The organism is Gammaproteobacteria bacterium (assembly GCA_029881255.1).
Lineage (GTDB): Bacteria > Pseudomonadota > Gammaproteobacteria > S012-40 > S012-40 > JAOUMY01.
The window spans coordinates 115,343-171,082 of record JAOUMY010000011.1; the positions used below are offsets into that span (position 1 = coordinate 115,343).

The window sequence follows — 55,740 nt, forward strand, 5'->3', positions numbered from 1 at the left end:
GGGATTGGAAATCGCCAGCAATGAATATCCCGATGTCATCTTGCTGGACGTCATTATGCCGGGGTTCGGCGGCTGGGATGTTTTGGTGCATCTACGCTCCGATCCAACGCTGTCGTCCATCCCCATAATCATGATGTCTTACGAAGACGAGAAAGCCGCATCGACGGCTATGGGCGTACCCTATTTTTCACTTAAACCGCTGGACCGGGACACCATCTTGGGATACGTCAAATCCTGCGTCAGAAAACAAAAAGAAGCGTCAGTGCTCATCATTGACAGTCACAAGGAAGTGCGAAAGCTGTATCGTAGCGTGTTCGAAGATCAGGGTTGGCGTGTTTATGAAAGCGCAGACGCAATCTCAGGATTCGAGATGGCGCGGCGACATTATCCCAAATTGATCATTACGGATGTTATATTACCTGACCTGAGTGGACAGGATGCGATCAGGCAGTTTAAATCTGATGAATCGACCAAACATATCCCTATCATCGTGGTGACGATGCTGGAGATGGATGCACCTGAAACCGAAGGTCTGGAGCCACTTATTGCCGGCTACTTTAAACGTGGCAGCTACTCAATCGAGAAGCTGGTGATGCAGATAGATGGCATATTGAAAGAACAAGTACAGAGATCTGGCTAAAGATTGCCATCTCTTAAACCCATGAGAAAACATCTCTCGTCTATATGCTCGAATTTTCCGATATTCTCGTCATTACGCTACTGGCTGCGATGGCGCACTTCTGGTGGAAGACCATGCAGGCACGGGAACAGGCAGTGAAACTCGCTCGCGATGCATGCGCGCGCGAGAATGTTCAGTTGCTTGATGCAACCGTTGCCTTGAAAAAGCTCAGTTGGGAAAAGGCGCCGAATGGCCGTCGTTATGGCTTGCGTTATTTTGGTTTTGAATTCAGTTGCGATGGCACCGACAGACGCGAGGGGTATATTGCCCTACACGGACTGAACAAATACTCGCTAGTGATGGACTTACCCGTAAGCGAAGGAGTGACTATAGAGGAAATGCGGGACGGAGACGATTAATGTTCTGGCAATATGGTTGAAATCGCTCGTTTGAAAACAATCTGTGAAATATCGTGTGAAACTTCCACAGAATACTGATCGTAGCGAATAATTGTCCCAACTAATTTAATTCCATTCACCAAGAAAATATTCACAGGGACTTTTCGCGCCACGATGTCCGCTAAAAATTCATCCTGTATGTTTCCTGCCTGCTTGCTCATTCCTGAAAATACTCTGATATCGACAATTAAGTGGGCGCTTATTATGGTGCTAATACTGCAAAGAGTCCAGTGAAATGCAAGAAAACAAAACAATTTTTCCGAGAGTAAGTAATTACTTACGATTTTATCTTCAAGCAACAATCCATAGAATTACCTTGAAGATCAATCAATTGAACTCAGGATTTTGCGAACGGTTTCTGCCTTGATTGGACTTGCCAAGACCTCTTGCACACCAGCCTTGGACGCGAGCAACACAAATTCTTTATCGACTTTTGCACTCACCAATACCACGGACATATCGGGGAATTTTCTTTTGATATCGCCGACAACTTGCGCAACATCCAGATCAGGCATATCGGCATCCATAAAGAGCACGCCAACTTTGTGCTTACGTACCAGCTCGAGCAGTGCGCGAATATCTTTTTCTTTTCCTAAAATCTGAAAACGCATATCACGCAACACACTTTGCATGGTATCCAGATCTTCCTGGGGGAAATTACTCAATATTACTCGACGGCGGCGCGAATCAATTACTTTTCCTTTTTTGAAGTCGTAGCTTTCGATGCTCACACCGATTTCCTTTTTTTCAGATTGATTCCGAAAACTGTATCGGTAGAGATGCGGCTCGACTTAAGCCATTAGCCCCCTGGCAACCGTCAGGAGGACACAGAGCACGATTGCCGCTGTTTTTCCCTGCAAGAACGCCGAAAACTACGACGACGCCCCTGCCGTACCTCGCAAAGAGAAAGGAATATAGTGCGACATACTGCCGACTCTGTGTCCTCCTGACGACTGCGTATTGGATGCGCTTGCCAATATCGGCAAAGGCCGACACGCGAATTTTTCTCTACAAAAAAAAGTGGCCCATGTGGGCCACTAAAGGTTGCTTTGGTTGGAGCTCGTAAAATTCATGCTTCCCACGAGAGTATGTAATGTGTCACTCAAATCAGCTTAAAGCAGTAAACGAAAACAATGACAATCGGTCTTTTCACTGGCCTAAGCCGGTTACTCCTTAACGTTTACGTTTCCAATTGTTTCGTCGTGATGTCATTATCACGCTTTACCCTTTCACCTGCATTGCTGAGACATTACATTTTGGTAATGATTCTGCGTTAAAAAATGATTATGATTAGAAGTATGAAGATACTGGTAATCGAAGACGACATTGAAGCTGCAGGCTACCTCATCAAGGGATTGAATGAGAGCGGTCATGTTGTCGATCATAGCAGCGATGGTAATGACGGTCTGGGTCAGGCCCTCACCGGCAAGTATGATGTGATGATAGTTGACCGAATGCTGCCTGGACGCGACGGACTTTCTGTCGTAGCGGCCTTGCGCGCGGCGAACGTCAGTACGCCCGTGTTAATTCTCAGCGCCATGGGCGAAGTGGATGACCGCGTCGAAGGCCTACACGCCGGCGGCGACGATTACCTGACCAAACCTTATGCCTTTTCCGAATTGCTCGCCAGAATCGAAGTACTGGTACGTAGAAAGCAACCCGATCAGGTCTCGACCAAGATTCGTATCGCCAATCTGGAGCTAGACCTGATTAAGCACAAAGTCACTCGCGCTGGAAAAAACATCAATCTGCAACCACGCGAATTCCGACTACTGGAATATCTCATGCGTCATCCTGGCCAGGTTATTTCACGCACCATGCTGCTGGAACAGGTTTGGGATTATAATTTCGACCCGCAAACCAATGTCATCGACGTTCACATCAGCCGTTTGCGTAACAAGATAGACAAGGGATACGAGCCTCCACTACTGCACACGATACGCGGTTCCGGATATAAACTCAGTGAGACTGGTTAAAACCAACGTATTCCGAATCTCTATCAGCTTCGCGGCACTGTTCGCTCTGGTCTCCGCCGTTAGCCTCTTAACCGTTTATCGCGTCACCCTGGAAGAGATAAAGTCTCAATCCGACCGCGCATTAAAAACTGAAGTCAAAGAACTGCAAGCCATATACGATGAAGGCGACCTCGAAGAAGTCATCGAGATCATCAATTTCCGTAATCGCGCCAGCAGCCTGATTCACCATCGCTACGCCCTCACCTTTAACGATGGCACATTTTTGGTTGGAGATGAAAACGTCTTAAAGTCTCTCGGCCAGAACTATCAAAATCCCATGAGTTCCGAGGACAAGGAATATATCACTGAAGACGACGCGCATATCCCGGTGAAGATCCTGTTCCATCCCTTGAGTCAGGATTTCCAGATCGTGATCAGTGAGTCGCAGTACGCGTTCTATGAATTGCGTGAACACACTTTATCTGGCGTAATGATTGCTATTGCCATGACCATAATCCTGGCAGTAGTGATCGGTTATTACATGGGGCATCTGGTAATGCTGCGTATCAACCGTATCAACACCGGCATCCAGGATTCCATTGCCTCCGGATTTAAAAACAAATTACCTCTATCCAAGCGCGAAGATGAGTTTCAGGCCCTGACGGTTAAACTCAATGCCATGCTCGGGCAAATAGAACGCTTGATTAGTGGTATGCGTCAAGTGACGAATAATGTTGCGCACGATTTACGTAGCCCCCTCACGCGCATGCGCAGCCGCCTTGAAGTGACGCTGTTGAACGCACGCGATACGGAAGAATATCGCGAAGCCATGGAAAAGACGATTAACGATATCGGCGAGGTGCTCAAGACATTCAACGCCATGTTGAGCATTGCCCAGGCACAGGCAGGAATAAACCGTGAAACGCCAAGTACCATCAATATTTCCAATCTGTGCGAAGAATTGGCCGAACTTTACCAGGCTGTTGCAGAGGAAAAACAGTGTGAGCTACTGTGGCGTACAGAAGAAAAACTTCAGGTCATCGGCAATCGACAGCTTCTTGCACAAGCGATCAGCAACCTGCTTGAAAACGCCATCAAGTTTTCTCCGCCGAATACCGCAGTAACATTATCAGCGACCAGTGAAGGAAATAGTGCCATTATCACGGTCGGCGACAATGGCATCGGCATTCCGGAAAAAGATTACGAAAGTGTTTTCGAACCGTTTCACCGTCTTGATAGCGCCAGAAGTACGCCGGGAAGCGGACTCGGCTTGAGCCTGGTTAAAGCCGTCATGGATTTACATAAAGGCAGTATTTCATTACACAACAACCATCCTGGTTTACGCGTCGAGTTGCGCCTAACTCTGATATAACCACAAACTCGGAGAATTTAATGACAGAATTTGCTGCGCAAACCATTTTGGATTTTTGGTTTCATCCGGATAACCACTCCGTGTGGTTTCAATCGACGCCCGACGATGACACGCGCATACGCGAACAATTTCTACGCGTCTATGAAGCCGCGAGTCGGGGAGAATTAGACAACTGGCAGAACACTCCGCAAGGCGCGCTAGCCTTATGCATTATCTTTGATCAATTTCCATTGAACATGTTTCGAGATCAGGCACGCAGCTTTGCCACTGAAGCGAGGGCCCGTGCTGTCGCTACCGAGGCGATACATCAGGGTTTTGATCACGACATGGACAAGGAGCAGTTGCTGTTTCTCTATTTGCCGTTTATGCACAGTGAAGACCTCGCCGACCAGGACAGAGTCATCGAACTGTTCACGGCGGCCGGACTGGAAACCCGCTGGGCTGAGCATCACCGCCAGATCGTACAACGTTTTGGTCGTTTTCCTCATCGCAATGCCGCATTAGGACGCCAATGCACAGAAGAGGAGGAGGCCTGGCTAAATTCAGATGACGCTTTCCATGGTTAGCAACCTTCCACCTATGACTATTTATCTTTTTTAATATCATAAAGTTACCTAACTCCCGAAGGCGCTTGCCCGACAGCAACCATCCCCCTCGACGCTCTTCACTCTCCTTGCCCGGCTGAAGCTCTTTCTGGCGTCTTGGATAGCGTCCGGAATTCCCCTAAAGAATCTATAGATCAAGACGATACAGCATTAGTACCCCCCGCAGTATTAAAACAGATAGCATGAGGTGGCTGTGTCCAAGGGTATTAACATACGTCCGACGCCAGTTGCGGCAACCGGTTTGCCAGACAACAGGCTGGCAGCCCTTGCCTATATTTCCGCGCAACCGGATCTCGCTTCTCTGATTAAAAACCTTGCACACGTCCTGAGTCCACTCAGCCAAGCGCAATTTTGCGCCTTGTCGATTTTCGATGAAGCCGAACAGGAATTATCAACACATCATCTCTTTGGTCACTGTCCCAGTTTTATTGGACAGCGGGCACTCGACATTACAAAACGCAGCGACGACGCAAGCTATTACCTGGATAGCTTTGAAGATATGAATCTCCTGACTATCCCGTTAATGGTCAGTGGCAACCCGATAGGCGCGATTTTTTTCGGTCAGAAAAAAAATAATGAATTTGATGAAAATATCGTCGGCAACCTACACGCTGTTACGTATACGCTTGCACTCGCCGTAGATCGTTTCATGCAGGAACAACAGTTCGACACCTTATCCTCAAAACTCTACCGCGAAATTCAGGAACGTCAACGCGACGGTCAGACCTTGATGAATATCGTACAAGGCGTGGGTGCCGAAATAGGCAACAACTTCTTTCTCTCGGTGGTGGAACATCTGAGCGATGCCCTGTCAGTTCGTTATGCCTATATCGGCGAACTGATCAATGATGGCTCGCATATTCGCACTATTGCCGTCTGCAAAGACGGTAAACATATCGACAACTTCGAATATCGAATTGAACGTCACAAAACAAACGCTTGCCAGGGCAATACCTGTTTTTGTGAAGACTCAGTAAAACATCTACTTCCCGGACAGAACACGCAACAACAGATGCATGTTAAAAGCTGCTGGGCACTCCCGCTCACCTACTCCGGCGGCAAGACGATAGGCGTTCTGGTGGTTATGCATGACAAAGAAATTGAACGCGAAGACAATATACTCCCGGTCATGAAAATATTTGCTGCCCGCACAGTGGCGGAAATGGAGCGTATCAGTACGGAAGAGCGCTTGTTCATGGAAAAGGAACGCGCGCAAATCACACTGAGTTCAATGTCCGATGGCGTAATCACAACAGACGCGCATGGCCTTGTCGAATACCTCAATCCCAATGCGGAACGCATGTTGGGCTGGTCGTCTGAGGAAGCATGCCGACAGCCGGTGCAAGACATTTTCAATATTCTGGATGAAACGACGGGCAAATCGATATTTGCCCTGCTCAACTCGGATGACTCACAAGCGGCGCTATCCGCGCACCACTCACGTAGCGCGACACTGCTCACCCGACAAGGCGAAGAACTACATGTCGCCTGCACCTTTGGACCGATCAAGCAACACGATGACAGCATCGTGGGCAACGTACTGGTATTTCACAATAACAGCACGTTCAAAAATCTGATAGACAAGGTGTCTTACCAGGCCAGTCACGACGCCCTGACGGGAATATACAATCGCCACGAATTTGAGAAAGTGCTACAGAAATATATCGACGCATCACACAAAGACAAGGTGCAACATGTTTTGCTGTTTTTGGATGTTGACCATTTCAAAGTCATTAACGACACCAGTGGACATACCGCAGGTGACGAGTTGCTGAGACAAGTCTCATCACTGATGCTGGAAAGCGTGCAACAAGGTGACCTTGTGGCCCGCATCGGTGGCGATGAATTTGCCATTTTGCTACAGAACACATCGATTGATGCTGCGAAGAAAGCGGCAGAATCCATACGCCACAAAATACACACCCACCTCTTCGTGCGTGAAGGTAGAAGTTTCAAAATCAGCGCCAGCATCGGGCTTATGCCGATTAACGCCGATAGCGGTAATCTGTCCGAGGTACTCAGCTCTGCAGACGCCGCCTGCTATCTTGCCAAGCACCGCGGAAGAAACACCGTCTATATCTATAAGCCAGACGACTTGTCGCAGATGCAATACAAAAATGAAATGCAGTGGGCAACGCGCATACATTTGGCCATAGAGGAAGATCAGTTTTGCCTGTTCAGGCAAAAAATCATGTCCTTACACGACTCTGGCAGAGACACGCCGCGGCATGAAATTTTGCTCCGTCTAAGAGAGCCTGATGGAAATATTGTGTCGCCTATGTCTTTCATCCCCATAGCCGAGCGCTTCAAACTTATGCCGGTTATCGATCAATGGGTGATACGCAAAGTATTTGAATACTTCCACGTGCAAATGCAAAATGCCGGCGTACAAAACGATTGCTATACCATTAACCTGTCAGGACAATCACTGGAAAGTGACGATGTTTTATGCTTGATATTGGGACTAACGGAAGAACTGCATGTTGATCCATCGAAGATTTGTTTTGAGATTACCGAAACCGCTGCCATCGAAAATCTGTCTAACGCCAAGCGCTTCATACAACGACTCAAAGACGAAGGATTTCAATTCGCGCTTGATGACTTTGGCGCGGGCATGAGTTCGTTCACTTATTTAAAACACTTGCCGGTAAATTATTTAAAGATTGATGGTGAGTTTATACGAGACATCAAAAACAACAGTGTTGATAAAACCCTGGTTGATTCCATACACCGGATTGCCAGCGCTATGGGCATAAAGACGATTGCCGAGTTCGTGGAATGCCAGGAGACTCTTGAGCTCCTAAGAGAGCTGGGAATCGATTTTGCCCAGGGTTTTGTCATCGCCAAACCACAGCCGTTTTATATTCCAAGTAAAGACTCAACCATACTTGCCTCTACACTGACCTGCCCTGAATGTGGTCACTCCGAAATCACCATCATGCCGACTAACAGTTGCCAGTACTATCACGAATGCAAAGGCTGCAACACCATGCTCAAACCTAAGAAAGGCCAGTGCTGCGTGTTCTGCTCCTACGGCACCATGCCTTGCCCCGACGTTCAAAAGAAAAACAAAAACTAGATCTCCCCAAAACTGCCTCGGCTACACCTCTCGTACAACATAAATCGAACGCATTTACTTTCCATCTACTGAAAATTTCTATACCAGGCACAGGGCCTCAACCGTCTGGCGCTAAACACTTTCGTCTACTGTTTACACCACATTATTCAATACGATTTCGCTGCCGGCGTGTATATTGAGTTGCCCATCAAAAGCGCTGGAAACATCCTTCGGAAAAATCGCCATCGTGTGTATGGTACGACCATTGATAAACTTGAGGTCAGACGACATATGCCGACACTTGATGCGCAGATCCACATCTGCCTCCGATAACAACTCAAAGTCGAAGGCATCACTGGCGACGATAAAACCCCACTCTGACCAGAAACTGGGCACGTAGGTATAGTAAGGCTGACGATAGTTAAACAGGCCATCAATATATTTCAGACTATCAACAAAACTGTCATTCTTGCCTACCGATACTGAGCCCGCCTGTAATGTCATCACGCCACGGTTCGTAAGCAGTTTGGAAACATCATCAATGAATTCATGTGAAATCAAATGCCGACCAAAGTCACGCCTGACCAAACGATCACCACTATCAATGACGATGATATCAAAGCGCTCCTGGACATTTCGCACATAGCGCCGACAATCGTCGATTATCAACTCAAGCCGTGGATCATCAAACGCACCCTGGTGCCACTCTGGCAGGTGGATATAACACTGGTCAATCAACAACTCATCATTGTCCACCATCACAAGACGTTCTATAGACGGATGACGCAGGATTTCACGCGCAACCGCGCCGTCAGCGCCACCGATCACCAATGCGCTTCGCGGACTGGGATGAGACAACATCGCGGGCTGGACCAATGATTCATAATAACGGTATTCGTCTTTTTCCGACGACTGCAAAACGCCATCCAGAAGCAATATCTTGCCCAGCGCTTGTGTCTGACAAATTGAAATCTGCTGAACTGGTGATCGCCCGAAAAAAAGACATTCCTGTATATCGATCGATATACGCTCGTGTGTAGACCCTACTTCATAACAATAAGTAGAATGATATAGATTCATGCGCTTCCCCTTTGTCATTCCTTGAACGCGGGGTTTGCCCTAAACGGCAAACGCGCCAAAGAACGCCCCTTCCCTGTTATCTTTTGTTATTACCCTTATTAGAGCGGTCGTATTCGCCGCGCATGATGTTTCAGCAGCTCACGACACCGGATATACCTGGTTAATCAGACTAAATTCTCTGAACAACAAAATCAAGGCAACGACGATGATTAGCATTCCCATATTGCGCGCATTTTTTTCCTTGATCAGACGCACGGTAAACGGCAACCGCATCCCCTTAGGTGGAAGTTGCGAGGTCAACATGACCTGATAGCCAAACCACATGAATAATAAAATGGGAAAACTGCGCGCCACGCCAAAGGCAACCGTCGCAATATACGTCTTCTGCATGTTGTATTTTTCTATCGCCCCCAATTCCATGTCAGGCGCGCGCAGAGTGAGAAAAAAATCGATAATGGGCTCCAACCACACCAGAAACAGCACGTATATAAAGATCAGAATCAGCCAGTTTTTTAACAGCCGTCGATCACCATGTACGAATTCTTCGTCGTTGCGTTTCATCGTGCTCCTGCATGTCGCTGGTGAGTCGTTGCTCTATCTCACCTTCTGCCACCCCAAATTGTCGGGATGCCTGTTCTATTTGTTGTTGCATCGCCGACACAAAGGCCTCGAGTGAATCGTAACTGGAATTATCCACACCTTGATTCAGACTTTCAATCGTCTCCAGATCATCGACCAGTTCATCAAACGCATATTCGGCCTCGCCGAGTGACTGCCGGGCTCTAAGCATGTGCTGTTGAACAGTCAGATCAATCATACTACTGAGACCGGTGAGATCAGCCGAGTTATTCTGCTGACTATCGCCACCCAAATTGAGATAGGCCTCGGGCATACTCAGTTGCGCCGCCCATACCTTTTCAATACCGGGTACGTCGAGATCCATGAGCTGCGGGCCCTTGCCCCCGAATGCGCCCGCAAGACTATTGGTTTTACCTGTCGCCATTGCGCTGCCAACACTCTTTGGCTGCATATAATCCAGCAGTTCAGACTGGAAATCCTGCGTATAGCGCGACAGTGCATCGTGACGCTTACGTGTCTGGGTATCGTGAACAGTGTGTGCGGATGTAGACCCACCCCAATAACGAATCTCAGTCATAACCGTTACCTCTGTGTATCTGCCTGACTAATTCACAATACATGCCATTATAGTAAGCGCTTACCATTCAGCGAGATATACGCAGCGAAGTCCAGCGACTCTTATTCAGCAGGCAAACCCTTGCCGTGCTGACGGCGTGCTTGCGCTGGCATACGCCGGCGCAGCTCGGCAAGTTCCTCCGCAACCTCACGCGGCAACACCGGCTGCGTGGAACTCGTATAAAACTGGCGCAAATAGGTTTCGTATTCCCTGTAACACAGGCGTGCAAAAGCGTGTTCGGGGTAGCGCCGAATACACGCCTTCAAATAGACATCGGTCATGGAAATATCACCGCGCCCTAAAGCTCGATCGAGTATTGCCAACCAGTACAGCAGGTTTGGCATCTGTGTGCGTTCCGCCTTTTCATTCAAGTAACGATAAAGCAAACCCCGCAACCACACACGTTGCACTTCCTCAGCCGGTGAGGAATGTATCACCGGCGAAGGCGACAGATAGGCGCCAAGCAGACGTGTTACTAAATCCTCCAGAGCCGCAAAATCGGCATCGGATGAATTACTCATCCGTGCGTCCAGCTGCGTCAATCCTTCGATAGCGCCCTGCAGATAAAGACGAGTGTCAGCGTCTTTCATCCGCGGCAACTCCTGATAATTACGTAGCGTTGTCACGCCATCCAGGGGTCGGTTCTGCACCTGAGCATATATCGTGATCAAACGCTGCACCGCTTTGATCACATCCTGGTCGCCAGCTTTTTTTGTTAAACGTATGTAGCGATCAAAATATAACTGCGCCTGTTCGTAGTGACGCGTCGCGAAATTAAATTCCGCATATTCGAGATCGCTCTGGAAACGGTCGCGCGGCAAACCTGCAAACACATGGCGAAGATGCTGGTCCTGAGTGTGACAGGCGCTGCACAGACGCGTGGCCACGCGATAGCGATTGCGCATTAATGTGTAGTCACGCTCTTCTGCCGCCTTCAGACCAAGCGCCAGGTTTTCCAGCATGACGTCCAGAGTCAGTTGGTAGGCGTCAGACCGTTGTTGAATCAGCGGCACCGCCTGTTGGAAAAGCGACTGGATGGCCGCCATATCGCGTTGTATTGTCCCTATCTGCTTTTCATCCAGCGTGGTAGTGGACCAGAGCATGGAAAATTCCTGCGCGACCACCGCCGCAATACGGGCCATGATATTGTCCAGTGCCACAGACTCTGCTGACAGGGTCTGGGCGCTGAAAAACAGACCGAATATGATACATATGCCTTTGACAGGATGACACATCTGCACTCGTCAGCCCCCTGAGTCCGGCCCTAAAGAATAGATTAATCGACCCTCCCTACAATGCCCGCCACTGTGTTAGATTGCAAGCCACCCACACCTGGAAAGGGCCATGAAATACCGCATCATCCCCGTTACCCATTTTGAACAAAATTGCTCGATTATCTGGTGTGAGCATACACGCAATGGGGCTCTGATCGACCCAGGTGGTGACGCGGGCAAACTCTTGCGTATTGCCAGGCAACAAGGTTTACATCTGGAAAAAATCCTGCTCACCCACGGCCATATTGACCATGTCGGCGCTGCGCAGGCGATATCGCAAAAACTCGACATTCCGGTCATTGGCCCTCATCTAGCCGATGCCTACTGGCTGGAAATGCTACCCGAAGAAGCCAAACTTTTTGACTTCCCCAGTATGCAGGTGCTGACTCCTAATCAATGGCTCAACGATGGGGATACAGTCCACGTCGGTGAACTAAAACTCGACGTTATCCACTGCCCCGGACACACCCCAGGCCACGTGGTGTTTTTTGAACCACAATCTCGCATGGCCTTCGTTGGTGACGTACTCTTTCGTCACTCTGTCGGTCGCACGGATTTCCCTGGTGGCAACGAACAGGATTTGCTCGACAGTATCCTGAATAAACTTCTGCCTCTTGGTGATGATGTGTTGTTCATCCCTGGACACGGAGAGACATCGACCTTCGGGCATGAGCGTCTGTTTAATCCCTATCTGACTCAACCAGAAACCGCCTAGTTACACATAGCCCAAGGCGAAGTTCACAGTGATGTTCATGGGCACGCCGTTGCCTTTATCGAGTGCCGCGATTTCCGCTAAGTGATCACGCTTGAATTCCTGTAGCTGCTGCTCGTCTAACTGCGAAACCAGGCCACGAAAACCCGCATACCAAATCACATCCCACCATCTGTCTGCACTATCGAAGGTAAAACTTAGATTTTTTTCCTGCACCGATATGTCACGCAGTCCCGCGCTTTCATAAAGCTCGCGATACAGGTCTTGATTGCCGACGCGATGCCAGCTTATTGATGGCAGCTCAATGCCATAGGTTTGAATGCGATTCAAAAACAAATCGACATTAGGTTCAAACGAACTCATCGAGAATGCGCAAGAGGTAATTTTGCCACCAGGTCTGACCTTGCTCGCGATGTGTTTTAGAGTAGAGACCATGTCATCGACAAAGAAGATGCCGAAGGAACAATTGGCCACATCGAATTGCGCGTCATCAAATGTGATGGCTTGCATATCCATCATCTGCCAATCGATATTATCCAGTCCTTTGGCGCGGGCATTTTTGTTCGCCTGCTCTAACATGCCACTGGAGAAATCGATGCCGGTAACGCGCCCATGTGGTAATTGTGCAGCGAGTGAACACGCGCCTAGCCCTGTCCCCGTCGCGACATCCAACACATGCTCTTTTCCCTGCAATTGCAAAATCTCGGGCAAGGCCGCTGCGCTACTTTGGAAAAAAGCCATCGATGGGCCGCCATACCCTTCCGCAACCGTATTAAAGGTCTTTTTCACATTTTCTTTTTTTTCTGGGCTGTCCACTAATCACCTACTCCTGTGTCGAATTTCACAACATCATAACGTCGCGCTTGTCGACACGCCATGTTTCTTGCATCATGAAGCGAATACACTCGCTTGAGGTATTGCCCATGAAACTCCCGCAGACAGTTGATGCTGAACTACACCAGCTTGTCGAAACGATACAGCACAATTGCGATATCGCCGACGCCCAAAATGCACAGGAAAACCCCATGTGTATTTACCTGCTCAAAATGCGCGATTATTTTCGCTGGATGCATCAGCTACCACTCAATGCCTCTATTCCGCGTGAAAAACTGGGCAAATGGATTAACGAACGCGAGCGACACTGGGATGTCGTTGCTGAGGAAGAGATGTCACCGTTATGTATCGAAGGCGAGGAGTTCGATGCCTTTGATACCGCTGGCGTTAACAAGACACTTGCGACGCGTGGACTGATCTATAGCGCAGGTATCGGTCGCGGTGGGCAGATTCATTTTCACTTGGGCAATGAGATTCCTTTTCTCACCGATAGAGAGCAAGGGATATTCGTCACCTCGCAGGAATACGCGCGTGACCTGACGGCCAATCCGGCACACTCTATTGATAGCCGCATTTTTTTACGCAAAGAGGCTTTGCAACACTATATCTGGGGCAAGTATGAAGAGTGGCGGCTAAAGCGTGCTGATAATGCGATGTCGCGGGCGATTAAGGCCTACCCTTTTGAGCATGATCCAATACGCGCAATTAACCAGATGAGTGGCATTGAGATTTACAGCGCCTGGTTGCACGAGCAAGGGGAAATCGCTGCCTGTAAATTACTCGGCGGTGACTGGGAAAAACTGCTTGTCGCTGTCCAGGGCTCGCGTAGTGAGATTATTTGTCGTGCGGTGCGAGATCATCTTGCGGACACATTGGTGACCTTGCCGGCATTACTCGAAGACGAGAATTTCGCCTCGATACATTTTTACATGGCGAATCTTGAGGGTTTTCGCAAAGTCATCTGGCCTGAGTTAGTCCAGGTCTATCGAAATCACCCGCACGCGCCTTTTTCTTCCTCGTTTACCGATACCGCCGTTAATCACCAACCCTGGTTAGCGCATGCGAATGAGATTCTGGCGATATACCGCGCGGAAGGTAGTGATTGTGGCCCGGCTTTGAAGGCTCATTTGAAGGTTTTTGAGTTGTGAGTATTGCACCTTGGAACATTGTAGGTGTTTTCATATTGCCAATACTTGCACTCTGCTGACGGGTCAGGTTCGGAGGGGTTGGGCATACAAAACCGTCGGCCGCATGGACGCGGCCGTCGAGCGCCCATGGATGGGTTCACAGCGCGTTTTGTATGCCCAACCCCTCCGAACCTGACCCAACACCACTGACCTCAATCAACGACACCCCAAGGCCAAAACAAAAAAAAATAACAGGCACTACATCACACTTTTCTACAGACAAAATAAAAGCCCGAAATCCTCACGGATGACGGGCTTTTCAAAAATCGGTGTTATTGTGGATTAACCGCGAGCGCCTTCTCTGCTGTAGATTTTCATCGTCAACCAGGTACAGAGACCACAAGCTACGACAGTAATCAGAATAATCGCGCTAAACAAAAAGTCGGTATAAGCCATATTTCCTCCACTTATCTTGTGTTCCAAGTCGAGCTATCTTGCCCGATTTATGACGAGCCATCAAGCCCTTTTATGCCCGTAAACAGCTCATAAATAAGGCCGTTCCAGCGTTGGGAATATCGGCTATAAATCCCAATAATTTAGTTAATTACAGTGAGTTAATTCACATTTCTAATGTGATGAGCATCGTTTAAAGAAATCTTTTTCACGGACGTTACAGGAAATGATTCGCATGCCTTGCAGCGAAAAATAAATGAAAGTAGTCGTTATAACCAATAGATAAAGAGTGGTATATGCAGGGGAGTAGAGAGATATCGCCAACAGCTTACAGGCTGGTTAAAGGCGTCGACAAGTTGGTTTCATTACCTGAGGTTTGTTTCCTGGTTAATGATCTGGTTAACGATCCACTCAGTGATATTGAAGAGATTGGGCACGTCATCAGTCAGGACCCGGATCTAACCGCGCGACTGTTAAAACTGGTAAATAGCTCCTTTTACGGATTCCCCCAACGAATCGAAACAGTTTCGCGTGCGATCCTGATGGTCGGACTAAAAGAGTTACAGAATATGGTTTGGGCGACGTCTGCGGTAGAAACATTTTCGAAGTTGCCGCCCAAACAAGTCAACATGGCGAGCTTCTGGCGGCACAGTATCTTCACCGCTGTAGTGGGTCGTATTTTAGCCCGCGAGTGCAATATCCTGCATCCTGAGCGTTTATTCGTTGCAGGGTTGCTACACGAAATTGGTCGCTTGCTGTTCTATACCAAGCTACCCAAACAGTCGATGCGTATATTAAAAGCGGAAGAGGAAACCCCAGAGCGCAATCCTATACTGATAGAACGCGAAATCGTCGGTATGGACCACGCCGAGGTAGCTGCCGCCTTACTGGAACAATGGTTTTTGCCAGACAGCCTGATCGAAGCGGTTCGTTTCCATCATAGCCCGGCATTGGCTCAGGAATATGTACTGGAATCCTCCATACTCCACATCGCAAACGCCATGGCCCATGCCCTGGAAAGCGGAGAAGAGGATGCCTTGAAGGACAATTGCGATAGCACTGCCTGGAACCTGCTGAACATCCCTGAAGCGAGGGTCAAGCGGATACTCCACGAGGCCGTCCTGCAATTTCTCGAGGCCCTGGAGCTACTGCTACCCGGAGCCAGCCAGAAAGTGTGATCAACAACGCCCCTTAAGGGGCGTTTTTGTATTTTTTACTTTAAGAATTACTTCTAACATGCCGCTATTTATAAAAGTAGTGCCTTTGAACAATCTCTAAGGAGAGCCGAGATGAACGTCCCTGGATTTAGTCTATTTTCCCGGGAAGACAGCAATGAACCCGCCAGCCTCGACGAGCGCCTGATGGCGCGGCTCGCGCATGCGTTTATTGCCCATACGGTAGCCGATGGCGATAGCGCCTCCCGAGAGGTAACCGACGCTTTGTTATCCATGCAAAAACAGATGATGAAGGCCAAGTACGAACTGGAGAAGATTGTCAAAGTCGGTTCAAGTGTGAAAACGAACAAAACCATACACGATACCGTCAATAAGACACTAGCCGATATATCAGACGCCGTGGTTGCGATGCAGTTTTTTGATCGCATTTCCCAGCGCCTGGAACACACCAGCAATGTCATTCGACTGTTATACGACATTGAGTACAGCGTTAATTTCGATGACCCGGCGGAAGTACGTCGTGCCCTGGTCCGCATCTACAACAGCCTGAGCATGGACGATGAAAGAGAACTGTTCCGTTCCGTCAAAGATGGCGACGATTTGAAAAAGGCATTGCGCGCGGCCCACAAGCGTCTGCGTACCATGCTGAACTCTTCCGGTAGCATCCAGCTATTCTAAATCCTGGCGTTGCTTCTCATCCCAATCTGGTTTAACCTTAGCGCCCTTCTATATATTCGCGACGAAGAATTTTGCGCAATTTTTCCTAGCTAGTTGAAAAATAGCATTATTCTTATTCAAACAAATACCGGAGAGATGGCCGAGCGGTCGAAGGCGCACGCCTGGAAAGTGTGTATACGGCAACGTATCGAGGGTTCAAATCCCTCTCTCTCCGCCATATTCTCCAGGTGAAGCGACAATCCTGCTAAAGAAAGCGATGCGCTCGCATCGCACTCTCTACGGTGATCGAAGCAAGGCACACAACAGAAACACCGACGCGATTGTAGCCTCGCATTAGACTACGGTTGGTCGCACACTTGCCGCTGCTTGCTTGGCACGCTCGCGGGCATCCTCCACGTTATCGCCATAGGCTAAAGCAACTCCCATGCGTCGTTTTTCGAAGGATTCCGGCTTTCCAAACAAACGCACCTCTGTGCCCGGTATCGTCAACGCGGCATCCACATTGTCAAAGGCGATGCCTTTCTTTTCCATACCACCATAGATGACAGCCGATGCACCGGGTGAGAGTAATTGCGTCGACACCGGCAGGCCGAGTATGGCGCGTGCGTGTAATTCGAATTCGTTTTGGCGCTGACTGGCCATGGTGACCATGCCTGTGTCATGGGGGCGCGGACTGACTTCGCTAAACCAGACGTGATCGCCTTTCACAAACAACTCAACGCCGAAGATGCCGCGTCCACCGAGATTACCGGTAATTTTTCTGGCGATCTCCTGCGCACGTGACAAGGCGTTTTCACTCATGACCTGGGGCTGCCAGCTTTCCACATAATCGCCTGACTTTTGAATGTGGCCAATCGGCGCGCAGAAACTGGTTTCGATTTCACCGTTAGCGCCACGGGAACGCACCGTGAGCAAGGTGATCTCATAATCGAAATCGATCATCTCCTCAACTATCACTTTGCCACGATTCACGCGGCCGCCACTCATGGCGTAATCCCAGGCCTTTTCCAGTTCTTCGCGATTCCGCGCCGTCGACTGACCTTTCCCAGATGACGACATCACCGGTTTGACGATACACGGATAACCAACGGCAGAATCTACTGCCATTTGTAATTCGTTAAAACTTTCGGCAAATGCATAGCGAGAAGTAGGCAGTTCGAGCTCTTCTGCGGCGAGACGACGTATGCCTTCGCGATTCATGGTTAATTGCGCGGCACGCGCGGTAGGAATAATTTCAGCAACGCCTTCTGCCTCGAGTTTCGCTAGCGTATCTGTGGCAATCGCTTCAATTTCGGGTACCACGAGATGGGGTTTTTCCTGTTCGATCAGTTCGCGTAAAACTTCGGGATCGGCCATGTTTATCGTATAGGCGCGATGGGCCAACTGGTGTCCCGGCGCATTATCATAACGGTCGACGGCAATCACTTCCACGCCATAACGCTGCAGGCTGATGATGACTTCCTTACCAAGTTCTCCGCTACCCAGCAACATCACTTTCGTTGCCGTCGGCGATAATGGCGTGCCGATTTTCATATTGTTCTCTCCCCCAAGTGAACGGTTTGGCCACACTGTAGCGTGACCGGTCAGAGATAACAAGACAGGCATTTCATGAGAATTAGTGAGCGTGATTATTTCGTGCGCAGAGGATACGAGCGCAAATTTTGGCGGGGGTAGCGACTGCCCGCAATGAGCAGAAAAAAGCCGAATAGCAGCGAGAAATCTAGGCTCGAAACGGCTGGCCCTTTGCGCGGATAACGGTCTTCTTCCATGATGCTGACATTCTGATCGATATATCCTTCGGCGCGGATAATAAGCGTCGCCTGATCATTGGATTTATCCTCGTCCTTGCCCACTTGTATGACGATCTTCTGATCCTGATCCCAGTTCTCCGGGGTAAAGCGTATCGATGCGCCCTCGGAAACTTTTACCGTATCGTCACCGATGATTTCGTAACTCACCACAATTTCCGACTTGGGCGCGGTACTCAAACGTAGCTTGAGGGATTTGCTTTCGCCCTCGCGTATGCTGAGACGAGATTCCGACACAATCAGACGCGCCACTTTGAGTGATAAGGTGTTACCACTACCATCACTAACACCCGCAGGTACCGCACTCAGCAAACGCTCTCCGCTCGCGCCCAATTGCCCTTTTGCTCCGTCGCCCCAGGCTAGCACGTTGCCACCTTCACCCAGCGCGACACTGTGCAAACTTCCCGCGGCAATCGCGATAATATTTTCCAGCGGCGTGTCCGTTTCCTTCCACAACACCAGCGGGGACTCACTAAACTCCATGCTGTCCAGCGGACGCGCCAATTGTCCCTTGGTATTATCTCCCCATGTACGCAAACTACCGTCGCTGAGCAGAACTAAGGCGTGCCCTTGCCCAATAGCGATATCCGAGATGGAAACTCCCGCGTCCAGTGCCAAGTCCAGTTGCGTTGGCGTGAATCGCGGTTCACGATCTCCCAATCCCAGTTGCCCAAACTGATTCTCACCCCAGGCCCAAAGTTGGCCCGATGCATCGATTGCAAAGCTACTATTTTGTCCGGCGAATACCGCTTTGACTTCGGCTTCAAAGGGAATGTCCACCACCTGTAGTTTGGGTTGCGCACTGCCATCACCCAACTGACCGGCGGTGTTATCACCCCAGGCCAGTAAACGTCCGTCATCCAGTATCAGTAAATTGTGATTGGCGCCTACCGCTACTGACTTCGCAGTACTCACGCCATTGACCAGCGTTGGAATATCGCTGTCATTCTTGGACAGGTTACCGAGTTGTCCAAGATGATTTCTGCCCCAACTGAGTACTCGACCATCATTGAGTATCGCAACACTATGCCTATCTCCAGCATTGATATCTGCGATGCTGGAAAGATTCGCAAATTCTCCACCGGATACCAGCACCGGCGTAATTGAGGCTGCACGACTTCCGTTACCCAATTGTCCGTTACTATTGTCTCCCCAGGCCAATATCGAGCCATTGGACTGTAATGCCAGTGCGTGTTGTTGACCTGCGGCGACCTTGATCACTTCTTCGATGGTTCGACCATCGGCATTGCGTATCCCTGCGAAACTACTTGTCTGCGCCTTGTCGATACCCAATTGACCCACGCTGTTATCGCCCCAGGCAATCACGTTACCACCCAAGCCAATGACCACGGTAAATTCACCACCGGCGTCAAGTGTGCGACTACCCGTCGTCAACGGACTGCTCGGCACCGCGCTACACGAGGCGGTAGTAAACGTAAGCTCGTCACCCAGCGTTGTACCGTTTTCATTTGAAGCAATGATTTTGAATGAATACTCGGTTTCACATTTGAGACCGTTGAGCTTGTGCGCAACAAAGGAATCGACAAAGCCGGCGCCGACAACTTCGGACGTCGTGTTGGTGGGACTGAGTCCACCGCTTTGATATTCAAAGTAGGCCGAGGTACTACTGCCGTTAGGTGTTACCTTGGCGCTTAACGTCGCCGAGATCGCCGTAACGTCCACCGCGACCTGCGTCTGTACTGAGGGTGGTTGCGCGCAAGCTTGCGTCTCGATGACCTCATCGTTACTGACCAGCCCACCATTGGCATTGCTCGCCACCACACTGAAAAAATAGCTTGTACCGCAAGTCAGGTCGAGCAGTTGGAAGTGAACAGTTGCTGTATTGGAAATTTCAAACGTACTGGTTTGTTTTTCCTTGAGACTGGTCTCACCATAATTTAAATAGACAGACGTCGGTAATCCATAGGTGTTGACGATAACGTCAACGGCGGCACTGATATTGGTTGTCGAGGAATGAATCTTAGTCAGCTTCAGTGCTTCGCACGCTGGCATGGTAAACGTCAATATCGCACCGACGCGCGTGACTTGGTCGCCAACAGGCGGCGTTGATATGGTGACTACTCGGTACTGATATGGCACTCCACATTGCAAACCACTCATCGACCATGAAAACTCTCTTTTCAACACTCCGTCACCCAACTCGAAAATCGGCGTTGTCTGATCTAACACATCACCAACGCCGTATTCAAAATAAACCTTGGTCGGAATCCCATCAGGATCAACAGATGCTCGAAATTGTACGCTGGTAGCGCTTTCAATTTGCGGGTCCAGTGTTTCCAACAAGGCATTGGCGGTTACACACGGGTTGGTCTTAAAGGTTTTGGTTTCGCCAATAATCGTCTCGCCACCGACTCTGCCAACAACGCGAAATTGATATGTCGTGTCGCAAGTGAGACCCGCGATAAATTGAGACACATTCACCGCATCCAAAGGCGCCTGTTTTATTTGTGAGCGTGTCTGATTCTCGGCCACACTCACCGCGCCATATTCAAAATAGATTTCGGCGGAAAGGGGTTGCGGATTCAAAGTAGCGTTCAAGGTCACGCCAGTCTGACCCACACCACTGATTTCACCCGTCAATAAATTGCTCCCTATACTGGCGCAAATTACGGTTGAAAACTGGTTTTGTTCGCCTCGAAAAACCTCGCCACCACGACGCAAGGCGCCGCGCACATAGTAAATGGTATCGCAACTCAGATTTATCAACGTAAACGACAGTTGTGTTTCAGTCGTCAGGGTCTGTACAGAAGTGCTATATGAAAAATTACTAGTGGGACCATACTCCAGAAAGACCTCGTCACCGATTGCACCATTAAGCACGTCAAGCTGAATGAGCGCACTGGTTTCACCTATCGAAGCCGGAATCGGTAAATCTGGTTTAGGTGTAGCCGCACAATCTTTCGTCGTAAAGGACTTTGTTTCGCCGTTATATACCTGACCTGCCGCGTTAACGCTGAATCTGAACTGGTAGACTGTACCGCAGGCCAAACCGTGAATGGATTGCGAAACGATAGTCGGAAATCGCACATTCACTGATACAAATGCAGTACGCTTTTCCAGTGCGTCACTTACACCATACTCAAAAAAGTACTCGGCATCCGCGCCGTAGGAATTCAATTCACCGTTGAGCTTTGCGTCGTCCAGTAAAACCGCAGTCGCCGATAGGGTGAGTAGTTGCACGGGTTGTTGCGCACAGGCCTCGGTCGCAAAGCTCTCTTCTACGCCCTGCACCACACCATCGGCATTGCTCGCGACTGCGCGAAAATAATATGTCTTACCACATTCCAAAGCGGATATGGTTTGCGCCACATCTTGCATCAAGATATCTGCTGTTATGTTCTGAACTTCAGTTTTCCACAGATAGTCTGCGCTAGTCGTTCCATATTCAAACCAGGTTTCAGTGAGCAAAGCACCGGGATCGATACTCGCATTCAACTGCGCGCCGTCTTGCGTGATATTACTAGCAGGTAGTGTATTGGCCGTGGGCACTTGATTAATTTGCGGCGCAGCATCAACGAATGCTTCAACAACTGCACGCGTTTCATTTAAAGAACGCGCATTATCTGCCAGACCTTCCACGCCACAGACACGCCCAAAACAGGTATTGATACGCGGATTGGAAAAGCGTCCGCTTTGTGGCATGAGATAACTCATGATGGTACCGAATTGCCCGCTTACGCCGTAGCCGTAAGAATAGGTAAACACTCCAGCATCTTGTGCATTGCCTGCACCGTGGGTACTGCCAAATCCGTGCACCAATTCATGCGCCAGCGTGTAGTCATCGCAAATGAAATTGCCGTCTATGCCATCGGCGACGACGGAAAAACCCTTTGCCGCATCCAGTGCAGTTGCCGATGCGCCGTTGCGCAAGGCCTTGCCGCAACTATTGCTGCCGTCATTGACAAAATCACGCACAAAGGTGACGAGATCCGCACCGTATTGAATGCGCATATTCTCGACATTGGAAAACGGCGCAAGACTCCTGCTCATCGATGACAGAGCGGCCTCATGACTATAGCTGTCCGAGAAGTCAATCGGCGCCAGATTGACCATGCGGAAACGCATCTGCACATTGCTGTCGACCAAGGCTGTGTTAGCACGATTCAAGAGATAATGGATTCGCGTGTTGACTGCCTGCGCAGAACCGAGGCGATTTTCCAGACCGCGCGAATACAACACTAAAACATCGACAAGAGAAAAATCATTCGCCCGTGTCGACGTCCTTGGCTTTATGCCGGGCTTAAACCCAGGATTTGGCGTATCCGACAGTTGCACCTGATCATTAATTAAAGGCGCAAAAGAAATCCCGGCTTTCTGCACATCGACTATCCACACGCCGTTCTGATCTGTCTTTATGGCGATGAGTCCGCTTGGGGTACGTATGCTGCCAAATGCCGCGCTCTGCCCCTGTGTAAGCGCCACCGGCCACTCAGGTCCAAGTGATTTGAGGTAACCATTCAAGGACACATCGCCACTACGGTGTACCACGCGTTGTGTAAACACGATGGTGTATTGCTGCCCATTACCAAGCGCGAGGGTATATGGCGTGTTGAGTGGGGAAGTAAGTACGGTGGGATTGGCCAGGACGGCTTGAATACCATTGTCTGCGGCAACACCTCGTGGCTTAACGCCAACGTCTCCGCGCTGATAAAACAGTAATTCATGATGTGGGACGACGGCACTAGATGTCTGCGGAACCGATTCGGTGCAGGCAGTCAATAACAGCACGACGCACAACAAAGCTGTTCGCCATGCCGAACTCTTCCCAAGGACGCTTCCCATTTATCGATAAACTCTGTTTTATTACCGAAACCAGGCCTGTTATACGTGTTTCGGCACTTACTGTATTAATAGCGTGAATTCTAGTGTCGGGGGATAAACTGAATATTAAACCTATGGGGAGAGGCATAAAAAAACCGGGAAATACCCGGCTTTTTTAGGCTTATTCAAATACTGAATTACAGATGGACAAGATTGGCGTAGACGATCAAGACAGTGATCACAAACACGGGAATCCCGATCATCCCAATACCCTTGCCAGGTTTGGTAACCTTTGGTCCAGACATGCGCTCTCCTCGCTTTCGTTGCCCAAATCAATAAAGCGATTTTATAACTGAAAAGCAGGTTTGATGTCAATTCAACAAATCCAAGGCATTTCTTAAGCAAAGGCTAATATTCCCGGCGGTAGTTCCTGTTCATCTAAAAGAAAACCCGGCAGCGCCGGGTTTTCCTGATATGCAACAGACAAGTGATGCGATTAGACGAAAAACACTTTGCTAGTCATCGTGATCATCGTCGTCATCATTGGTCGCTACCACAACATTCATGTCGCCACCCGCAACGCGAGAGATATACAGATCTTCTTTGTCTTTGCTCAACACAGGGCGTCGTTCTTGACCTGGTGTGTTTACATTAGGCACGGGTACTGGTTCGCCAAAGGCATCGTCTTTGTGCGCGCGTGTCGCCATCCACACATCGTCTCCGCCACCGCCGACAGCACCGGGACGATTGGTATCGAATACCACCATACGGCCGTCATAGCTAATGAATGGGCGATGATCGTTGAATTCAGTGCTCAATACATCTTCGTGCTGAACGGGTCCAACAGGCATGCCGTCATCCCCTACCTGCACATACCAGATATCGTGACCGCGATTTACACCCGCTACCGGTCTGTTTGACGAAAAGTAGATAAAGTGTCTTCCATCCGCGTCACGGAAAAAAGATGGTCCCTGATCAACCTTTGCCGTATTCACATCACAACCAAGATTTTGAACCGATTCCCATTGGTCCCAACGACGGGTGTCGGCGCGATAGGCAACATAGATATCTCTGTCACCGCAACTGCCTTCGACATTACGCACGCTTGCAAAATACAAGAAATGTCCATCATGACTGAGGGCGGGACAAACATCGGTAGTATCGCTGTTGATGCCCTCGGGCAGGCGATACGCGTTGCCAAACGGCTTGTCATCATCTTCACGAGTAAACACATACAGGTCCATATCACGTGGACTTTGACCTGGATTGTCTCGCTCTGAAGCGACAATCATTGTTTTACCATCAAGAGTGAGAAACTGACATCCATCGAAATAAGACGAATTGACGCCATCAACAGGCACAGGCGTTGACCAACCTCCCGAATTGCCGGCGAAGACAGATCCTGAAACCAAAACCAAAGACAATAAACAAATAGAACGATTTAACAGACGTGATGATTTATTTAATTGTTTCATCTACGGCTCTCCTTGCTCAAGTTAGTCGGGCATATCCAAGCCCGGTGAATTTGAATTGACATGTGAACTCCTGACTCAGTCACATGCGAGGCAGAGCGTAACATCGACACTTTGATATAACCAGAAAAAAAAGTGCTCGTGTCGAAATTAAATTTTAATCGTTAATAGGCGTTTTTGTGGCGAAATCCGCGCGTCAGCGTCAGCGCGATCACCTTCAGATCGAGGAGTAATGACCAATTGCGAATGTATTCAAGATCGTAGTCTATGCGCTTAGCCATCTTGTCCAATGTAGCGGTTTCACCGCGTAAACCATTCACTTGCGCGAGACCGGTTATTCCAGGCTTAACTTTGTGACGTAACATATAACCGCTAATGAGTTTTCGATATTCCTCGTTATGCGACACCGCATGTGGACGAGGACCTACAATCGACATATCACCTTTCAATACATTGAAGAATTGCGGTAATTCATCAAGCGAGGTTTTACGCAAAAAACCGCCAAAACGGGTAACGCGCGCATCGTTTTGCTGCGCCTGCAAAACATGTTCACCGTCTTCCATCACCGACATGGTACGAAACTTCCACACCACAATATCGCGACCATCAATACCGTAGCGCCGCTGCTTAAAAAACACGGGGCCTCTGGAAGTGAATTTTATTCCTAAGGCAATCACCAACATTGGTACCGCAATCAACGCGAGTATGACAGAACCCAGCAATAAATCCTCTACGCGCTTTAGTGCGCCATCAACACCGCTATGAGGATTCTCATGTATGCTCAGAACAGGCATATCGCCGACATGCATCCAGCGACCGTGCAGAATGTTAAAGACGTTGAAATCAGGCACCACATACACTGAGGCCGTGGAATTTGAAAATCGCGCAATCAATTCCTTTACGCGATGCTCTGCTCGCATAGGAAAAGTAATGTAGACGATATCGATGTCACCGCGATTGGCTTTCTCGATCAAGTCTTCCGTGCTTCCCACCAGGCTGTCACGTAACTCATCGTCGATACGCTCGCTGCGGTCGTCATAATACCCATCGAAAGACAGCCCCATCCATGAATCGTGAACAATTCGCTCCGCCAGGTCTGTCCCTAGTTTATTCGCGCCAAGTATGGCTACAGAACGGGTATTAAAACCACGGCGACGCAATTCGTGTAACACGTTGCGCGTAATGATGCGCAGTGATGACAAGGCAAGCAAGCTGGATACAAACCAACTCCCCATTACCAGACGTGAATAATCATGTGATGTCTTGAACATGAACACGATGACCAGCACAGACATAAATGCCAGGCCCCAGCAAACCCAAATCTGTATGATTTCCTCGCGTATACGGTGTATGCGCCAGGACCGATAGATATCGAGCTTGCTGGCCATCAACATCAGCAAGGCTACCGCCAGCAAACCAGCGAAGGCATAGCGCTCATGCCAGGGAATGTCGTAAAACCAGGTAGAAAAATACAATAGCGACATGATAAGGATGATGTCGATCAACCTTAGCAATAGAGAAAACGTACCTTGATATGGTCGAATTAAACCCTGATGCTTGCCCAAAACTACCTGCCGTTTTTTATGGTACTTTTATCACGCAGCTACTAGCGCAGCATTGTTTGATGGCCGATGATTCCGGCGACGCGTCCAATAGATCACAGCCCCCAGGCCCAGGAACATCATGATCCAGGTTTCCAGCTCTGGGACCATTGCGACCTGCACCCCATAGCCGCCAATATAACTATGTGAACTCGCGTCAAAAGAAGACTCATTAACAAACCCAACGAAGGTTGCGTAATATGTCCCCGGTTCGGCATAAAAACTAAACGATCCGCTACCCTCAATCACGCCCATTCTTTCGGTGGCGCCTTGAGTCACCATAAAGCCAATATAATCGAAGGGAACGGGAAAATTGAAGTCGGTGAGCGTGGCCTCATACATGCCAGCATTGCTGATCTCAAAATCGTCGATATAGGCATCGAAGCCAAATACCTGGCGCGTATCGCCACCGTATACGATACTTTGAAAACTCATGTCTTCCGTGACGGCAAACGAGAGCGTGGGCAACATCAGGATTAACACCCCTAATCCACGTTTCATCCAACACACATCCATGTCAACACTCCTTAACGTTATTGTTCATATCCGGCTAAATAACCTCAACTTTCTAATCCTGAAGGCAATGAGATCACTGCACGCGATATTACTATACCAGTTGAAGTATCCCCTGTTTCTTTTACAGGCGCAAGTCGTTATTTTTTGCCTATTTTATAGTTTACTTTAGCTTATTTATACAAGCAGCGGTCGAGCATAAAGGCGTATGTTGTTATGACGTTTTTTGTCGAAAATCTTTACGATCGTTTTTAAAGCAATATTTGTATTGCATCAATTGCCTACATATAATTGCGCTTTAACGGAAGGATCCGAACTGTGACGCTTGTGGGAATTCGAAACGCATACCTGATAGGCCTCATCGGCTTTTCACTACTGAACGCATGCGGCGTTGCCAACCAGGCAGGTGGCGAAGCAGGCATCATTATTTTCCCAACGGAAACGCTTTATACGTCTGAACAAGGCGGCCACGTACCCATTTCCATCAAACTTAAAACGTCACCCAACAGTGAAGTTCATTTACAACTCTCCAGCTCTGACACCAGTGAGGGAGTGCTAGACATCAGCGAATTGCATTTCAACGCCAGCAACTGGAACGTCGAACAAAAAGTCATACTGTCAGGCGTTGACGACAACGACAAGGACGGCAATCGTGAATATGCTGTCGAATTGCATATTTCCTCCGACGATAGTCGTTATGCAAATTTGAATTTGGAATCATTACCCGCGCTCAACCTCGATAACGACGAAGCCAACATCACCATTTTCAGTCCCGTGCATTTTCAAGTCGGCGAAACAAATAACAGTTCGGCGATTGCCGTTGTGTTGAATGCGCGACCAACGGCAAACGTATCTTTCCCGGTGAGCATACCCGAGGCGGACGAGGCGCGCACCGAAATTACCCAATTGACATTCACCGTGGAAAACTGGGACAAACCACAGTTAGTCACTATTTTCGGCGTCAATGATTTTCTTGTCGATGGACCTCAAAGCTTTACGGTGGTTTTTGGCGCCGCCAGCAGCGATGACGGCGACTATAACGGATTAGATGCAGGCGATATTATCGGCACTACGCTTGACGATGATGTCGCAGAATTCGCGATAAGTGTGAATTCCGCTACCACAAGCGAATCCGGCGGAAAAGCCAGCATGGGTGTTCGCCTCCGCGCTCAGCCTTTGCATGATGTGAGCGTTACGATTGCATCGTCAAATGTGAATGAAATTATTGTAGACAAGACAACACTGACATTCACGTCGTCTAGTTGGGATACGGAACAAACCGTCATCGCCAGTGGCGTCGATGATGCGCGCGACGATGGAAACCAATTCGTGCAAATTGCGTTTGCCATGGAGAGTAGCGATACCAATTTTGATAATGAAACATCACAGCTGTTGACCAATATTGATGACGATCAGGCGGGCATAACCATTAGTTCGACACAAACCTGCGTAACAGGAGAAGACGGACAAACAGCACTTGTCGACGTGGAACTAAACGCACAACCTGCCAGTCAAGTGGCATTAGCAATCTCCAGCCTGGACACCAGCGAGGCAAATGCCAGCCCCGAGACATTGCTCTTTACTGAAAACAACTGGAATATAAAACAACAAATTCTTATCAGCGGAGTTATTGATACCACGAATGATGGAGATCAGCCCTACCAGATTCACGCCAGTGTAAGCAATACGACGGACTCTGCTTTTACGACACTATCGAGCAACATATTGTGCAAGAATCTGGCGCTGCAATCGGAAGGCAATATCAATCAGTTTGTTGACGTGGGCCTTGAAGAAAGCAAACGAGGAAAAACCGGTCCGTCAGCACTTTCTTATTACCGGCTAAACGATTTAGCGCAGGGAAATCAATACCTGTTTCATATCGACAATGCGAGCGCTATGGTTGATGCCGCGATTTATTCCAGCAGTCTACCACTCGAAAAAACTGGCCACGGTAGTGGTAGCGACATCCTGCTCATTGGTGTTGCCGTTAGTGATGCGCTTTACTTTACCGTCGGCAGCAAAGACACTGGAAGCGGAGGCGCTGTCTACGATATTTATGCCAGCGACCTGGGCCCCTTACACGCATCGGAAGGAAGCGCCGACGAAGAAGTCCTAGTCCCGAGCAATAGTGATCAATACGCTGGCCAGGTCGGCATAGGTAGCAGTTATTACCGCAGTCCGGTAGACGAGACCAGTAAATCTTTTGCTGTAGAACTCACGCAATTGAGTTTGAACAGTCAACTCCACGTCTATTTTCGTCAGGCAGGCGAATACCTGCGCGCTACTGCCTGCTTGCCTGCCACGGGTGAACATACGTTTCTGTTCTGCCAGGTCGCGCCTGATGACGATGGACAGATTCATATCATGATTAGCGGCGAAGCCTCGCCTGCGGGCAGTGATTACTTGATCACGGTTAAAGCCAATCCATAAATAAGCACCTGCCAACAGACACAACCCGAATAGCCTCCTCACATTCTGGAGGACTCAAGATCTTGCGCGGATATGCCGACAACATAATGCGTTATTACGTTTTCATTTACGCCTATTTCAACTCACTGTCGATATACGAGCAGCAATGCCTAAGACCAGACTACCCAGCGCTACGAGCCACAAACTTGAATCCGTTGACTCGGCTGCTGTACCGCAACAAGTGCTGTCTCCCAGACAAATTCTGCATTACCTGATCGCTATCCTGTTGATGAGCATCTATGGGGTACAGGTCTGCCCTTTTGTCGAGGAACTTACCCTAGCGGAAATAATGTCACCACTGGTGCTGATTGGTATCGTTCAGTACGTTTTTCGCTATTTTGTTGCGGCAAACTATATTCCTGAGCAGGCATACGAAAAACAGGCGACGACAGTGTTTGCCACAGAATGGGGGCTTTTTCTACTCTCGGGCGTATTTCTGGCGGCGCACAATACGGTGACCTATGACTTTCCTCTCCATAGCGGAATGAAATTGATTGTCGGCTATCTGGCTATCGGATTTTTCGTTGCCACGGATCTCGCCTTAGAAAGGGATTTTCGCGTAATCACCCACTTACAAAAAACAACGGCAGCGCTTGCTCTTCAATCCAGCGCAACATTGACAAGAAAATTTAGCCTGTTTATATCTTGCACCTTGATACTATTGACGACGGTTCTGTTTCTCATTATCAACAAAGATCTGACGTGGCTCGAAGAAGCGTCTGCCAAGATACCTTTTGATATCGCACAACAGGCTATTATGGGAGAGCTGGCGTTCGTCGGGGCAATAATCCTGTTTTTTCTACTCCTGTTGAGCCACGGCTTTACGCGCAATCTTTCGCTACGGCTCGATGCTTCCGCCCAAACCCTATAAATTCACCTGGGTATACACAATATTTCTAAAGTTTATTTTGGCGGCAGCCGAAGAATTTCCTACGCCGATACTTTCCATAAAACTCAAGCAAAGTGGAGCACGACTAAATGATTTTACGCCACTACACTAAAACCAGTCTGTTACTGCGTATTCTTAACCTACCCCTTTACCTTATGAAACGAGCCAGTCACTCAAATTGGCTAATTCCCCTCACGATTGCCGTCATTGTTACCAGCACGCTCATCACCACCCAGCAATTTGTCAATTCGTGGATTACCGTCGTAACCACGATATCGCTCTTATAGTCTATCTCAAACCAGAAAGCCCGCTAATTTCTCATTAACTGTTCTAGTCTTGGGTAATTGGTAATTCTCCAAGCCATGCGACTCAAAAACCGTTAAAATACCGCGCAGTCTTTTAGAACCGGATTCCTTACTATGCGGCAGAAATCACTGGTGCTTACTTTATGTCTTTTCCTTGTGCCATTTAACAACGTTTTATCCGGTGACGAGATAGCGTATTCAGAACAGGCGTGGCCCGAGAAAAGAATTGAATCCGAGAGCTTGTCATTAGGCACATTGCAATTCCACGTGCCCGAAAGATTTAGCGCCAGCTTTGTGGGTGAACAAATGCTGGTTTTCAAAAATGCGGAAAACGACAAAATAATTTTCACTCAACATCAACGCCATGAACTTGCGCCATCGATTAAAGACGCTATGCAATTACAAAATTGGGCGCAAGTCGTTTTTGAGCCGAGCGAACCGGACGATTCAATAGATTACCGTTTAATAGCGGAATTCCGCCGCGTTCTTCTCGATCAAACCGAAGAAATACGCAAATTTCAACATCGAGAACTGACCGCTTATCTTTTTTCCGGAAAACAACAAGCGCCTTATCCCATTGTTGTGATGCTGTTAGATGCCACACAGGAGCAGGTTTTCTATTTACTGGAAGTTAGCATAGCCTCAGACGACATTACCGAGCAGGCCTTGTCAGGCATACAAGTGGCAAAAGAAAACAAACACGAGATCATCATACCTCCCTCGCCTGCACAGACCGAATCTGCTGAACCCGGATTAATTGAAGCCGCAACACCGGTGGAAAGTCTGCCCAATATTTCAACCACCGAACCAACCGCGCTAGACGAACAAACAGTTCAGACCGAGTAAAATATTTCTGCCAAATTCTCATAGATTAATTCCCAGCGCATGACTGGAAACAGATTAAAAAACGAGTCTTGTTGACCGATACAACACGAGCACCATCACAAACTGAATAAGTATCTCAGTACGGAGCCTCTCATGAAAAAACCCGCTATTCGTCAGTCATTCATTAGCCAGCTATTTTTCCTCGCTACTCCCAGGCAAACGCTGTCGAATTTCATCCCATATTACAAATGAACCTGTTTGGCACCAACGGGGAAGAATTTCTAACCACTACCAAAGTGAGTCAGGACGCCTACGGCAACACCTCTATATAGGACACCACGATATACGCTGGAGGAATGGTTTTTCTAGCTGTAGTTCTATCTGTTGATCGTAACCTGCCTTCTGGCAATGGCAATTTCCAGACAGACGTTTAATCTAATTTCCAGGACCAGTGCGACAGGAGGTTCAGACGTTGTAAAATTCACTCAAACATCTCTTCAACCCCTTGCGAATCTATCGTTTTCCTGTCGGTAATCCACAGGCGCCGATTCGTCCGGAAGTTCGAATCGTATGAACTTGAAGCTGGCCAGATCATACTTCCCTCTGGCGGCACCACAATCGATGGCTTGTGTCTCGCTTTCACCGCCGGTGTGGGATTTAGGATCCAGGCTATATACAATTGTTTTCAAATTTCAGGTATTGAAATAGTTTTTTATAAACTGTCGTTTCATTTAAGTAAATGTAACATTTCATATTGGACACTCCAATTATTAGAAAATATTCCTATATCTGGACGATATATGACTGCATCAATCAGGATTAAAACTGGACAGAATACATGCAGCAAAATACCGTTCGTATTGGAATTGGTTACGGCACACCTACTGCTCAAACTACGCCTGTCCTGGTCGCATCAAATGATGAAATAAATGCGAAAGAAAGCACGGCAACTATATATTTGCTCGATGACGATCCCGTATTTCTGGGAGCAACACATGCGCAATTACAACAATACGGCTATGACGTAAAGTGTTTTGGCAGCACCCAGGAATTTTCTGCCGCAATAGAGAAGAAGCTGCCCGACCTGATCATTAGTGATATTGAACTTCAGGAGGAAACCAGCACAGAATTCTTTATCAGAGAAAATTACGTAGACAAATTTCTGGGAACCCCTATCATTTATCTTTCGGGCTATAATGATTTTCATCACCGACTGGAGGCTGCCCGCACAGGAGCCTCTGCTTTTTTTCACAAGCCGGTAGATATAAATGCCCTAACAGAACGTATCGATATTGTTACCCATCGACAGAAAGAGGAGGCCATCCGCGTTTTGCTAGTTGATGACAGCCGATCTCAAAGTGCGCTGATATCTTATGTTCTGGGAAAACACAATATGCAAGTTGATTGCATAAATCGACCCGAGACTACTCTTGACTACCTGGATGAACACAGACCTGACATTATCATTCTCGACATCAACATGCCGGTCTGTAGTGGTATAGAGTTAGCCACGGTTATACGTCAACTTGATACCTATGTTAGCATTCCGATTGTCTATCTCTCGACAGAATCCGCTATCGACAAACAGTTAGAGGCAAAAAAAGTCGGTGGTGACGACTTTCTCACCAAGCCGATTAATCACGACACACTGGTGTCTACGGTAACATCCCGCGTTAGGCGCTCACGCTCCTTGCAGAGCCTGATGATGCGTGACAGCCTAACCGGACTGTACAATCACACCACCACAAAGGAAAAACTTAGCAACGAAATCAATCGTAGCCAGCGCGCCAAAAACCAGTTGGTCTTCGGGATGATTGATATCGACAAATTCAAATCCGTAAATGACACGTATGGACATCCCACCGGCGACAAGGTGATAAAAAGTCTTGCCCGGTTATTACGGCAACGACTTAGAACAACCGATATCGTGGGTCGCTATGGTGGCGAGGAGTTTGCTTTTGCCCTTCTAGACACCGACATGAATAATGCCATACGCATTATGAACGAAATACGGGAATCATTTTCACAAATTGTACACACAAGTGAAGGCAGGCACTTTAACTCTACCTTCAGTTGTGGATTAGCCAGCTTTCCGGATTTTGATAGTGTAGTTTCCTTAAACGACGCGGCAGATAAGGCCTTATATATGGCAAAAAACAACGGGCGCAACCAGGTTGTGGCGCACAAATAGTAAATCTATTCTCTGGAATTTATTTGCCAGCCTCGGTTAGCAACAAGCCCGATAACAGTCGATCTACCGGGGCGAAGTCGTCGGTCAGCACCGGAACCTCCTTCATCGAAGTTCCCGTTGTATACAAGGGCTCGGATATATCCAGCCAGGCGCGAGAGAATCCTCTCTGTGCCTGCACGACTTCAGGAATCGGCATGGCGTTTGATGCAGAGACAACATATGTCACACGAGCCGATGTTTCCGGTATGCTTTCCAACCACACCTGCACATATTTGAAACTCGCCGAAAGCGTCTTGATCATGGATTTCAAAAACCGTGGATCAGGAAATATGTCGACAATATTCGTCACGTAGAGACCATCAGGCGCAAGCCTTTCCTTGACGAGTTGATGGTACTCGTTTGTTACAAGATGATAGGGTATAGCAATATCGTGATAAACATCGCTCACGACAACGTCAAACAATTCTGTTGTTTCCTGTAATACCAGACGCGCATCTTTATGGATGACATTCATACCATTGGTATCAAGATATAGATTCTCCTGTGCCAATTGCGTCACGTAGGGATCAAGCTCTGCGACCGTCACTTTGGCGTCGGGAGCAAAATAGGCCACCCCTCGCGGCTGCGTATATGCGCCACCGCCTGCAAAAAAATAATTCAGGGTTTGCGCCCTGTCTCCGCCGAAGAAGCCAAGAACAAGTTCATCCATTAGATGAACATAGGGCGAGATAAACATACCGGGTTCCTGTTTGTGATTCACGCCGTGTAGCAGGTGATCGAGTATCATCGCCTTGGCTTCACCGAAGGGAAGGTCTTCGTTGTAGGCATCTACACGGATGCAGAAGTAATTACTTTCTTTGTTGCAGGGATTGGAAAAGCCGTCACGTATAGCCGTGACACCGGAAACCAATAACACTGCCATCAAAACACCGATGTACGCGCCTTGCCGCGGAGGACGAAAGAACGGCAAGCCAAGCACCAGCAACACGGCCGCGCATATCGCGACGATATTGCGCGTTCCAAAATACTGCACCAGCCAATAGCCGGTAATAAAGGTGCCTATGATGCTGCCCAGGGCGGCGAGCGCATGCATACGCCCGACGATATGCCCTGCACGACTGTCAAGCTTTAAACTCATGGTGGTCAATAGCGGCGTAACAATACCTAACAACATTGCAGGCAACAGAAACAATACGCACATGTAGATAAAGCTGCTGCTTATCAGACTAAGCTCCGCGCCTTGCAGACCCGGCGCAATTAATGTCAGCAGCCCCAAACTCGCGAGCGTTAACACCGCCGCAGTCGATAACACAATGCCGATATGTTTTTCGCCCGCCCCTGCATCAGCCCAACGACCACCGAGCCAACTGCCCACAGACAACCCCGCCAATACCACGCCGATGATAGACGTCCAGGTATAGAGCGACACGCCGACAAATGGCGCCAACAATCGACCCGCCGTGATTTCGAGAACCATGACGATAGCCGAACTGACAAATACGACAAACCCAAACCACGTAAGCTTTGCACGAGCCAACTGCTGCGACATAAAACCTAACCTGCTAAGAAATATGATGGCTAAATATACTCCACTTTTTCATTCTCAGCTCCTTTTCAGTTTTCCTTTGTTCAATTAGATCTAATTTTTTGCGGTTGGATGTCATCAATACGCAAAGCGGATGTACTACTCTTATAACAAGGACATAAAACACAAGGAGGTGCCGCGCAATCTACTATCCTACAATTAACTGAAACGGAACATCAGAAGCCGCAATGGCTGCTGTAATTTTAAATACATGGAGGATAAAGGAAATGACTTCCTTTCAAAACAGAACAATGAATCAAATTTGCGCAGGCGTGTTACTCGCGCTAGGTGTTAGCGCAGTCGCCGTGGCAGAATCTACAACTTACCGATGGAGTTCGGAAACCGCTTTTTTCAACGGCATGGTAGATAACGGTTTCTTGAATGTGTACGTATCTCACAACACCAGTAGTGGCCAACCTCCCATGCCTGGCCCCATGCCGATTCCTGTAGAACCGGGAATGGAACCGCCCGTGCCAGGACCAGGTTTGCCCACCGATGAGATTTATCTCTTTGTCAATCATTCCCAGGACATGGAAAGTAAATGGGGATTTTATGCCGGGCAACTGGATCGTAGCGCCTTCCAATTTTCCAACGAAGGCGCGACGCTAAAAGCGCATATCTGTATGCAATACACAGATGGAAATTATCGTAATGAGCCACCTCCTCCACCGGGTGAGCCCAAACCAATTGATGGCGCCGTGAGTGACGGTTCAAATGTCAATCCTGATGACCCAAATACACCGCCTATGCCTCCACCACCATTCCCGCCCATGCCGGAACCGGTTGAAGTGTGTGGCGATATCAATCTGGTATGGACTGCAACGCGGGACACCATGCATAGAGACGAGTCTACGGGTTACAGCAAGTACTTTGACCTCGTTACGCGTCATCATTCGAAGTCGCGTGGCAACAGTGCGGTTGCAGAAGGAAGCTTTATGGAAATGCCTGTCAGTTCCAACGCTCCAGATATGGGATATGAAATGGCGAATCTTTTCCGTGTAAGTGCCGATGAAACATATTCCACAACGGGAGATGCGTTCGACAGAGGCCATAAACACTAGGTAGAAATAAGCGGGGTCAGTTACGACTTTTTGACCCCGCTTTTCTAATACTCGACCTGAAGACGCAATAACATCGCGCTTTCGTTGGAGAGTGTCGTGTATGCACCGGCTTCTTCGTCGAAAGCTTGCGCCACAGTCTTTATGTAATTCAACATCACGCGGGATTTAGAGGTAGGATACCAGTTCACACCGAGCGTCCAGGCTGTACCACGGCGAGCATTGGCCTCAGGGTCTACGCCTTCCCAGGCATCAAACAAACCACCAGCGGTAAAAAAATTATCATCGACTTCAAACCAGCTATAGCGAAGCGCGACTTCCCATGCACCTATACCATTCGCTGTGTCGACAGGATTTTTAATTTTTTGTCTTTCCAGCAAACCTTCTTCAACCGTGCGTTGCTCGCCAGTTAGAAAGTAACTGGCAAACACATAGCCACCTCGCACCGTCGCCTGGTTTTCGTAAGTAAACACGCCGTTCAAGAACTCACCTGCCAGCGTTGCGGAGCCGAACAATACTTTTGCATCGACATCGTAGCGCATACGTTTATACGCCTGATCATTGGGCAGGTCAGCCGCGAACAAGGCAAAACCACTTTCCGTTTCCGGCGCTATTTCTACAGATTCACTTTCTGAGGAATCACGTATTCCGCTTTCAAATGAACCGCCCACCCATAGCGTTAATTGGCGCTCTTTCTCTTCATACAACAAACCTTGGGCCTGGCCGACAAAATCCATAGAGTTATTACGATCAGGGGTGTTATCGCCAGTACCATTTACGACACCGGCTGAGAAGAATAGTCGTTTGTCCAGAGCATTTCCTAACACCAACAATCCGCGGTCACGACTGCCAGAAAATGTTTCACTGAGAATAGAAGGTTCAACAAATTCATAGTAGCGGCTGGAGCTGATGTTTTCGCTCCCCAGCGGATAAGAGAACTGCCCGCCTTCATAGGTCAGGCCGCCTAACTTGACTTTGATATATAAATCTTTGGCCTTTACTTTATCTGCCATTTCGATACTGGTTTTGTATTTAATTTTTGGGCTTAACTCGCCGCGTGCATCCAGACGGGCACGGCGCAGCGAAACAAACATCCCGGTCGAAGACGGATCTTGATACGTCGCACTCTGTTGATGGCGGCGAGCATCGATTTGAATACGCCCGCCTATCTTGATCAGTTCTTCGGCGTCGTTCTTCTTTTTACTTTCTGGCTGAACGGCTGGTAGCTCTGTTTCCGTTGGCGTTGTTGTCTTTGCAGGTTTTGCGGGTGCAGGAGACGATTTATCCTGTGGATGGGGATCGACAGGATCTGCCATTTTAGGAATAGCCATTAATGATTGTCGCGCGCGTTCGAAGGGATCTTCCACAGCATAGGCTTCGACACTAGCCGCGAGCGCTATCAACAACACGATGAAACAGAATTGAATTTTTCTCATTGTTTGTACAACCAGTAACACTTAATCCAACTACAAAACCATATTGCCCGCAGCACCTATGGTTTGCTTGCGCGGCGCAAGCTTTACCGCCAGCTTCTTGCTGATCTGCGCCAAATCGTCCTCGGCATTGGAAAGCGAAAACTCATTAAACACCACCGGAATCGACACCTCTTCCAGCAAGGTTTCAAGCTGGAAAAAGTTCTTGTCCAGATCCGCGTCCAGCTCAACCAACATTGCGTCCACGCGCGTGTCACGCAAAATTCGCCGCCAGTCCGCCGCATAGCGATCAGCAAGCATCACCGCGATTCCCTCGGACTCAAGTGCCTCGACCAAAGGCGTGACCACAGCACCCTCGGGATAGGCTAACACAATACGGACACGGTTTTTTCGCGGCATTGTAACCGGCGTTTTACGCTGCAGTGGCACCTGTGGAGGATGCGGCTCGAACCAGCGTGCGATCGGTGAAAGAAAACCCGCAACGGCCACACCTGTGACGACCTCGTATAAGAGATAGATGAGTGCAATCTGCGTGCTCGGGCTATCCGACATATGGTGCACCAGGTCTTTCATCAGATGTACTTCACCATAGACCTCGATAGCCAGCAGCGGCACCATCACCACCACGCCGATGGTCTTGAAAAAACCATGAAACAGGACCAACTGACGCCCGAGACCCGACAAACCCAGGCCGAGCATCGCGGTACTAATCCCGGAACCGACATTAGTGCCAAACACCAGCATCACCGCCTCATCAAAACCGAGCAGATTCGCATTGACCAGGGACATGGCGATAATCGCCACACTCGAACCGGACTGTGACAAAAACGCCAGCATCGCGCCAACCAATAACGCCACCATCCAGTGCCCCTGACTGGCGTGCATATAATCATTAAACCAGGGCAATTCCTTTACCGGTGCTGCCCCCATCTTGATTAGCTCAAGGCCGTAAAATAGCAACGCAAACCCAAGCACCACATTGGTAATGAGTTTGATGTTTCCGCTTTTTTTGTTGCCGAACTGGCTAAGCCCGCCGGCGACGGCCATGAGGATAAAGACCAGGGTTTTGAAATCGAGGGATGCCCACAACACAATGAATGCGGAGCCTACACTTCCACCCATCACGATGGGCAAGCAGCGACGAAGGTTGAGTTGTCCGAGTTCGGCTAGTGCGATCAGGGTAAAGGTAACCGCCTTACCACTACTGGTTACTGCCCCAGCGAGCAAACCACCGATACTGGAACTGAGGTCATTTCGGGAATAATGCCGGATGATGCCTGGGGCATAGCCGCTGCCGAATTTCTTAATATTGTCACTAAGGAGATTGATGCCGACGAAGAAAAGCCCAATACCGCCAAGGACTTCAACCATAATATGGAACATACACCCCCGCTCCAGAATCGCGCTGCCGTTCCCGAACATCAACGCGATAGTTTTCTTGTTCTTACTCAGGTCCGTTTAGCAAACGGGGAGTCTAAAACACCTTCATTATTCACAAATTAACTTTTCTAAATGGGGTCATATCTCAGTGGGTTCAGATACCACTTTTGACTCTATAACAACCAGGCCCGGCGCATATTATCAAAAAGCGGTATCTGAACCCACTGTTGTTATAAACATCGAAAAAAAGGAGGTATCCGCCTAGTTTCAGTAGGTTATACTCGGCGCATCAGCCAGTAGGGAGAGGGGCTCAATGAGGGAGTTCTTAAAGGAAACAACGCCTGTCAATATACTGACCGTTAATTTTGATTTCGATACAAATACTGTATTTCAAAAGCTCTTTTCCTCCACGCCATATGTTGTGCAAGCTTCGACAAATGATGAAAACCTTCTGCGCGAAATCCAACAATGCCATCCCGACCTCATATTGCTGAAGCATGACATTGCTGGCATCGATAGGGCATTCGAACACATCCGAGCAATAAAAAATCATCTTGCGAGTCGTGATATTCCTGTTGCAGTTATCGGCACGCCGAATGACGACACGGATAGGATCCGATCATATGAAGCAGGTGCCGTCGACTACATCGTCGAGCCATTTCTGGAGAACGAATTACGCATACGCGTAATCAACCATATTTCTAATGCACGCGATCGAAATTCTCTAAAGGCACTGACCAAAGAACTCGAACAGCGCGTCAGCGAAAGAACTGCTGAACTTGTAGAAAATGAAGAACGTCTCGCTTTTGTCCTTGAAGGAAGTCAACAGGGATTCTGGGATTGGAATATTCAAACTGGCGAAGTAAAGCGCAATGAAAATTGGGCAAAAATGCTTGGATATAAGTCCATATTGGAGTTTGAAAACAACACAAAAACCTGGACTGACAAAATACACCCTGATGACCGGGAGACCGCATGGGCAGCAATAACTGATCACCTCAACGGCCGCTCCTCACACTATAGAGTTGAATATCGTATGCTCACCAAAAATGGTGAGATCAAATGGATACTGGATCAGGCTAAAATCGTCAAGCGGGACAGCGACGGAAAACCGTTGCGCATGAGTGGCACACATACTGATATCACTGAGCGCAAACTAACCGAGAATAAAATACGCCATCAATCGAATATTCTCGAGATGATTTACAAACACACCCATGACTGTATTGTCCTTTTGGACAAACATTTCAATTTTATCCAGGTAAACGAAGCTTATGCCAAGGCCTGCGCACGTGATGTGTCAGAGTTTCCTGGTCACAATCACTTCGAATTTTATCCTTCGATATTGATTTATACTTTCGAGAATGTTGTCAAAAGCAAAGCACCTTTTCATATTTTGGCCAGACCTTTTGATTTTCCCGATCACCCGGAATGGGGAACGACATACTGGGATTTGTCGCTCATCCCTATACTCGATAGGTCTGGCGAAGTTGAATTTTTACTTTTCACCCTAAAGGATGTTACCAGCAGGGTATTGGCAGAACACGAAAAGGAACAACTGCAAACACAACTACAACAAGCACAGAAAATGGAAACTATTGGTCAGTTAACGGGTGGTATAGCCCACGACTTCAATAACATTCTGGGCGCAATTTTAGGATTCGCTGAATTGAGCGAACACCGCTTGTCTTTTATTCAGGACAATCAACTTGAACAGTATAACAAACAGATTTTAACTGCGGCAGAGAAAGGCCGCGACCTGGTAAGCAGCATGCTGGCCTTTGGCCGAAACAACACGGGAGGACTTCGAGCGATAGATGGAGCAACACAGCTCAATGAAGTGGCCACGTTGATGCGGTCGACTATTCCCAAAAGCGTAAGCATTAATTTGGATATAGCACCAAACGTTCCGCCGCTCCTGACGAATGCTGTTCAACTACATCAGGTTCTTACGAATCTCATCATCAACGGCTATCATGCCAGCGGTGAACATGGCAAGTTAACGCTGAGCATTGGCGGGCCAATTGAAGTGCAAGGTGTATGCGCGAGTTGTCACCAGTCGTTTTCAGGTAAATATAACGAAATTGATGTTTGCGATAACGGCGTTGGGATTTCGGAAGAAAACATTAAACACATATTTGAACCATTCTTTACCACTAAGCCCACAGGTAAAGGCAGCGGCATGGGTTTACCCATGGTACACGGCATCGTTCACAGTTGCGGTGGCCATATTTTGGTAGAATCCGAAAAAAATACTGGAAGTACATTTCGATTGCTATTCAACGTCGCTCAATCCGAAATCGAGCCCGACATACTCGACAAAGCCACCCCCTCCAAAATGAACGCCAGAAAGAATCGTATTTTGGTGGTCGATGACGAGACATCCGTAATGGTATTCGTACAGGAATTACTCAAATTCGCTGGTTACAATGTGGAAGCGTTTAGCAATCCCCTAACTGCACTTGATCGGTTTACTTCCAGCCCGCATAGTTTTGATCTCCTCATAACCGACCAAACCATGCCCGGCATTACCGGCGTGGACCTGGTTCAACACATTTTGTCTCTGAGGCCCGAGTTGCCGGTTGTATTATGTACGGGTTTCAGTGAACGCGTCACCGAGGAAACTGCGCACCAATTCGGAATTACAAAGTTTCTAAAAAAACCGGTTCCTTCCACCCTACTCTTGAAAACCATAGCCGAACTTCTTAATAAATCTAACGATGTCTCCACACAACAGAAACTAGTTCTGTCCGACCAATAAGGTATGCAGAGCCAGATACCGTCACTATCCGCGGCGGCGAAGTGCTGAACATTCACATACAAGTGTGTTCGCATAGAGTGGGCGCTGTTAGCAGACGACTCGATCGGCTTGAACCCAAATCCACACCAATTTTTCACCGGCGGCAGTAATCAGAATCTTCTTTCCCGACTGTTCATACAAAGGATGTCCAATACGTGTTCGCATCTGCTTTAGCTGTGTCGACACGCTTGACTGAGTCATGAACAGTTCCTCGGCAGCCCTGGTCACACTATTGTGTCTTGCAACGGCTTCAAAGATTTGCAGTTGTCGAAAAGTTGGCTTGTACATGCGAGTCCTTTGCGCTAGACCTTTGTGCCGCAGTTACAAGCTAGAACGAAATTATGAATGTAGCTTTACCGTTGTGTTAAAGTTTTGTGAAATAGCCTCGACTGATATTGCTCTCACCAAAGAGATCTGGCGCATATCGGTATCGAATACAAATCATGAATATACATACAGGTAATATAAACCACCAGGAAACTGCGCTAAAAAAACCGGCACTCCTGGGAGCGGACGATTTTTCGTCAGAACTATTCCTGGCCTCTTCGTTGGAAGACGCATTGGGATCTCCAGCATCTACATCACTCGCAGGATTCGTGTCAGTAACGCTGCTCAAACAACTGGTATCGCTAATTGCAGAATTGATATCGCCGGTTACCGTCGAAAGGTATACATCCGTTGTTGGCAGATTCGACGCTGTGTTTTCATTGACCACCAGGGTACGATTAGCAATTATGATGTCCCCGCCCGCATTAACAGCGAGTCGTGCCGGTGTAAGTACCGGCCTTGCTTCGTCGCTGACGCCGCAGTCCCCAGCACGATTAACCCCAAGGCCCGGCAGTGGTAGACGATCACTCCATCCATCCGCAGAACTATATATTCGCGCAAAATATTCCTTGCAATCCTCGGCACAACCTAGAACAACAAAACGTTCATTTGCTGACCCACGAAACTCTACCTCCGAATAGAGAAAAGCATTGAGGGCGTTAACGTATTGTATATCTTCGACATCAGTCTGAAAGAGCTGTGGAGTCTTCCAACCATTTCGTTCGTCATACTCAACAGTATAAACATTGGTGTTGCCCGCGTCGTTAACAGTTGCTGAAAACAAGACTATGCGACTCGCATCATTGCTACTGTCCACAAAAAACGGCCGGTAACCGGCCATAAGATAATACGTTGTAAAAAACGTAAACGTCGCGCCTGCCTCATCTGTTGACCACATTCCTGTATCCGATTCATATTTGTACGGTACAAGTCTCATCTCAAGCGAAGCGGGAAAGTCGGTATACGTCGGGATAAAACAAAAAATATCGCCTCCAACTCCTACATAAATCATCTCAAACGGGCATTGATCTGGCAGTTCGATTGCAGATTCCCATTGAGCAGAATCGATATTAAAAAAAGTTAACGTCGTTTCATCAAAGCGAAACAGTTTATTATTACCGAGACCAATATTTTCAGCGGCGATATCCTTAAATACGCTTTGCCAAGTATTGTCGCTTTGATATCGAAATACAGAAAAGTTTTTATTGCTCGATCTGACGGCAAGATAAAAAGTCTCTCCCGCAACAAACACAGCAATACCACCAATACTGCTAATCCCATCAAATCCGCCTGTTACCGGTATTTTTACGGGAACTCGCCAACCATCATTAGCTATATAGGCGACTGCCCAAGCCTCGCCTATCGCCTCGTCTGTTTCAGCCACATAATAAAGCACCGCATTACCGCTATCTGACTGGCGTATGCGTGTGTAAGGAGACGTAATATTCTCCACGATTAAAACTGGATCGCCAAGGCTATTAGTTGCGTCGATTGCCTGAGAAAAAAGCCCATACTGCGCCTTCGAGGACTCGTTTATTGATACACGAGGCCAGATGACCTGTCCGTTGCCTGTCGGGTCAATAATGACATGATGGGATGCGAGTGGTGCAAGTGCGCCGAGAACAAAGCCAAGATTGGTTTCTATCGCCGTATTTTTGACGGGACCTAGTCCCGCGTGTACAGTGGGTAGTGTGACCACTAATATGAGGCTTATAACAGCTATCAATATTCTCATGACGGGAATCCTTTCCGAAAAACATAAAGTAGTGACTGCCTGAACCACGATCATTCTACCTAACACTCGGATTCACGAACAGATCCCCTTGACAGGAATCTCTACAGCAACGCTTTATTATTGACTGAACGAGAATTCTTTAGAGGCAACGGACTCTTGTTATTGGGTGCAACAGGATATTGCAATTGAGCGAAATTCCGTCACTAAGCAGCTAAACCAAGGGAATTGTAATCGGCCAGTCTGGCGGTGAATAAGGTAGCGTTTTTATGGATGTCCCTACTAAATTTCAACATAGACGAGACCTTTCTAACAAAATTGACTGGCAGGTATTTGTCGACAAATTCGTATATTTTTCTCTACGGTACAAATACCGAATTAAATTCTCAAAAGCCAGGAAATCCGTAGAAAATATATAGGGCCGGATACTACTTTTTGTTAATATACACCGATACCAGGCCGGTATATAAGCGAATCGTTGTAACTGATCCTACTAATTCACACTGGGAATTGTATATGTTGCCAAGCACTTTAGAACGAGGATGGCCTGAATTATTCGCTCCTATTCTGTTCGTCATTACAACGTTTTTTATGAGCGGATGCGGGGTTTCAACCGTCGGGCAATCAACAGTAAATATTGGCAACGGTCAAATTGTTATCGAATTTCCCGAGTCCCTGGACAGACAGCTGTCCGAATCCACCGACGTAGTGGCAAAGATTTCAGTGGATGACGGCAAACAGCCGGAATTGTCGATAGATCGCAAAACGAAAAGCAATGCCTATTTGCGCGTATGTTCTAATGATGGCGCATTGGGGTTCCAAAAGCTTTCGGCTGACCGTCCCTTGTTGAGCGTAGACAGTGCCGCTATTTTAGACGGCGCCATCGGTGCAAAAGAAATGGTTGTCGTGTCGCGTATACTGTGAATAAGGTTTTGCCTTAGGCTATAAAGAGTCAGATACTCGCTTGATCGAAACCATCGCTCAAGCGTATCTTTTCTCGAAAAATGAAATGCCGGATTTTTGGGGAAAGTGTGATGCGCTCAGGTTTGACTATCGCGCTATACGTTCTACTTATCGTACTATCCGCTTGCGGCGAGCCAGGGCAAGGGGCTCGAAGCAATCGATTCTTATTGAATTACAGTTCTCCCGCGGATGGCGCTACGAATGTACGCCTGGATGAGCAGATCGTAATCGGTTTTAACCAGGCGATAGATGAAAACACCGTAAACAAAAATTCGTTTCGCGTGCAGGATAGCAAGGCCAAGAAAGATATCGCAGGCGTATTCACTTATCTGAGCGAGAATAGCAAGATCCTGTTTACCTCCGCCGCAGGCTATTTGCCTAACACATTATATACTGTCACCGTTGATCACACCGTCACCAATGAAAAGGGCGTGCACCTAAAAGACGTCGTAAAGATTTCCTTTACCACCGGCGAAAGTGATAAAACGCGGCAATACTTTCCCGATGTTAACGACATTGAGATTGGTCTCAACGCCAAGATAAAAGTCAATTTTGAACGCGCTGTTTTACAGTCCACACTCACATCACAGTCTTTTTATCTTGAAAAATTGCCTGAAAAGACCATCGTCGCCACCGGCATCGAGTATAACAACACCGAACAGGTCGCCACGCTGGTTCCATCAAGCCCGCTAATCGCCAATACGACGTACGCCTATGTCATCTCTAATACTGTTACCGACATCGCGGGAACGCCATTTTCGCAAACACCTATTTCAATACCGTTTAAAACCCGCGCGGCGAGCACCATAACAACATTGATCGGGACAAGCGAAGAAGAGGCATTGTTTGGCACTGCACTCTTTAATGACGTGCTGTTCGCGGTCGGGTACACCGAGGGAATACTGTCAAATAGTCCATCGGGAAGCGGAGATGCTTATATAGTCGCGGTGAATGCAAACACCGGCGAAATTCTTGCGCGCCATCAATTCGGAACCGCTTTACATGACATGGCAACTGATATCGTTATAGGCGGAAGTGGCGAGATCTATGTTCTAGGTGAAAGCGAGGGCTCGGTACAAACCGGCGCCGAAACCGTAAACACCATTTTTCTCGCGCAATACACGTTCATCAACAACACCTTTGCGCAGTCCTGGATGACAGAACTTTCCGCCAATATCATAGGCTCACAAGCGTTAGCGATCGACGTATCAGGCAATGTGTATATCGCCGGATACAGTGACGCATCATTTGGATTAAGTACCATTTATGGAAACGCCGACGTATTGGTATGGAAATACAATAAAACCGGCGCATTGCTCTGGGACTATAATGTCGGTAGTTTTCACGACGATGAAGTAGAAGACATCGCAGTCAGTAACAATTATGTTTATGTTTCCGGCCGTACCTATGGGGTGTTAGGTTCGTCGGAGGAGACGCTCGATCCAATTGATATATCGTTTATCAGCCAATTCACCAAGCAAGGCGTCCTGGTAAAGAACTATACGATTGATGAGCTGACTTCCGGTTTCAAATATATCGTCAAGGGCATCACCAATATCGGTGATGATTTGTACTTTACCGGTAATGTTGTACAACAGGTCGACCCCAACGTCACGCCAGGGACACAGCCATCCATCAATGACATAAAATCCAATATGTTTATCGCCAGGATAGACGCATTGACCAGTACCGTGGTCTTACTCAAAACAGAAGACAGTTATTCATCCCTAGGACATTTATACGGAAAAGTCATTCGGCCCGCCGCAGACAAATCTGCCTTGTTTGTAGGCTCCGAATGGGTACTGGACCAGGCAACTGACGACGTGAACATGAAATCAGTCGTTGGAAAATACAGCTTGAGTGGCGAAACTCTTTGGAACCCAGGCAATGGCGAAATCAGCGCCAGCGATCATGCAGAAGTCTATGACGTCACTGTTAGTCCATCGAATGAGGTCTTCGTCTCCGGACTCATACACGGCGATATGGACGGACTGATTTCAAACGGTATGGGTGATGGATTCGTCGTTAAGTTTGACAGCCAGGGCGTTAAACAATAGATTGTATCTATGCCCTTCTCCATAGCGGTTCTCCAACCAACTCATCTCCCTCACATAATGTTTAGCCGAAGTTTATTCACTCGTAGACACACTCAGAGTGTATAAATGATGTCATCAATACTGTCGGCAGACGCGACGACATCGCGCATCCGCAATTGGGCACTGGCTGGTGCGTGATACCGTTTCTGTTCCAATGCCAGCTACACTTCCTCTGATGGCACTTGGAATTCTCGGCCTTATGTTTCGCCGTCGGTGAGTTTTGCGAGATTGCGGGGACAGATTCCGCTTTTCAATCATTAACGAAAAGTTGTATCCGCCCCCACTTTTGACTATGCACTCACAGAAGTGAGTCCTTCGCAATCACCAGGCACATCATAATATAGTCTTTCCGGTATGCCTGCTTCTCTGCGGATGGCATTTTCGGAGATGCGCGTGTTTCTGTAGATTCCAAGTCCCACCGTACGCGCTTCCTCATGCTTTTCATAGGTATCCCCTGCCGAGTCAAAGCCATTTTTTAATTTGTAGCGATTAGTATCACCGCTCATGAAGTGCATGCAATGAATAAGTTCGTGTCCCAGGGCAACGTAAACAGGCGTACGGAGGCCGCCGAGAATGTCAGTATAATTGGCACGAGGTTCGAAGGCAGCGACGGCGCTGGTACCCACACGGGCGACAGAAAATTGATGCCCACCGACACCTGTCACCATGCGCCGTTTCGTTTTAAAAGGACCATAGCCTTCCAGCGTATCGATACCGCCGGCAACATTGTTGTGGTTTACCGCACGAAAGGCAAAGGTATTACCCGCTCTTTCTGATGCAATACTTCCGGGGCCTCGTCGAATGACACACCGAAGTCGATCGGGTGCTAACGTCGCACCACTAATCCCAACCCCTTGTGCCCGTTTGCTGATAATTTTTAACAAGTCGCTCCCTACACTGAGCAACTCTAAGGACTGTAACGCTCGTCTTGCATGCCCTTCAAAACCTTCATTGTCCTGCTCGATGAATATCCCCGGTAACCTTTGTTGATCGTATGGTACCTGTGCCATTTCGCCCTCCTAGTGAAAATAACTAATAAATTGTTTGAGTATGTGATATGGGCTCATAGTAAGCAACAACTGGCGACAAGAATATGAATTAGCTCACACCGAGATCAAGACAGCATTTCATAGCCTTCTTCTCAAACGAGGATACCCAGTCCTGCGGCCATCAGGGGCAAGATTTCTTTTTCCTGCGCGGATTTTCCCACATCCTATTCCAATTGGCGGAGCCGTAGCACGCGCACGAATGAATTTTCTTACTTACCACAGTAGGGCCACTTCGCCAAAAGCGGTACACCGACACGAATTAATTCATAGGCTCGCAGGCAATATCAAAATCGACATGGTAGTGCTCGTCATGCCTGACCCAGGACTTCTTTTCTTGAATGCGTATGTGTCTGAAAATGAAGTTGCCGTGTGAGCTTGCATAAAGCTGCGCCTGCAAATCCGGCTTGAACAAAACACGATGAAGGTAACTCGACCGTATTTTCAAAGCGCTCTTATGCACTGGTAGCATAACACCGGTTCTCGGCGCACCTTGTCGTGGACAACAGTGGGACTGTGCCGCCGACTAAGGAATGACTTTCCATAAATACCACCGAACCCCACTGAAAACCTTCACCAGACATTCATATCAGAAGGAGGTTGTCACTAAATAGGTTAATTGTAACTGAATTTAAAATAATTAGACCCCATCAGGTGAGTAGAAAAACATTGAATGTAATGCGACTTGAAGTATATATTTAGTCGACAAGTAAATTAGAAAAGCTAAATATTCGCCATGGAAAGCAAACGTCGTTCTCACATTCTATTTTCGCTGCTAATTACATTCGTCATCTACCTCACTTCTTGCAGTCACTCCGCAGATACTAATTCCCTGGCCGATAGTGGAATTACAGAAATCGAACTCAATAGTAATACCGTGGCCGTAAAAACCGGGAACGTTTGGCAAATAAAAGATAAGAACGGCATACCAGTTATAGAAATGACATTCGAAGAGGTATACGAAGGGCCGTCAAGGATACTCGTACGGAAAGGGCCTATCGAATGGGAATTGGATCTCGAAAACAAGCGTCTTAAACTACCCTATATTGTTCGCGAAAACCCCCTCAATCGAACACAAGTCATACCGATAGAAGATAGTCGCTATCTTATTCAAGATACGAGCGGAGTTGAGTTCGTGGATACGGATGGCGGCTTGCATCAAATTCTGTTCGACAACGGAACACGCTACCGGCAATTTACACCGTATTCGGCAGAGGAAGTAAGGGCCGATGAGAACACTTCTCGGTTTGAGTTGACGATTGACAAACAACGCCGGTTAATATTGCTTCTCATAGCAAACAATGAAAGATGCTGCGTTCATCGAGTTCACGATTTCGAGAGTAATTTACTATTCGAGGTTGATGCAATCTTTCTTCTTCCCGTAGGAGATAATTTATTCGTCACAAGGACTGTGGATGATAATAAATTTCGTATTTTAGACCGGCAAGGAAAATCAGTGTATGAATTCGAAGAAATATACTTGCAACCAGAGACAACACTTAGATCGAATATTGTCTTTAAGCTCTACACTGGTGAATACGGGGTATTTTCGCTGGACAGCTATGAGTGGACAGCCAAGTTTTATTCAGACAATGTCACAAGCATCGGCCAAAATGTCGTGGCTACTATAAACGGCAGAGTCTCTATCTACAAGCCAGACTCAAAGGCTTTTGTTGAAACATCATTTGAAGATTTTTCTATCGAGAATTCGAACGAAACACACATCACGGCGAGTTTAGATGGAAAATGGGGCATATTGGATCTGGACGGAAACGTCATACACGAAGCACTCTACTCGGAATTACAAACCACACCCGATGGCAGCATCCTGGCAAAAGATGGAAATAATTGGGCCATCCTAAACATTCAAGGAGATGTTGTCAGCCTCAAGGGCGACGGAATTTTTGAAAGCCCCGATCCAACATCTGAAAATGGAATTGTCTCTTTTGGGACGCCTCGGCAGTCACACTTTCTAGATTTTGACGGCAAGGTCATTTTCAAGGACTCACCAGCATCCAAATTCCAATGGGAAGTTGACCCTGGCGAACAGCAGGAAGACATAGCGTTATTGCAACAGTTAAGTCCAAAATTCGATGGACTTGGCCAACCATCAGAAGGTTTAATTGCCTTTTTTAAATGGATTGAAACACCGGAGGGCCTGAGCTACGGATTCGGATACATTAATTATCTCGGCGAGATTGTTATTGATGCGCAGTATAAATTTGCTTTCCCCTTCCATAACGGAGTCGCCATCGTAAGCAAAGACAATGAGTACTATCTTATCGACAAACAAGGAAATAGAGTCACTCCTGAGAATGCCTATCGGCTTATTACAAATTCTGATGGAGACGATTACTACATTACGCAAAAAAATAATCTATACGGAATTCTCGAGGTTACAAACGATTCAGAAATAAGAGAAGTAGTCTCTCCGAAAACTTGGCTCGTATCAGAACTTGGTGACGAAAGATTCCTGGTCCTGCGTAACGATGAGCCCAAAGAGTTGGTTATTGATGTGGAGGAAAATACGTATTTCACAGACTTCGAATCAATATCTAAGTTCAATGAAGGCGCGGCAACATTTAGACGAGACAATTTGTGGGGACTTGTCGATACCCAGGGGAATATCATTACGCCTCCAGTATACGATGCGATACAATTTGAGAGTCTACATGGCCTAAGAGTAATTGAAGACGAACGCCGCAAAGGCGTGATCGATAGCGAAGGCGTACTAGTAATTTCACCGGTTTGGGGCGATGTCGAAATATTGAGAAAAGATAGATTCCTGGCAGCTAGCTATGTAGAAGAGCTGAATTCGATTTATGGACATGACATTTATCTTACTCAACTTTTGGATTTAGATGAGAATAATTTGATTGAAGGTGAATATTTTTCTCTTGATTTGTTTAACAATTTTTTAAAGGCCGACTACTGTGAGATTAAGGCCTTTCATAAAGAGAAGCAGATAACAGAACACAATTTGTGCTGGATAGATTCATCTGAAAGCAGCAACATAGTCATTACAACCACGCAGTACGGCAGAGGAAAATTCGAATTATTTGGGAAGTACTATCTGGACAGAAAAACTGACTTTGATATATACGACCTACAAGGAAATCATTTATTTCGAACTACCCTGGATCGCAAAGTCGAAACGATGATCGGTAACGCGTTATATACCTGGAAAATTGATTCGGTCAGCCTCGAACACAATTACCTTTTGGTGACTCGCTTTTTGAGCGATCAGCCGACGGACAGTACTGTTGGCCAGAATCTCAGGCCTGTTCACGAATCGGATTGGAACGAACGCGACAAAAATCTAAAAGGTATTTTAGACATATACGGACATGTCCTCATTCCTCTAGAGTATGAGGCGATTGCATATATCCCAGATAAAAACTCATTTGCCGCAGCAAATACAGCTGGAGAGCTGGTCATTTTTGACAGTGTCGGCCATGAAAAAATGCGATATCCCAAGGGAAAGGAACGATTACAGGCCATGGTCCCTGGATCGTATCCCTGTACGGAACAACAATTACCCTGGACAGAGTGCCTGGACAAGGCACTGGGACTTGATCCTTCTGAATTGAGAGTGCCTATAAACTAGTTTTGGTTGGGACATTTGGCTGTATCTAGCCTCACTTAGTTCTTGCTCATTCCCCAAACAAATCCAATTCTTATAAATCAAAAGCTATACTTTATTATTGTAAACAATCCCTAGAGACGCATCTAACACCGGGGAAAAACTGGCCAAAGGCTTTGTCCATTGTAGTCCTTACAGGCCCGAGGCAGTCAGGGAGTGATACGACAATCACAAATTGTGGCAAAGTGGGTTTAGACACCAATGTCTCCAACATTAGAGAACATGTGCGTCCACCCCCACATTATGCATTAGCGCGGCCGTGTGGCGTACCATCCACTTTGCGAACCCACGGCGATATCACCAAACTCGCCGGCTATTCTATACTTCGGATCACGAGTGTCGAAGGGAAACAGAAAACCCGAATACTCTTGCGTGAGAGTTGGCAGAACACGCTTAAAAGTTAGGAGGCCGGTACCAATAGTTGGATCCCAACGACCGTCCACGAAGTCGCCACTATTTATACTGCCCTCAACAATACCATCTTCCACCTTGAGTATTGTTAGCTTATAGATTCGTCCTGCGGCCATCATATGCCAATCCCCCAAAGGAAGCGCGCTGGAAGACGCGTATGGGCCAGGCCATATAGCTGAAGACGGAAAGCTACCCGGTAGCGATATATCTGCCGCGCGCGCATTGTTGAATGTAGTAACCGCAAGCAATGCGAGCATCACCAAAGTCACTTTGCGAAGAACGCTTACATAGGAAATTTTGTTATCAACGTAAACCATACTTACTCTCCCGAAGTTATGTTGTAGAACAGATCTTCAGTATTGCCGAGGCATTTGGAAAAGGCTGTGCGAAAACTAACAAAATGCCAGAAATCGTATCGTCGATAGAATGGGAACCGGATACTACTCCATTGTCAACAATACGGACTCGATTTCTTCCGCAGAGATACGTATCTCGTTGCTGCGAAATTTTGTATAACTATTTAGCATCGCGTCTCTGTTTGGCTTGTCACTATGAACCGAATACACATATCAACAGGGGATCATGTCTGCAAACAATATGTGTCAGGGCTGTCATCACAACCCCGGCATGATTGGTCAAAAAATTAAAGGCATGCCAACGTCGATACCGCAAAGTCATTACACAGATTTACGCAACACATCGGAAGTGCAAATAAAAACACCGGTCGGCGCGCGATATGTTTGTACACAGTGTCATGTACCTCAGGCGAATGTTCAGCCGTTGGTGGGGAATACGTTTCAGGAGTGATTCGCTTCAAAAGGGGTAAATAAAAGTGGCGCCTCGGCGTTGAATTTGGCCCCCACTTAATTCTTGCCGAATCACTATACGAAACCTACACTTACAAATCGAAAGTTATGGTTTGCAATTGTAAATGATCCCCAGAGACGCTTTTAACTCGCTGATAAGACTAGCTAAAGGCTTTCCCATTGTCTTCCTGACGGGACCAAGACAATCTGGAAAAACCACCTTGGCCAGGGAGCTGTTCAGCGAGAACGACGTCAACAGAACCATCTTCCAGTGTGAGTTTTTCGGTGCTTAGAGAGGGAGAGGTATCGGCATATGCTGCACATAGACAAATTGAAGTCTTTACCAGCCAAGAGGATTTCGAGACTGCCTATGATCTTTCTGGCTCTGAAATATCTCCGCCGCCTATACCCGTTGTAGACTTTTCGAATTCGCTTGTCATAGGCCTGTTCTTACATGAGCTCCCATCAATGGGTGAGCAGTCGATTGGTGTAAAATCGATAACCAAAAATAGTTTGGCAACCACAGTTAATATCGAACTAGTTAAACTAAAAGAAGGATGCCCCAGCGATTCCGCTATTTCGCAACCGTATCAGTTTATCAGCATGCAGAAGACGGATGTCCCAATGGTATTCAAAGAGACTTTGGTTGAGAAGGCTTGTGAATAGAAATATACGCATTCATGTTTACGATCGTAACTATATAAGCCCCACGCTTACCGAAGCTTAGTTTTAGAAATCTTTACGACACCCACATTCGACACGGTCTTTACGACGTCTACTAGCCGACAACCTTCTTCCAACTCAAAGATTGAACGAGAATTTACCAACTAAATACATGTTGATAGGCAAACCAAATAGGTGGTAAATAGGTTGGAGATCTTCACACGGAACGTGTAGCGTTTTCGATCCGGCTATTCAGTTACGTAGCAAATTACAAGGAGGTAATATGTTACACAATCGATTTTCCCCTGTTCTATTTATCGTATTTCTCGTTGCTTGTGCCGATAATGATAGCACTACTTCAAAACTCCATGGAACCTGGGTTACAGACTTTAGTGCTTTAGGACATGAAGGTCACTCTCACAGCACTTTCAATTCTGATGGAACCTATAAATTGGATATGGAGTTCGTTGTGGCGGGTAGCGACTGCTTTCTCGACGTGACGACAACGGGTACGTACGTAGCGAGCGCCACAACACTAACGATCACTCACGTGTCTGGCACCAAGGCCGTCACCCACTGCACAGAAACAACTTATAACCATGAGGAACGCGCAATGACGGATGAGGAAATCACCGGTTACAACGCTACCGGCGAGTTGACTTGGAGCGTCATTGATAACGTTCTAACGCTTACAGACGGAAGTAACGTAAATCGAACTTACAGTCTGCTGGTCGGCGACCCGGCGGAAGAACTTTATGACAAGTGGGTTACCGATTTAACACCTTTAGGCCACGATGGTTATTCTCACAGCACCTTTAATTCCGATGGAACTTATGAACTGGATATGGAGTTTATCGTAGCGGGCAGCGACTGTTTTCTTGATGTAATTACAAGCGGTACTTTTGTAGCAAGCCCGACAACAATCACCATCACCCATGAATCAGGCACTCGAGCAGTTAGTCAGTGCTCAGACACCACAAATAATCATGCTGAACGTGCGTTAACGGATGTAGAACTTGATAGTTATAACGCTACTGGAAAAATGCGGTGGAGTGTAGAAAATGGTGTGCTTACCCTGTCAGACGGAGTAAATCTTAACCGAACATATACGCGCCATGTGAGTAATTAGGGTAGCGTAAAGAATTTGCGACATAGAAACCGCTTTCGCTTGAGGGCAATTCACGTGCGTGTTTTATAATTAATAAATCAGAAATACCGGAATCAAATATACTAATCGCAATCATACTTGTCATAAAGAGAAAGCGTTACTGTCAGTTTATTATTCTTCGGCGTGTTATTCACTTTCAATGCGGATAATGATTTTTCCCTTTGCTCTGCCTTTGGCGCTAATTTCAAAAGCTTTTTTTATATTTTCTAATGTAAAGACAGAATCGATTACCGCTTTTATTGACTTCTCATCAATAAGCCCGGCAATTTTTGCTAATTGGCCGCCGTCTGCATACATTAAATGATGTTTATAGACGGCACCATATTTGGCGGCAAGTTTTTGATTTTTCCATAGGTTGATTTTACTGACCAACCTAACAATAAAGTTAGAGGTGTATTCTGAAACCGTTTGTGGATCCGGTATACCCAGTATACTGACTAAAACACCACCCGGTTTTAGAACCCGGTAGGACGACTTATGCACCTGGCTGCCAAGCGTATCCAATACAATATCATAATCGCTTAGTACATCTTCAATCGCCTGGTTATGGTAATCAATTATTTCATCCGCACCCAAACGTTGTAGCAGTTCAAAGCTGGATTTACTGCCTGTTGTGGCAACATATGCGCCCATTGCTTTGGCAAACTGGATAGCAAAGGTACCCACACCACCGGAACCGGCATGAATCAGAACTTTGCTCCCGGCAACCATGCCTGCTTTTTCGACTAATGACTGGTAAACGGTAAGCCCAACCAGAGGAATAGAGGCGGCTTCTTCAAAATTCATAGATACAGGCATCTTGGCAACAAATTTTTCCGGCAGGGAAAAATAGTCTGCGAATGCGCCCGTCTCTGTTTTTTCGCTGCGAAAAAAAACCTTATCACCCGGTTTAAAATGACTTACATTAGATCCGATACTTTCGACAACTCCGGCCCCATCACTACCTAAACGGGCGGGAAATTTAAACTTGGCCAGGGCTTTTAAATCACCATGAACTGTTTTCCAGTCAATCGGGTTAACACTGGCAGCCTTAACTTCTATAAGGACTTCATTCGCGACAGGTGTGGGCTTCTTAATATCATCAATAAAAACGTTTTCAAAAGTCCCGTACTTTTTAAATAAGGCTGCTTTCATAATCGTATATCCTTAATTCTTGCAAAAAATCCATTAGTGGGGAAG

Annotated in this window: 44 protein-coding genes and 1 tRNA gene (1 of these 45 running past the window's edge); 24 read left to right on the top strand and 21 right to left on the bottom strand. The window is 47.5% G+C overall.

Going from position 1 to position 55,740, the window contains the following annotated elements; genetic code table 11:
• Positions 1 to 640: the final stretch of a response regulator gene (locus OEZ43_17565; protein MDH5547395.1), read on the top strand. The gene continues 1,655 nt to the left of window position 1, outside the view; only the last 640 of its 2,295 coding nucleotides appear in the window; its start codon lies beyond the left edge, outside the window; it ends in the stop codon at positions 638 to 640.
• Between the two features lie 44 nt (positions 641 to 684).
• On the top strand, positions 685 to 1,038 hold the full coding sequence (locus tag OEZ43_17570; GenBank protein ID MDH5547396.1) for a DUF3301 domain-containing protein: 354 nt from the start codon (positions 685 to 687) through the stop codon (positions 1,036 to 1,038).
• On the opposite strand, the gene hfq is transcribed toward OEZ43_17570, so the two are convergent.
• Positions 1,035 to 1,238, bottom strand: a complete 204-nt coding sequence (gene hfq / locus OEZ43_17575; GenBank protein MDH5547397.1) for an RNA chaperone Hfq — start codon at positions 1,236 to 1,238, stop codon at positions 1,035 to 1,037. The two genes, OEZ43_17570 and hfq, sit on opposite strands and share 4 nt — an antisense overlap.
• 162 nt (positions 1,239 to 1,400) lie before the next feature.
• Positions 1,401 to 1,808, bottom strand: coding sequence for a response regulator (locus OEZ43_17580; protein MDH5547398.1), 408 nt, complete (start codon positions 1,806 to 1,808; stop codon positions 1,401 to 1,403).
• A gap of 567 nt (positions 1,809 to 2,375) precedes the next feature.
• Between OEZ43_17580 and OEZ43_17585 the strand changes: the two genes are divergently transcribed.
• From OEZ43_17585 to OEZ43_17600, 4 genes are all read left to right on the top strand, one after another.
• The gene (locus tag OEZ43_17585; GenBank protein ID MDH5547399.1) at positions 2,376 to 3,053 is read left to right on the top strand and encodes a response regulator transcription factor; all 678 of its coding nucleotides are present in this window, start codon (positions 2,376 to 2,378) and stop codon (positions 3,051 to 3,053) included.
• Positions 3,040 to 4,404 (top strand): HAMP domain-containing histidine kinase, encoded by a 1,365-nt coding sequence (locus OEZ43_17590; GenBank protein ID MDH5547400.1) that lies wholly within the window; start codon positions 3,040 to 3,042, stop codon positions 4,402 to 4,404. Before OEZ43_17585 ends, OEZ43_17590 begins: the two co-directional genes overlap by 14 nt.
• A gap of 20 nt (positions 4,405 to 4,424) precedes the next feature.
• Positions 4,425 to 4,970, top strand: a complete 546-nt coding sequence (locus tag OEZ43_17595) for a DUF924 domain-containing protein (protein ID MDH5547401.1) — start codon at positions 4,425 to 4,427, stop codon at positions 4,968 to 4,970.
• Between the two features lie 232 nt (positions 4,971 to 5,202).
• The gene (locus OEZ43_17600) at positions 5,203 to 8,088 is read left to right on the top strand and encodes an EAL domain-containing protein (protein ID MDH5547402.1); all 2,886 of its coding nucleotides are present in this window, start codon (positions 5,203 to 5,205) and stop codon (positions 8,086 to 8,088) included.
• Positions 8,089 to 8,220: 132 nt separating this feature from the next.
• On the opposite strand, the gene OEZ43_17605 is transcribed toward OEZ43_17600, so the two are convergent.
• From OEZ43_17605 to OEZ43_17620, 4 genes are all read right to left on the bottom strand, one after another.
• Entirely contained in the window at positions 8,221 to 9,147 is a 927-nt protein-coding gene (locus OEZ43_17605) for a spermidine synthase (protein MDH5547403.1), read from the bottom strand.
• 138 nt (positions 9,148 to 9,285) lie between these two features.
• Positions 9,286 to 9,708, bottom strand: a complete 423-nt coding sequence (locus OEZ43_17610) for a hypothetical protein (GenBank protein MDH5547404.1) — start codon at positions 9,706 to 9,708, stop codon at positions 9,286 to 9,288.
• Entirely contained in the window at positions 9,674 to 10,303 is a 630-nt protein-coding gene (locus tag OEZ43_17615; protein ID MDH5547405.1) for a hypothetical protein, read from the bottom strand. Before OEZ43_17615 ends, OEZ43_17610 begins: the two co-directional genes overlap by 35 nt.
• A 101-nt stretch (positions 10,304 to 10,404) precedes the next feature.
• A complete protein-coding gene (locus tag OEZ43_17620) occupies positions 10,405 to 11,577 on the bottom strand; it encodes a hypothetical protein (GenBank protein ID MDH5547406.1) in 1,173 nt (390 codons plus the stop codon).
• 109 nt (positions 11,578 to 11,686) lie between these two features.
• Here OEZ43_17620 and OEZ43_17625 point away from each other — a divergent pair, with 109 nt between their 5' ends.
• Positions 11,687 to 12,331, top strand: a complete 645-nt coding sequence (locus tag OEZ43_17625) for an MBL fold metallo-hydrolase (protein MDH5547407.1) — start codon at positions 11,687 to 11,689, stop codon at positions 12,329 to 12,331.
• On the opposite strand, the gene OEZ43_17630 is transcribed toward OEZ43_17625, so the two are convergent.
• Positions 12,332 to 13,144: a methyltransferase domain-containing protein gene (locus OEZ43_17630; GenBank protein MDH5547408.1), complete on the bottom strand. Its 813-nt coding sequence runs from the start codon at positions 13,142 to 13,144 to the stop codon at positions 12,332 to 12,334. It lies immediately after the preceding gene.
• A gap of 107 nt (positions 13,145 to 13,251) precedes the next feature.
• On the opposite strand from OEZ43_17630, the gene OEZ43_17635 reads away from it, so the two are divergent.
• From OEZ43_17635 to OEZ43_17650, 4 genes are all read left to right on the top strand, one after another.
• The gene (locus tag OEZ43_17635) at positions 13,252 to 14,310 is read left to right on the top strand and encodes a hypothetical protein (protein ID MDH5547409.1); all 1,059 of its coding nucleotides are present in this window, start codon (positions 13,252 to 13,254) and stop codon (positions 14,308 to 14,310) included.
• 728 nt (positions 14,311 to 15,038) lie between these two features.
• On the top strand, positions 15,039 to 15,920 hold the full coding sequence (locus OEZ43_17640) for an HDOD domain-containing protein (protein MDH5547410.1): 882 nt from the start codon (positions 15,039 to 15,041) through the stop codon (positions 15,918 to 15,920).
• A gap of 111 nt (positions 15,921 to 16,031) precedes the next feature.
• On the top strand, positions 16,032 to 16,595 hold the full coding sequence (locus tag OEZ43_17645) for a hypothetical protein (protein ID MDH5547411.1): 564 nt from the start codon (positions 16,032 to 16,034) through the stop codon (positions 16,593 to 16,595).
• A 129-nt stretch (positions 16,596 to 16,724) separates the two neighbouring features.
• Positions 16,725 to 16,812, top strand: a tRNA-Ser gene (locus OEZ43_17650).
• Positions 16,813 to 16,928: 116 nt separating this feature from the next.
• Here the strand turns inward: OEZ43_17650 and purT are convergent.
• From purT to OEZ43_17675, 5 genes are all read right to left on the bottom strand, one after another.
• Positions 16,929 to 18,128: a formate-dependent phosphoribosylglycinamide formyltransferase gene (purT, locus tag OEZ43_17655; GenBank protein MDH5547412.1), complete on the bottom strand. Its 1,200-nt coding sequence runs from the start codon at positions 18,126 to 18,128 to the stop codon at positions 16,929 to 16,931.
• A gap of 95 nt (positions 18,129 to 18,223) precedes the next feature.
• Positions 18,224 to 23,206 (bottom strand): M12 family metallo-peptidase, encoded by a 4,983-nt coding sequence (locus OEZ43_17660; protein MDH5547413.1) that lies wholly within the window; start codon positions 23,204 to 23,206, stop codon positions 18,224 to 18,226.
• A gap of 494 nt (positions 23,207 to 23,700) precedes the next feature.
• Positions 23,701 to 24,660: a hypothetical protein gene (locus OEZ43_17665; GenBank protein MDH5547414.1), complete on the bottom strand. Its 960-nt coding sequence runs from the start codon at positions 24,658 to 24,660 to the stop codon at positions 23,701 to 23,703.
• Positions 24,661 to 24,821: 161 nt separating this feature from the next.
• Positions 24,822 to 26,222, bottom strand: a complete 1,401-nt coding sequence (locus tag OEZ43_17670; protein ID MDH5547415.1) for an undecaprenyl-phosphate glucose phosphotransferase — start codon at positions 26,220 to 26,222, stop codon at positions 24,822 to 24,824.
• A gap of 30 nt (positions 26,223 to 26,252) precedes the next feature.
• Positions 26,253 to 26,759, bottom strand: a complete 507-nt coding sequence (locus tag OEZ43_17675; protein ID MDH5547416.1) for a hypothetical protein — start codon at positions 26,757 to 26,759, stop codon at positions 26,253 to 26,255.
• A 330-nt stretch (positions 26,760 to 27,089) separates the two neighbouring features.
• Here OEZ43_17675 and OEZ43_17680 point away from each other — a divergent pair, with 330 nt between their 5' ends.
• From OEZ43_17680 to OEZ43_17695, 4 genes are all read left to right on the top strand, one after another.
• Entirely contained in the window at positions 27,090 to 29,201 is a 2,112-nt protein-coding gene (locus OEZ43_17680) for a hypothetical protein (protein MDH5547417.1), read from the top strand.
• Positions 29,202 to 29,346: 145 nt separating this feature from the next.
• Positions 29,347 to 30,111 (top strand): hypothetical protein, encoded by a 765-nt coding sequence (locus OEZ43_17685; protein ID MDH5547418.1) that lies wholly within the window; start codon positions 29,347 to 29,349, stop codon positions 30,109 to 30,111.
• 437 nt (positions 30,112 to 30,548) lie between these two features.
• Positions 30,549 to 31,280, top strand: coding sequence for a hypothetical protein (locus OEZ43_17690; GenBank protein ID MDH5547419.1), 732 nt, complete (start codon positions 30,549 to 30,551; stop codon positions 31,278 to 31,280).
• A gap of 817 nt (positions 31,281 to 32,097) precedes the next feature.
• Complete coding sequence (locus tag OEZ43_17695; GenBank protein ID MDH5547420.1) at positions 32,098 to 33,450, top strand: diguanylate cyclase; 1,353 nt, start codon at positions 32,098 to 32,100, stop codon at positions 33,448 to 33,450.
• A gap of 19 nt (positions 33,451 to 33,469) precedes the next feature.
• On the opposite strand, the gene OEZ43_17700 is transcribed toward OEZ43_17695, so the two are convergent.
• Positions 33,470 to 34,999, bottom strand: coding sequence for a fused MFS/spermidine synthase (locus OEZ43_17700; protein MDH5547421.1), 1,530 nt, complete (start codon positions 34,997 to 34,999; stop codon positions 33,470 to 33,472).
• A gap of 263 nt (positions 35,000 to 35,262) precedes the next feature.
• Between OEZ43_17700 and OEZ43_17705 the strand changes: the two genes are divergently transcribed.
• Positions 35,263 to 36,096 carry a hypothetical protein gene (locus OEZ43_17705; protein MDH5547422.1) on the top strand — a complete coding sequence of 278 codons (834 nt, stop codon included), beginning with the start codon at positions 35,263 to 35,265 and terminating at the stop codon, positions 36,094 to 36,096.
• Between the two features lie 44 nt (positions 36,097 to 36,140).
• Here the strand turns inward: OEZ43_17705 and OEZ43_17710 are convergent, their stop codons facing one another.
• Complete coding sequence (locus OEZ43_17710) at positions 36,141 to 37,529, bottom strand: porin (protein ID MDH5547423.1); 1,389 nt, start codon at positions 37,527 to 37,529, stop codon at positions 36,141 to 36,143.
• Between the two features lie 30 nt (positions 37,530 to 37,559).
• On the bottom strand, positions 37,560 to 38,909 hold the full coding sequence (locus tag OEZ43_17715; protein MDH5547424.1) for a Na/Pi symporter: 1,350 nt from the start codon (positions 38,907 to 38,909) through the stop codon (positions 37,560 to 37,562).
• A gap of 310 nt (positions 38,910 to 39,219) precedes the next feature.
• Between OEZ43_17715 and OEZ43_17720 the strand changes: the two genes are divergently transcribed.
• Complete coding sequence (locus OEZ43_17720) at positions 39,220 to 41,667, top strand: response regulator (GenBank protein ID MDH5547425.1); 2,448 nt, start codon at positions 39,220 to 39,222, stop codon at positions 41,665 to 41,667.
• An 87-nt stretch (positions 41,668 to 41,754) separates the two neighbouring features.
• On the opposite strand, the gene OEZ43_17725 is transcribed toward OEZ43_17720, so the two are convergent.
• Positions 41,755 to 41,994, bottom strand: coding sequence for a LysR family transcriptional regulator (locus OEZ43_17725; GenBank protein ID MDH5547426.1), 240 nt, complete (start codon positions 41,992 to 41,994; stop codon positions 41,755 to 41,757).
• A 76-nt stretch (positions 41,995 to 42,070) separates the two neighbouring features.
• Positions 42,071 to 43,768: a hypothetical protein gene (locus OEZ43_17730; GenBank protein MDH5547427.1), complete on the bottom strand. Its 1,698-nt coding sequence runs from the start codon at positions 43,766 to 43,768 to the stop codon at positions 42,071 to 42,073.
• A gap of 513 nt (positions 43,769 to 44,281) precedes the next feature.
• Between OEZ43_17730 and OEZ43_17735 the strand changes: the two genes are divergently transcribed.
• Together OEZ43_17735 and OEZ43_17740 are read left to right on the top strand one after the other, a co-directional pair.
• Positions 44,282 to 44,689 carry a hypothetical protein gene (locus tag OEZ43_17735; GenBank protein MDH5547428.1) on the top strand — a complete coding sequence of 136 codons (408 nt, stop codon included), beginning with the start codon at positions 44,282 to 44,284 and terminating at the stop codon, positions 44,687 to 44,689.
• Between the two features lie 110 nt (positions 44,690 to 44,799).
• A complete protein-coding gene (locus tag OEZ43_17740; GenBank protein MDH5547429.1) occupies positions 44,800 to 46,785 on the top strand; it encodes an Ig-like domain-containing protein in 1,986 nt (661 codons plus the stop codon).
• Positions 46,786 to 47,114: 329 nt separating this feature from the next.
• Here the strand turns inward: OEZ43_17740 and OEZ43_17745 are convergent, their stop codons facing one another.
• Both OEZ43_17745 and OEZ43_17750 read right to left on the bottom strand, forming a co-directional pair.
• The gene (locus tag OEZ43_17745) at positions 47,115 to 47,834 is read right to left on the bottom strand and encodes a type III secretion system effector protein (protein ID MDH5547430.1); all 720 of its coding nucleotides are present in this window, start codon (positions 47,832 to 47,834) and stop codon (positions 47,115 to 47,117) included.
• A 298-nt stretch (positions 47,835 to 48,132) separates the two neighbouring features.
• On the bottom strand, positions 48,133 to 48,318 hold the full coding sequence (locus OEZ43_17750) for a hypothetical protein (protein MDH5547431.1): 186 nt from the start codon (positions 48,316 to 48,318) through the stop codon (positions 48,133 to 48,135).
• Between the two features lie 288 nt (positions 48,319 to 48,606).
• Here OEZ43_17750 and OEZ43_17755 point away from each other — a divergent pair, with 288 nt between their 5' ends.
• Positions 48,607 to 51,477 carry a WG repeat-containing protein gene (locus OEZ43_17755; protein ID MDH5547432.1) on the top strand — a complete coding sequence of 957 codons (2,871 nt, stop codon included), beginning with the start codon at positions 48,607 to 48,609 and terminating at the stop codon, positions 51,475 to 51,477.
• Between the two features lie 284 nt (positions 51,478 to 51,761).
• Here OEZ43_17755 and OEZ43_17760 read toward each other — a convergent pair whose 3' ends face one another.
• Complete coding sequence (locus OEZ43_17760) at positions 51,762 to 52,241, bottom strand: hypothetical protein (protein ID MDH5547433.1); 480 nt, start codon at positions 52,239 to 52,241, stop codon at positions 51,762 to 51,764.
• A 265-nt stretch (positions 52,242 to 52,506) separates the two neighbouring features.
• Between OEZ43_17760 and OEZ43_17765 the strand changes: the two genes are divergently transcribed.
• The 4 genes from OEZ43_17765 to OEZ43_17780 all read left to right on the top strand — a co-directional run bounded on the left by OEZ43_17765 (position 52,507) and on the right by OEZ43_17780 (position 54,522).
• The gene (locus OEZ43_17765; protein MDH5547434.1) at positions 52,507 to 52,731 is read left to right on the top strand and encodes a nitrate reductase cytochrome c-type subunit; all 225 of its coding nucleotides are present in this window, start codon (positions 52,507 to 52,509) and stop codon (positions 52,729 to 52,731) included.
• Between the two features lie 124 nt (positions 52,732 to 52,855).
• Positions 52,856 to 53,023 carry an AAA family ATPase gene (locus OEZ43_17770; GenBank protein MDH5547435.1) on the top strand — a complete coding sequence of 56 codons (168 nt, stop codon included), beginning with the start codon at positions 52,856 to 52,858 and terminating at the stop codon, positions 53,021 to 53,023.
• The gene (locus tag OEZ43_17775; protein ID MDH5547436.1) at positions 53,016 to 53,396 is read left to right on the top strand and encodes a hypothetical protein; all 381 of its coding nucleotides are present in this window, start codon (positions 53,016 to 53,018) and stop codon (positions 53,394 to 53,396) included. The genes OEZ43_17770 and OEZ43_17775 overlap by 8 nt, the downstream gene beginning before the upstream one ends.
• A gap of 280 nt (positions 53,397 to 53,676) precedes the next feature.
• Positions 53,677 to 54,522, top strand: coding sequence for a hypothetical protein (locus OEZ43_17780; protein MDH5547437.1), 846 nt, complete (start codon positions 53,677 to 53,679; stop codon positions 54,520 to 54,522).
• A gap of 165 nt (positions 54,523 to 54,687) precedes the next feature.
• Here the strand turns inward: OEZ43_17780 and OEZ43_17785 are convergent, their stop codons facing one another.
• A complete protein-coding gene (locus OEZ43_17785) occupies positions 54,688 to 55,695 on the bottom strand; it encodes an NADP-dependent oxidoreductase (GenBank protein ID MDH5547438.1) in 1,008 nt (335 codons plus the stop codon).
• Between the last annotated feature and the right edge of the window lie 45 nt (positions 55,696 to 55,740).

What these genes read in the sequence shown, in the direction of transcription:
- OEZ43_17620 (MDH5547406.1), bottom strand. Translation starts at nt 11,577, where the DNA reads ATGTGTCATCCTGTCAAAGGCATATGTATCATATTCGGTCTGTTTTTC.
- OEZ43_17780 (MDH5547437.1), top strand. Translation starts at nt 53,677, where the DNA reads ATGTTACACAATCGATTTTCCCCTGTTCTATTTATCGTATTTCTCGTT.
- OEZ43_17760 (MDH5547433.1), bottom strand. Translation starts at nt 52,241, where the DNA reads ATGGTTTACGTTGATAACAAAATTTCCTATGTAAGCGTTCTTCGCAAA.
- OEZ43_17740 (MDH5547429.1), top strand. Translation starts at nt 44,800, where the DNA reads ATGCGCTCAGGTTTGACTATCGCGCTATACGTTCTACTTATCGTACTA.
- OEZ43_17615 (MDH5547405.1), bottom strand. Translation starts at nt 10,303, where the DNA reads ATGACTGAGATTCGTTATTGGGGTGGGTCTACATCCGCACACACTGTT.
- OEZ43_17585 (MDH5547399.1), top strand. Translation starts at nt 2,376, where the DNA reads ATGAAGATACTGGTAATCGAAGACGACATTGAAGCTGCAGGCTACCTC.
- purT (MDH5547412.1), bottom strand. Translation starts at nt 18,128, where the DNA reads ATGAAAATCGGCACGCCATTATCGCCGACGGCAACGAAAGTGATGTTG.
- OEZ43_17735 (MDH5547428.1), top strand. Translation starts at nt 44,282, where the DNA reads ATGTTGCCAAGCACTTTAGAACGAGGATGGCCTGAATTATTCGCTCCT.
- OEZ43_17730 (MDH5547427.1), bottom strand. Translation starts at nt 43,768, where the DNA reads ATGAGAATATTGATAGCTGTTATAAGCCTCATATTAGTGGTCACACTA.
- OEZ43_17690 (MDH5547419.1), top strand. Translation starts at nt 30,549, where the DNA reads ATGCGGCAGAAATCACTGGTGCTTACTTTATGTCTTTTCCTTGTGCCA.
- OEZ43_17665 (MDH5547414.1), bottom strand. Translation starts at nt 24,660, where the DNA reads ATGAAACAATTAAATAAATCATCACGTCTGTTAAATCGTTCTATTTGT.
- OEZ43_17715 (MDH5547424.1), bottom strand. Translation starts at nt 38,909, where the DNA reads ATGTTCCATATTATGGTTGAAGTCCTTGGCGGTATTGGGCTTTTCTTC.
- OEZ43_17605 (MDH5547403.1), bottom strand. Translation starts at nt 9,147, where the DNA reads ATGAATCTATATCATTCTACTTATTGTTATGAAGTAGGGTCTACACAC.
- OEZ43_17705 (MDH5547422.1), top strand. Translation starts at nt 35,263, where the DNA reads ATGACTTCCTTTCAAAACAGAACAATGAATCAAATTTGCGCAGGCGTG.
- OEZ43_17610 (MDH5547404.1), bottom strand. Translation starts at nt 9,708, where the DNA reads ATGAAACGCAACGACGAAGAATTCGTACATGGTGATCGACGGCTGTTA.
- OEZ43_17765 (MDH5547434.1), top strand. Translation starts at nt 52,507, where the DNA reads ATGTCTGCAAACAATATGTGTCAGGGCTGTCATCACAACCCCGGCATG.
- OEZ43_17755 (MDH5547432.1), top strand. Translation starts at nt 48,607, where the DNA reads ATGGAAAGCAAACGTCGTTCTCACATTCTATTTTCGCTGCTAATTACA.
- OEZ43_17710 (MDH5547423.1), bottom strand. Translation starts at nt 37,529, where the DNA reads ATGAGAAAAATTCAATTCTGTTTCATCGTGTTGTTGATAGCGCTCGCG.
- OEZ43_17645 (MDH5547411.1), top strand. Translation starts at nt 16,032, where the DNA reads ATGAACGTCCCTGGATTTAGTCTATTTTCCCGGGAAGACAGCAATGAA.
- OEZ43_17700 (MDH5547421.1), bottom strand. Translation starts at nt 34,999, where the DNA reads ATGTCGCAGCAGTTGGCTCGTGCAAAGCTTACGTGGTTTGGGTTTGTC.
- OEZ43_17695 (MDH5547420.1), top strand. Translation starts at nt 32,098, where the DNA reads ATGCAGCAAAATACCGTTCGTATTGGAATTGGTTACGGCACACCTACT.
- OEZ43_17745 (MDH5547430.1), bottom strand. Translation starts at nt 47,834, where the DNA reads ATGGCACAGGTACCATACGATCAACAAAGGTTACCGGGGATATTCATC.
- hfq (MDH5547397.1), bottom strand. Translation starts at nt 1,238, where the DNA reads ATGAGCAAGCAGGCAGGAAACATACAGGATGAATTTTTAGCGGACATC.
- OEZ43_17635 (MDH5547409.1), top strand. Translation starts at nt 13,252, where the DNA reads ATGAAACTCCCGCAGACAGTTGATGCTGAACTACACCAGCTTGTCGAA.
- OEZ43_17720 (MDH5547425.1), top strand. Translation starts at nt 39,220, where the DNA reads ATGAGGGAGTTCTTAAAGGAAACAACGCCTGTCAATATACTGACCGTT.
- OEZ43_17625 (MDH5547407.1), top strand. Translation starts at nt 11,687, where the DNA reads ATGAAATACCGCATCATCCCCGTTACCCATTTTGAACAAAATTGCTCG.
- OEZ43_17685 (MDH5547418.1), top strand. Translation starts at nt 29,347, where the DNA reads ATGCCTAAGACCAGACTACCCAGCGCTACGAGCCACAAACTTGAATCC.
- OEZ43_17675 (MDH5547416.1), bottom strand. Translation starts at nt 26,759, where the DNA reads ATGAAACGTGGATTAGGGGTGTTAATCCTGATGTTGCCCACGCTCTCG.
- OEZ43_17595 (MDH5547401.1), top strand. Translation starts at nt 4,425, where the DNA reads ATGACAGAATTTGCTGCGCAAACCATTTTGGATTTTTGGTTTCATCCG.
- OEZ43_17725 (MDH5547426.1), bottom strand. Translation starts at nt 41,994, where the DNA reads ATGTACAAGCCAACTTTTCGACAACTGCAAATCTTTGAAGCCGTTGCA.
- OEZ43_17660 (MDH5547413.1), bottom strand. Translation starts at nt 23,206, where the DNA reads ATGGGAAGCGTCCTTGGGAAGAGTTCGGCATGGCGAACAGCTTTGTTG.
- OEZ43_17770 (MDH5547435.1), top strand. Translation starts at nt 52,856, where the DNA reads ATGATCCCCAGAGACGCTTTTAACTCGCTGATAAGACTAGCTAAAGGC.
- OEZ43_17640 (MDH5547410.1), top strand. Translation starts at nt 15,039, where the DNA reads ATGCAGGGGAGTAGAGAGATATCGCCAACAGCTTACAGGCTGGTTAAA.
- OEZ43_17785 (MDH5547438.1), bottom strand. Translation starts at nt 55,695, where the DNA reads ATGAAAGCAGCCTTATTTAAAAAGTACGGGACTTTTGAAAACGTTTTT.
- OEZ43_17570 (MDH5547396.1), top strand. Translation starts at nt 685, where the DNA reads ATGCTCGAATTTTCCGATATTCTCGTCATTACGCTACTGGCTGCGATG.